At 41.1% G+C, this 57,671-nt stretch carries 48 protein-coding genes and 2 pseudogenes (1 of these 50 running past the window's edge); 14 read left to right on the forward strand and 36 right to left on the reverse strand.

The genetic code is table 11. The features are described 5' to 3' along the window. Window positions 1–287 precede the first annotated feature (287 nt). Window positions 288–995, forward strand: a complete 708-nt coding sequence (locus Q0791_RS05740) for an SDR family NAD(P)-dependent oxidoreductase (RefSeq protein WP_299003692.1) — start codon at window positions 288–290, stop codon at window positions 993–995. A gap of 308 nt (window positions 996–1,303) precedes the next feature. Here the strand turns inward: Q0791_RS05740 and Q0791_RS05745 are convergent. The 20 genes and pseudogenes from Q0791_RS05745 to lrp form a co-directional block, all read right to left on the reverse strand. Continuing rightward, window positions 1,304–1,591: pseudogene (locus tag Q0791_RS05745) on the reverse strand (SDR family oxidoreductase); the annotation flags it as partial. Window positions 1,592–1,852: 261 nt separating this feature from the next. After that, window positions 1,853–2,308: an SDR family NAD(P)-dependent oxidoreductase gene (locus Q0791_RS05750; protein WP_299003693.1), complete on the reverse strand. Its 456-nt coding sequence runs from the start codon at window positions 2,306–2,308 to the stop codon at window positions 1,853–1,855. Window positions 2,309–2,408: 100 nt separating this feature from the next. Continuing rightward, complete coding sequence (locus tag Q0791_RS05755) at window positions 2,409–3,257, reverse strand: DUF3626 domain-containing protein (RefSeq protein WP_299003694.1); 849 nt, start codon at window positions 3,255–3,257, stop codon at window positions 2,409–2,411. A gap of 315 nt (window positions 3,258–3,572) precedes the next feature. Next, window positions 3,573–4,913 (reverse strand): cytochrome c, encoded by a 1,341-nt coding sequence (locus tag Q0791_RS05760; protein ID WP_299003695.1) that lies wholly within the window; start codon window positions 4,911–4,913, stop codon window positions 3,573–3,575. Window position 4,914: 1 nt separating this feature from the next. Beyond that, a complete protein-coding gene (locus Q0791_RS05765; RefSeq protein ID WP_299003696.1) occupies window positions 4,915–6,495 on the reverse strand; it encodes a GMC family oxidoreductase in 1,581 nt (526 codons plus the stop codon). After that, entirely contained in the window at window positions 6,495–7,025 is a 531-nt protein-coding gene (locus Q0791_RS05770; protein WP_299003698.1) for a sugar dehydrogenase complex small subunit, read from the reverse strand. Before Q0791_RS05770 ends, Q0791_RS05765 begins: the two co-directional genes overlap by 1 nt. A gap of 198 nt (window positions 7,026–7,223) precedes the next feature. After that, window positions 7,224–8,027 carry a sulfite exporter TauE/SafE family protein gene (locus Q0791_RS05775; RefSeq protein ID WP_299003700.1) on the reverse strand — a complete coding sequence of 268 codons (804 nt, stop codon included), beginning with the start codon at window positions 8,025–8,027 and terminating at the stop codon, window positions 7,224–7,226. A 439-nt stretch (window positions 8,028–8,466) separates the two neighbouring features. Beyond that, on the reverse strand, window positions 8,467–9,927 hold the full coding sequence (locus tag Q0791_RS05780; protein ID WP_299003702.1) for an aryl-sulfate sulfotransferase: 1,461 nt from the start codon (window positions 9,925–9,927) through the stop codon (window positions 8,467–8,469). 635 nt (window positions 9,928–10,562) lie between these two features. Further along, window positions 10,563–13,070: a family 20 glycosylhydrolase gene (locus Q0791_RS05785; protein ID WP_299003704.1), complete on the reverse strand. Its 2,508-nt coding sequence runs from the start codon at window positions 13,068–13,070 to the stop codon at window positions 10,563–10,565. A 483-nt stretch (window positions 13,071–13,553) separates the two neighbouring features. After that, entirely contained in the window at window positions 13,554–14,192 is a 639-nt protein-coding gene (locus tag Q0791_RS05790) for a DJ-1/PfpI family protein (protein ID WP_299003706.1), read from the reverse strand. A 582-nt stretch (window positions 14,193–14,774) separates the two neighbouring features. Continuing rightward, window positions 14,775–15,296, reverse strand: coding sequence for a hypothetical protein (locus Q0791_RS05795; RefSeq protein ID WP_299003708.1), 522 nt, complete (start codon window positions 15,294–15,296; stop codon window positions 14,775–14,777). Window positions 15,297–15,384: 88 nt separating this feature from the next. After that, window positions 15,385–16,083 (reverse strand): YkgJ family cysteine cluster protein, encoded by a 699-nt coding sequence (locus Q0791_RS05800; RefSeq protein WP_299003710.1) that lies wholly within the window; start codon window positions 16,081–16,083, stop codon window positions 15,385–15,387. Window positions 16,084–16,501: 418 nt separating this feature from the next. Beyond that, window positions 16,502–17,305, reverse strand: a complete 804-nt coding sequence (locus Q0791_RS05805) for a hypothetical protein (protein ID WP_299003712.1) — start codon at window positions 17,303–17,305, stop codon at window positions 16,502–16,504. A gap of 129 nt (window positions 17,306–17,434) precedes the next feature. Next, window positions 17,435–17,965, reverse strand: coding sequence for an AAA family ATPase (locus tag Q0791_RS05810; RefSeq protein ID WP_299003714.1), 531 nt, complete (start codon window positions 17,963–17,965; stop codon window positions 17,435–17,437). Between the two features lie 747 nt (window positions 17,966–18,712). Continuing rightward, window positions 18,713–19,999, reverse strand: coding sequence for a serine--tRNA ligase (serS, locus tag Q0791_RS05815; RefSeq protein ID WP_299003716.1), 1,287 nt, complete (start codon window positions 19,997–19,999; stop codon window positions 18,713–18,715). Window positions 20,000–20,020: 21 nt separating this feature from the next. Then, on the reverse strand, window positions 20,021–20,395 hold the full coding sequence (crcB, locus tag Q0791_RS05820; protein ID WP_299003718.1) for a fluoride efflux transporter CrcB: 375 nt from the start codon (window positions 20,393–20,395) through the stop codon (window positions 20,021–20,023). Continuing rightward, window positions 20,388–21,719, reverse strand: coding sequence for a replication-associated recombination protein A (locus Q0791_RS05825; protein ID WP_299003720.1), 1,332 nt, complete (start codon window positions 21,717–21,719; stop codon window positions 20,388–20,390). Before Q0791_RS05825 ends, crcB begins: the two co-directional genes overlap by 8 nt. Before the next feature lie 9 nt (window positions 21,720–21,728). Continuing rightward, window positions 21,729–22,355, reverse strand: coding sequence for an outer membrane lipoprotein chaperone LolA (gene lolA / locus Q0791_RS05830; protein ID WP_299003806.1), 627 nt, complete (start codon window positions 22,353–22,355; stop codon window positions 21,729–21,731). Window positions 22,356–22,497: 142 nt separating this feature from the next. After that, window positions 22,498–25,068 (reverse strand): DNA translocase FtsK 4TM domain-containing protein, encoded by a 2,571-nt coding sequence (locus Q0791_RS25275; RefSeq protein WP_366942483.1) that lies wholly within the window; start codon window positions 25,066–25,068, stop codon window positions 22,498–22,500. 207 nt (window positions 25,069–25,275) lie between these two features. After that, a complete protein-coding gene (gene lrp / locus Q0791_RS05845; RefSeq protein WP_299003721.1) occupies window positions 25,276–25,779 on the reverse strand; it encodes a leucine-responsive transcriptional regulator Lrp in 504 nt (167 codons plus the stop codon). A gap of 180 nt (window positions 25,780–25,959) precedes the next feature. On the opposite strand from lrp, the gene ald reads away from it, so the two are divergent. Further along, a complete protein-coding gene (ald, locus tag Q0791_RS05850) occupies window positions 25,960–27,075 on the forward strand; it encodes an alanine dehydrogenase (protein WP_299003810.1) in 1,116 nt (371 codons plus the stop codon). A gap of 189 nt (window positions 27,076–27,264) precedes the next feature. Then, window positions 27,265–28,218, forward strand: coding sequence for a thioredoxin-disulfide reductase (gene trxB, locus Q0791_RS05855; RefSeq protein WP_299003740.1), 954 nt, complete (start codon window positions 27,265–27,267; stop codon window positions 28,216–28,218). A 76-nt stretch (window positions 28,219–28,294) separates the two neighbouring features. On the opposite strand, the gene Q0791_RS05860 is transcribed toward trxB, so the two are convergent. Genes Q0791_RS05860 through Q0791_RS05870 form a run of 3 tightly spaced genes read right to left on the reverse strand, consistent with a single transcriptional unit; the run spans window position 28,295 to window position 30,243 of the window. Beyond that, a complete protein-coding gene (locus Q0791_RS05860; protein WP_299003742.1) occupies window positions 28,295–28,975 on the reverse strand; it encodes an iron-containing redox enzyme family protein in 681 nt (226 codons plus the stop codon). A gap of 31 nt (window positions 28,976–29,006) precedes the next feature. Further along, a complete protein-coding gene (locus Q0791_RS05865) occupies window positions 29,007–29,495 on the reverse strand; it encodes an ester cyclase (protein WP_299003744.1) in 489 nt (162 codons plus the stop codon). Window positions 29,496–29,505: 10 nt separating this feature from the next. After that, the gene (locus Q0791_RS05870) at window positions 29,506–30,243 is read right to left on the reverse strand and encodes a hypothetical protein (protein ID WP_299003746.1); all 738 of its coding nucleotides are present in this window, start codon (window positions 30,241–30,243) and stop codon (window positions 29,506–29,508) included. A gap of 304 nt (window positions 30,244–30,547) precedes the next feature. Here Q0791_RS05870 and Q0791_RS05875 point away from each other — a divergent pair, with 304 nt between their 5' ends. Together Q0791_RS05875 and Q0791_RS05880 are read left to right on the forward strand one after the other, a co-directional pair. Continuing rightward, window positions 30,548–31,012, forward strand: coding sequence for an HIT family protein (locus tag Q0791_RS05875; protein ID WP_299003749.1), 465 nt, complete (start codon window positions 30,548–30,550; stop codon window positions 31,010–31,012). Window positions 31,013–31,097: 85 nt separating this feature from the next. Then, window positions 31,098–32,927, forward strand: a complete 1,830-nt coding sequence (locus Q0791_RS05880) for a long-chain-acyl-CoA synthetase (protein ID WP_299003751.1) — start codon at window positions 31,098–31,100, stop codon at window positions 32,925–32,927. Window positions 32,928–32,970: 43 nt separating this feature from the next. Here Q0791_RS05880 and Q0791_RS05885 read toward each other — a convergent pair whose 3' ends face one another. Beyond that, the gene (locus Q0791_RS05885; protein ID WP_299003753.1) at window positions 32,971–34,056 is read right to left on the reverse strand and encodes an AraC family transcriptional regulator; all 1,086 of its coding nucleotides are present in this window, start codon (window positions 34,054–34,056) and stop codon (window positions 32,971–32,973) included. Window positions 34,057–34,332: 276 nt separating this feature from the next. Between Q0791_RS05885 and Q0791_RS05890 the strand changes: the two genes are divergently transcribed. After that, window positions 34,333–35,649: an aminotransferase class III-fold pyridoxal phosphate-dependent enzyme gene (locus tag Q0791_RS05890; protein WP_299003755.1), complete on the forward strand. Its 1,317-nt coding sequence runs from the start codon at window positions 34,333–34,335 to the stop codon at window positions 35,647–35,649. A 56-nt stretch (window positions 35,650–35,705) separates the two neighbouring features. Here the strand turns inward: Q0791_RS05890 and Q0791_RS05895 are convergent, their stop codons facing one another. The 3 genes from Q0791_RS05895 to Q0791_RS05905 all read right to left on the reverse strand — a co-directional run bounded on the left by Q0791_RS05895 (window position 35,706) and on the right by Q0791_RS05905 (window position 38,600). Continuing rightward, the gene (locus Q0791_RS05895) at window positions 35,706–36,026 is read right to left on the reverse strand and encodes a hypothetical protein (protein WP_299003756.1); all 321 of its coding nucleotides are present in this window, start codon (window positions 36,024–36,026) and stop codon (window positions 35,706–35,708) included. Window positions 36,027–36,163: 137 nt separating this feature from the next. Beyond that, window positions 36,164–36,736: an isochorismatase family cysteine hydrolase gene (locus Q0791_RS05900; protein WP_299003757.1), complete on the reverse strand. Its 573-nt coding sequence runs from the start codon at window positions 36,734–36,736 to the stop codon at window positions 36,164–36,166. A gap of 313 nt (window positions 36,737–37,049) precedes the next feature. Beyond that, on the reverse strand, window positions 37,050–38,600 hold the full coding sequence (locus tag Q0791_RS05905) for a fumarate hydratase (protein WP_299003811.1): 1,551 nt from the start codon (window positions 38,598–38,600) through the stop codon (window positions 37,050–37,052). Window positions 38,601–38,707: 107 nt separating this feature from the next. Between Q0791_RS05905 and pabB the strand changes: the two genes are divergently transcribed. The 3 genes from pabB to asnS all read left to right on the forward strand — a co-directional run bounded on the left by pabB (window position 38,708) and on the right by asnS (window position 42,781). After that, on the forward strand, window positions 38,708–40,150 hold the full coding sequence (gene pabB / locus Q0791_RS05910; protein ID WP_299003758.1) for an aminodeoxychorismate synthase component I: 1,443 nt from the start codon (window positions 38,708–38,710) through the stop codon (window positions 40,148–40,150). 412 nt (window positions 40,151–40,562) lie between these two features. After that, window positions 40,563–41,135: a CoA pyrophosphatase gene (locus tag Q0791_RS05915; protein WP_299003760.1), complete on the forward strand. Its 573-nt coding sequence runs from the start codon at window positions 40,563–40,565 to the stop codon at window positions 41,133–41,135. A 245-nt stretch (window positions 41,136–41,380) separates the two neighbouring features. Next, window positions 41,381–42,781, forward strand: a complete 1,401-nt coding sequence (gene asnS / locus Q0791_RS05920; protein WP_299003762.1) for an asparagine--tRNA ligase — start codon at window positions 41,381–41,383, stop codon at window positions 42,779–42,781. Between the two features lie 110 nt (window positions 42,782–42,891). Here the strand turns inward: asnS and Q0791_RS05925 are convergent, their stop codons facing one another. Next, window positions 42,892–43,428, reverse strand: coding sequence for a lipocalin family protein (locus Q0791_RS05925; protein ID WP_299003765.1), 537 nt, complete (start codon window positions 43,426–43,428; stop codon window positions 42,892–42,894). A 115-nt stretch (window positions 43,429–43,543) separates the two neighbouring features. Between Q0791_RS05925 and Q0791_RS05930 the strand changes: the two genes are divergently transcribed. Then, window positions 43,544–44,971 (forward strand): S53 family peptidase, encoded by a 1,428-nt coding sequence (locus Q0791_RS05930; protein WP_299003767.1) that lies wholly within the window; start codon window positions 43,544–43,546, stop codon window positions 44,969–44,971. 70 nt (window positions 44,972–45,041) lie between these two features. On the opposite strand, the gene Q0791_RS05935 is transcribed toward Q0791_RS05930, so the two are convergent. The 3 genes from Q0791_RS05935 to Q0791_RS05945 form a co-directional block, all read right to left on the reverse strand. Beyond that, window positions 45,042–45,932, reverse strand: a complete 891-nt coding sequence (locus Q0791_RS05935; protein ID WP_299003769.1) for a hypothetical protein — start codon at window positions 45,930–45,932, stop codon at window positions 45,042–45,044. Between the two features lie 74 nt (window positions 45,933–46,006). Next, the gene (locus Q0791_RS05940) at window positions 46,007–46,786 is read right to left on the reverse strand and encodes a bifunctional 2-polyprenyl-6-hydroxyphenol methylase/3-demethylubiquinol 3-O-methyltransferase UbiG (protein ID WP_299003812.1); all 780 of its coding nucleotides are present in this window, start codon (window positions 46,784–46,786) and stop codon (window positions 46,007–46,009) included. A gap of 109 nt (window positions 46,787–46,895) precedes the next feature. Beyond that, window positions 46,896–47,909, reverse strand: coding sequence for a questin oxidase family protein (locus tag Q0791_RS05945; RefSeq protein WP_299003770.1), 1,014 nt, complete (start codon window positions 47,907–47,909; stop codon window positions 46,896–46,898). A 549-nt stretch (window positions 47,910–48,458) separates the two neighbouring features. Between Q0791_RS05945 and Q0791_RS05950 the strand changes: the two genes are divergently transcribed. Continuing rightward, window positions 48,459–48,992 carry a cytochrome b/b6 domain-containing protein gene (locus tag Q0791_RS05950; protein WP_299003771.1) on the forward strand — a complete coding sequence of 178 codons (534 nt, stop codon included), beginning with the start codon at window positions 48,459–48,461 and terminating at the stop codon, window positions 48,990–48,992. 207 nt (window positions 48,993–49,199) lie between these two features. Further along, on the forward strand, window positions 49,200–49,532 hold the full coding sequence (locus tag Q0791_RS05955; protein WP_299003772.1) for an antibiotic biosynthesis monooxygenase: 333 nt from the start codon (window positions 49,200–49,202) through the stop codon (window positions 49,530–49,532). Between the two features lie 72 nt (window positions 49,533–49,604). Here Q0791_RS05955 and Q0791_RS05960 read toward each other — a convergent pair. The 5 genes and pseudogenes from Q0791_RS05960 to Q0791_RS05980 all read right to left on the reverse strand — a co-directional run. Further along, window positions 49,605–49,865 (reverse strand): annotated as a pseudogene (locus Q0791_RS05960) (PhzF family phenazine biosynthesis protein); the annotation flags it as partial. Window positions 49,866–49,899: 34 nt separating this feature from the next. Beyond that, on the reverse strand, window positions 49,900–50,433 hold the full coding sequence (locus tag Q0791_RS05965; RefSeq protein ID WP_299003773.1) for a GNAT family N-acetyltransferase: 534 nt from the start codon (window positions 50,431–50,433) through the stop codon (window positions 49,900–49,902). Then, window positions 50,430–51,176, reverse strand: coding sequence for a DUF4386 family protein (locus Q0791_RS05970; protein WP_299003774.1), 747 nt, complete (start codon window positions 51,174–51,176; stop codon window positions 50,430–50,432). Before Q0791_RS05970 ends, Q0791_RS05965 begins: the two co-directional genes overlap by 4 nt. Before the next feature lie 83 nt (window positions 51,177–51,259). Continuing rightward, entirely contained in the window at window positions 51,260–51,799 is a 540-nt protein-coding gene (locus Q0791_RS05975) for a GNAT family N-acetyltransferase (RefSeq protein WP_299003775.1), read from the reverse strand. 224 nt (window positions 51,800–52,023) lie between these two features. Further along, the gene (locus tag Q0791_RS05980) at window positions 52,024–52,440 is read right to left on the reverse strand and encodes a CBS domain-containing protein (RefSeq protein ID WP_299003776.1); all 417 of its coding nucleotides are present in this window, start codon (window positions 52,438–52,440) and stop codon (window positions 52,024–52,026) included. A 416-nt stretch (window positions 52,441–52,856) separates the two neighbouring features. On the opposite strand from Q0791_RS05980, the gene Q0791_RS05985 reads away from it, so the two are divergent. Together Q0791_RS05985 and Q0791_RS05990 are read left to right on the forward strand one after the other, a co-directional pair. Further along, the gene (locus tag Q0791_RS05985) at window positions 52,857–54,704 is read left to right on the forward strand and encodes an autotransporter assembly complex family protein (RefSeq protein ID WP_366942484.1); all 1,848 of its coding nucleotides are present in this window, start codon (window positions 52,857–52,859) and stop codon (window positions 54,702–54,704) included. After that, window positions 54,701–57,671: the 5' portion of a translocation/assembly module TamB domain-containing protein gene (locus Q0791_RS05990; RefSeq protein ID WP_299003779.1), read on the forward strand. 995 nt of this gene lie beyond the right edge of the window; only the first 2,971 of its 3,966 coding nucleotides appear in the window; the start codon lies at window positions 54,701–54,703; the stop codon falls past the right edge of the window. The genes Q0791_RS05985 and Q0791_RS05990 overlap by 4 nt, the downstream gene beginning before the upstream one ends.

Here is a 57,671-nt window from a genome sequence, read left to right on the forward strand (position 1 = left end):
TCCGGTATTACAACTCAGTTAGGCCTCATCAATATAATGGAGGTTTAACACCTAACAGATCCGAACAATTATTTAAGCGCGAACATAAATCCGTGGCCAGAATTAGTTGACCACTTCAGTTGACTTTAAATGAAGTATTGAGATTATCTGACACTCATCATCCCGAGTTCAGGTTAAATACTGTTCAACAAGCAGAAAACCCAGTCAATATAACAAATGCTGAGCCACAAGAAGAAAGACATTCTTCTATACTCAAACAACGAACATGACCATCAAACAGAAATAATATGAATATGTTAATCTTAGGCGGTACAGGGGGCATAGGCTCAGCTTTAATCAAACATGTCCTTAAACAGCCAAATGTCACAAAAGTGTACGCCACTTTTCATACTCAGCCCCCTTCCTTGACCGATCCACGCTTACAATGGTTTAAAGTCGATATTACTCAAGAAGCAGCCATAGCACACTTAGCGGAACATATTCCATCATTAACCTTTCTTATCAATACTATTGGTATACTGCATACAAAAGAGGCACAGCCAGAAAAATCCTTAAAAAGCTTTGAGAGTGAATTTTTTAAACACAACATCAATACTAATGCACTACCCAGCATATTATTAGCCAAATACTTCTCCTGTCACCTTCGTCAGGATCAGCAAACTTACTTTATTAGTTTTTCAGCAAAAATAGGCAGTATCACAGATAACCATTTAGGTGGCTGGATCAGCTATCGAGCGTCAAAAGCCGCCCTTAATATGGCACTGAAAACCATTAGTATTGAATGGCGACATCAATTACCTCAATGCACTGTTATTGCTTTTCACCCCGGTACAACCGAGACAAGTTTATCTCAACCATTTCAAAAGAATGTTCCTCGCCAAAAACTCTTCACGCCAGACTATGTCGCTCAATGTTTAACGGACTTAATTCAGCGTCTCAAGCCACAAGATACGGGGACTTTTTTCAGTTACACTGGACGACCTATTCCTTGGTAATACACCTATGATCACCATACGCCAATCAATAACTTTCATTACACTGCTTTTATTCGTTTTTGAACTTAAACACACTATCGGTAAGCCATGAAGACGCCCCTTTTGCTTCCAAGTCATCTATTATCAATAACAATAACCTTGCGCTGACAATTGACTACTTTTTAATGTAAAACCTATTCCAAATAGCCATTAAGCAGACCTTTACTTTTATTGCCAACCATGAAGATTTGTCAATAGTGGTGTTAGCCAGAGCTATGCCAAAAGAGTATATCGGCTCAAAGCGATAACCAATCCTAAAAACGAGCGGGCTATTTGCCCCCCGCCAAATCAATAAAAGATCCCGTGACATAACTGGCCTCATCACTCAACAGCCAAGCAATGGCATGAGCCACTTCATTTGGCGTGCCGCCACGCTTGAGAGGAATGTGAGGCGCTAACCTTTCGACTCGATTAGGCTCACCACCATTTGCATGCATTTGTGTATGAATAAAACCCGGTCTAACACTATTCACTCGAATACCAAGTTCTGCCACTTCTAATGATAACCCTTTCGTTAGTGTATCCATGGCGCCTTTAGACGCTGCATAATCGATATACCTGTGATGCTGCAAGATACCTGTTTTCAGAGTGCGTAAAAGTGCGTAATTCAAGGCGTATGATTGCAGAAATGCTTATTGCCTTTTAAGATCATACAACGTAGAAGTATGTGCTTTTACCCACTCCCAAAGGGCTGGTTTAAAAGTCTTTTATGTTGCGTTACTGAACATTGGCTTAGAACAACTAGGCTCACTGTTCAAAGCCTTACCTAAAAGACTTTTTATTCCAGCTGAACCCTGTATCTTGCAGCATCACAGGTATCACTCAAAAGGCGCGCCACTTCTTGCCGCCGCTGATGACACGTTCACTATTGCCCCCTTTGAATCAATGCGCTGAATGAATTCCTTAGCGCACAAAAAACAGCTGGTGACATTCGTTTGCATCATTTGGTTAAATCGCGCAACATCAAGATCCACCAGCCGCTTTTGTGGCAATAACATACCGGCATTGTTCACTAAATGGGTCACTTTGCCTAGCTGATGTTCAACTTGATCAAATAATTGAATCACATCGCTTTCTTGAGACACATCCCCTTGTACAGCAATTGCCACTCCACCCGCTTGACGTATTTGACTCACTAACGTATCGGCACAAGATTGCTGCACTCGGTAATTAACACAAACCCTATAACCTTGAGAGGCCAATAACTGTGCCGTTGCCGCACCAATGCCTCGTCCAGCGCCTGTGACTATGACCACTTTCTTTATTTGTTCCATTATTGATCCCTAACGCCTCGTTATAATAGATTCATTCCCCATGAATTTAATCAACAAAACAAAGTGAATCAATATTATTCTGTAACTTATTAAAAATTAATCATAAAGAGTAACCAAAGGTCACTAAATAATGCCACACTTTCTTTAAATCCTGAGGATCATCTAATCCTAAGTTGCAGCGCTCTCCAATTAAATCAGGGGTAATAACCCCTTTATGGGCCAACATTTTGGCTAGCTCAACAATTTTCTTACCGCGATATGACTCATGTTGTTCAACAACTTGAACAGACACGCTAAAGCCTTTATGCCATGTCAATTCACAGGGCAATTGACGTGCTTGCCGCTCTATCTCAGTACCCGAATAGATAGGATCTAACACTAATGACGCCACATCATATTCAATATTAATGTCCCCATGAATATGAGCTTCAATATAATTATCTAATGCTTCCCAGTGCTCAGGTAATGGCTGTTCCGCTAACTGAATAAGGCTCGCGGCCTGATGATATGTCGCAAAGTGCTGTGGCTTAAAATAACTATCAGGATAGCAAAAAGTGGTACGCGCTAACGTTTTTGGGGTTAACCGAAAATGCGCCGATCCGAATCGAGGTGATGCACCTATAACCTGTTTTCGGTAATTCAACGCCCCATATTTAGGGCGTTCAATAGGCAAACAAGTATCATACACGCCATCAAACGCCCTTGATTCCCACTGCCATCGTTTGCCACCATGATATGCCGTTAAACTGCCATTACTGGTATGCGTTTCAAATTGAGAGCTGAGTTTACCACTTTGTGCCATGGCGATCAGAACAGGCTGCCCGTTTGCCGTTAAGCGATCAGGATGGAAATTAATGGTCACTTCACAGTCAAGTTTAGGCCTTTCTCCCTTAGCGCGACGCTCGATAATCTCAATGACCTGATTTTGCGCCTGAGTTAACCCTTTCATGATACAACTCACTCTTTAAACCTGTTATTGCTCATTTATATACCCGTGACTGATGAATCCCCAGTTTTTTAGTCACGGGTATATCTTCTCAGTCAAAAGGACGCAGAGCTTTCACTTCTTCTGATGTGATCTTTCCATCTCCTTGGCCGTAAGTGCGAGTAAGAAAATTAACTAAAATGGCCACTTGCTCGTCAGACTAATCAGAAAGATGTGCCGAAAATGCGGGCATTAAAATATCACCCTGATTATTATTACGATGGACACCATTCAGATACAACTCATTCTTTAAACCTGTTATTGCTCATTTATATCTTCTCAGTCAAAAGGACGCAGAACTTTCACTTCTTTTGATGTGATCTTCCCATCTCCTTGGCCGTAAGTGCGAGTAAGAAAATTAACTAAAATGGACACTTGCTCATCAGATAGGTGTGTCGAAAATGCGGGCATTAAAATTTCACCCTGATTATTATTACGATGAACACCCTTTAAAATGACCTGAATTAAATTACTTGGGTTATCACTTCCCACCACGCTATTATGATAAAGTGACGGATAATAACCATCAGGCGATCCACTGCCATCAACGTCATGGCAAGCACTGCAGTTTTCCATATAGAGGAATTTTCCCGGCATTGTTTGCTTCGCTTCTGCTATCGGTACACCACGTAATTCAATATCCTGTGGTATCGCATTGCCTTGTTCAAACCGCGACTTCCCCGTGCCAGATACGGCTGGAACATCCCGTAAATACACAGCAATAGCATTTAGATCCGCAGCGGTTAAATAACGTAAACTATACTCGATCACTTTTCCCATTGGCCCTGCGGCTTGAGCTTTACCCGCCACTGAGCCAGTTTTAAGATATTCTACTATCTGTTCATGGCGCCAATTACCCAGTCCATAGTTCAAATCATTGGTAATGTTGAACCCATGCCAGCCCGCAAAATTCGCCCCAGCAAGAAACCCTTTTTCACGCTCGTTGTTGGCAATGGTTTGTAATGCCCATCCCCTTGGCGTATGGCAGCTGCCGCAGTGGGCTGGCCCTTGTACTAAATAGGCCCCTCGATTCCATTCTTGCGTTTGACTAGAGTCTATCTGATAAGCACCTTGGGTATGAAACAACCCATTCCAAACCGCGAGTGTCCATCGCATCATAGTGATAGGCAGATCATTTTCATGGTTGATTTGATGAATCGGTGGCACAGAAGTCATAAAATAGTGATACAAGGCTTCAATGTCTGCATCAGATAATTTGGTGTACTCAGTGTAAGGCATTGCAGGATATAAATAGCGCCCATCTCGACGGATCCCAGCACGTAACACCCGTTTAAAATCTGCCAACGAATAGTGACCAATGCCCGTTTCTTTATCTGGAGTAATATTCGTCGAATAAGTCATTCCATTTGGCAATGAGATAGGCAGCCCACCCGCATAAGGTAGATTGGGGGAGCCAGTGTGACAGGCAAGACAGTCAGACATCTTAGCAACATACTCTCCTCGACTCATACCCTCTGGAGTGAGCCTTGTCTCTACCTGCATCTTTGACTGACTCTCGACACTGAAAGGTGTCGATATATTGAGAAAAGTGAGACTCAACACCACCAGCCCTCCACAGATGAGCATAGTGCTGAACAACACAAAAAGATAACGTGGCATATTACATTTCCCGTTTCAGTGTATCAGCAATACGTAACGAAAGCGCTGCTATGGTCAATGTGCAGTTAACGCTGCCCGAGGTTGGCATAGTGCCAGAACTGGCAATAAACAAATTTGGATGATCATGTGTACGACAATCACCATCGACAACACTGTCCTTAGCGCTGCTGCCCATTAGAGTGGTGCCACAGATATGATGATTATTAAACAATCTGTCACTATGGTGTATGTTCGTGCCCTCCATGACTTTGGCTATCTTGTTGTATACTTCACGAGTATGGACAATACTACGTTTAACATAGTCATCAATTTCATAATAAAACGTAGGTCTCGCTATCCCCAATCCATCACGGTAAGCACGACTCGGAATGATTCGATTTTCTGGGTGAGGTAACTGCTCATGAAAACTGGAAAACTCCACGTAACGCGCGGCTTTATCTCGAATCTCACTATCAAGTTGCGCACCAATAATCAAGCGATCTTGGGCAAGGATCTCTTGTGTCATCTGTTCGGTACGGTTCAAATTGGACAGTTGCAGTTTTTTACCTGCATAATGTGAACGAAACCGACCATCACGCCAGCCAACAATTGACGTCATCTCCTGTGGCCCTCGGCCCGGCCACAACCTCTCTTTAACAAAAAAACGCACACCCACACCGAGATGATCCATCAAGTTCCTTCCAACCATGTCTGAACTATTGCCAATTTCAGAGTTCAACATTAGCTTAGGTGTTTCAATGCCGTTCGCAGCGAGAACGAAATACTGACCTTCAACTTTGACGGACTCACCTTCAGGCGTTTTGTAATGCACCGCCACAATACGCTTTTCCGGCCCTTTTTCAATGTGATACACAACAGCCTTAGAGATGAGCTTGGCCCCTGCCGCCTCCGCTTTTTCAACATGAGTAATGCCACAATACATGGCACCAATGGGGCAAATAGGGATACAGTTATTACTGCCACAACAAGTGGGGCGCTTATCATAAGGACGACTATTACGGGCGACAGGCTCAGTGACCATATTAAAGCCATTAGCATTCAACCGTGCCTTAATCACTTGCTCATTATATGAAATCGGTAATGCCGCCATGGGATAAGGTTGAGAACGGGGTGAACCAAGCTCTTCATCATTAGGACCCGATACCCCTAAAGCTTCTTCTGCACTTTGATACCAAGGTTCTAGATCTGTGTAGGTAATAGGCCAGTCGCGACCAACACCATAGTTAGATTTTAGCCGAAAGTCGACGGGCAAAAAACGCCAAGTCGACCCCGCCCAATGCCAAGTCGTTCCTCCCACGGCTCTAACATACTGAACTTGGTAAGCTTGCTCCCCTTGTTGAATAAAGTAAGCATTATTTGGTTCATATTCTGGATGAGGTGCATAGTGCGTGCTAGGGTAAGGTGCCATAGAATTCGTTTTATTTGGGTGATTACGAAACCGTTCAACCAATTCACCTCTGGTATAACGAGGGCCCGCTTCAAGTAACAAGACTGAGTTCCCCTTTAACGCTAATTGATGTGCAATTAATCCCCCCGCGACACCGGAACCCACAATAACCACATCCGCTTTTTTCACTGTCATTATGGCGTCCTTTCTCTTGGCTCAATCGCCCAAAACCCAGGTTTGTTAGGACAATAACTACGCACCCCTAACACGTCATCAACGGCATTAAAGCCCAAACCATGACGATATGTGATCACTTGTGCATGCGTCCCTTTTCCCACCATGCCTGTATACCATGCACAAAGGATCTGTTTAGCGGTAACGGCTGAACTCGAGCTTAGCTGAGAAGCTAAAGCCCCTTCATTGGCAGTTTCACATTCAGTTGCCAATGCCCTTAACGTAATATCAAAGAAGGGATATTCCGCCTTTAACGCATGATAAAAACGCGTACTCAACACAGGCATCAAACCCTTTGTCTCAGTTAATCGCTCTGACACAGTAAGAAAGAGATAATTGGGTGACAGTGAGCCTAGTAACGAGCTCGTCACTGCTTCTAAAGGAGATGGCGATGCCAATGTCAATGCACCAATGGACGCGACACTCTTTAAGAGTTGTCGACGTGTCATAGGGTGAGATAAAAATCTAATGTTAAACGATGCTTGATCCATAATAATTTCACAATACCAAACGGAGTCCATCCTAGATCACAAGACATCTCATATAAAAAATCCTGCAAAAATTATGTAAATACACTGTAAGGGTCTAGGACATATTAACTTCCCCTGCCTATCAAGCCCTGCCTATCAAGCCCTGCCTACCAAGCCCTATCTACCAAGCCCTCCCCCATCAAGCTTAGTCAAAACACATTAAAAAAACATCAGCACGCCCACAACGAATACCAATATCGCATATACTTTTTGCAAGTAGACTTTTGGAAGCTTTGCGCCTATTTTTACTCCTACAGCAGCCATTACCGCACTGGGGATCAACGAAAAAGCCACAATATATATATTCACAAAGCCCAATTGACCATGAATATACACATGACGAAGCTGAAATATGCCCGTGGTGATAAGCAATACCACCCCCATTGATGATAGCAATAGCCCTAAAAAAGTACTGCAACCGATAGCAAGACGTAAACGAATGCCACATTTACATAAATACGGTACAGTAAAGACAGGAACACCCAGTAAAAACCACCAAAGACCTTGTAAAAAAGTTAAAAAATGATGATAGCTCGACGTCAAAGACCATTTTGTTTTATCACTCTGTTGGTCATAACTCCAAAACCAAAAAGCAACCGCTATGATCAGAACAGAAAACAGATGTTTCACACCGCCACTGGAAATAATATTGAGTAGACCAATGGCCACCAAACTCCCTACAACGAGTCCCGGCAACATTATTTTTACTATCACAGCCTTAACATAGCCACTTCGCCATTGCATGTAGGCCGCAGATAAACCAAGCAGCATAGCCCCCATAGCAGCGGTGCCTATTGCCGCCTGCATCTGATAAGCCTCAACCTCAGGAAATTGACGTAAAATATAATAAAAACCCGGCACCAAAATTAACCCAGCGCCACTGCCAAACACGCCGTATACAAAACCCGCCAGTCCACCGATTAACACACACTCAACAGCAAATATGGGCCACTCTATCAGCATGATATTCCTTTATTCTTATTCGACGCTAAACTAACTATAGCTGTAAAAGGATCACAACTTCAAAAACTCATCATTGCAGGACTCAAATCCACCTAAAGAAGTGTTAAAATTGATAGGAAAAATAGTGATGGGTGCGCTAAATGCGAGAAATATCATCCAATTGGCTACGTTGACATTGACTCTATCACTCAATCAAATCATAGAATAACGGCCATAGCCTTTTACGTAGGTGCAGCCCGCGCTATTATCAGCTCCACAGCAACTCCCTGTGCTGTAACATAAAAAATTTCAATTCATTGGTTTAAGTTAACCTGTTAGTGTCTATCAAAACATATTAATAACGCTATAAAAGGACATAATTTATCAGTCACGGAAGTAAACTCGCCATCTGATACCAATCTAAGTAAACAGATGGCGACAAAAATTTAACTGCTCAGGATTATTTTTCAATACCCGTAATTTCACTGTCACTCGCATCAAACTGATAAAGCCTGAACACAGCCCCACTGGTGCCTGTGGTATTGGTCGAAGGATCCATTTCATCTGTCACACTGCCATCACTGTCTAACCATACGGCAACCCCCGTTCCACCACAATCACAAGAAAGATAGTCACCGGAAGACAGTTTTTGTGCTGAACCCACACTATTTTCTTGGTAACCAATATCAGCCGCTAAATCGGTTTCAAAAGGACCGTAAAGATCATCAATACCTTCACTGTCATCGCCTAGAGTATAATAACCATCAGAGTCAATAGGTGGCGTCATTTCAATCACCTGACTGCTGGTTTCACCTTTATTGTTGTTATACATCAAAAAGGTGCCAAATCCATTACTGGCATCTGAATCCAGTACCAGATTGACATCATGCACACCACTTAAAAAAGTATAAGTGTCATTTTCGTAACCATAGGCTTGAGGATTTCCCCATCGATACAGTAAATCTCCACCTTTATCATAGGTTCCACCAGATGATGTGGCAGCTTCTGCTGTGGTTGTTGAATGATCAATAACCCAAAGCTCACTGTATGTATTTGATGAAACTATGATTTGATCAAAATCTTCAATATAATGAATATTATTTAAATGAATAATATCATCAGTACTACTGCTAATATAATTGATATCAATTTTTTCAGGATGATCGATAATGTCTTCATCAGTATAATTATCTTCCTCATCCGCGTATTGGTTTTGGATCAAATGATCCCAAGCATTCCACTGCCACACGACTTCCCAGCTATTAGTGCCATCATCATTTTCAGTACGTTCAACTTCAATAATCCGCTCTGACAAAATACCATTAGTTTCATCGATAAGATCCGGATCTCTGCCAGCTGCAACAGCTTCATCATAAGACTTTCTCACCCAAACCAGCATCAAAATATTACCACTGGGCAAAATTGCGATATCATGATGGGGCATAGTGTCGTCATAATCCTCCCCCAAATCATCCTGATAATTTAATGTCCAATCAATAACAGTATCACCGCTGTCTGCATCAATATAACTGCGCTCAACCACGCCACCAAAATTAAAGCTAGGCTGGTTTTGGTAAAATAAATTATCATCTGTTGCAATATTGTCTTCATCATAACCTGTGCGAACCAGGTAACCTTCACTGTCTAAATAGGTCACAAGACCCGGTTTATAATCACTGCTCCACTCATAGGTTTGATTATTATCTTCATCCACTAAATAAGTCGATGTTGATGACATAGGCGCATAAAGCACGTATGCCGTGTCATCTGAACTATCAGTATCATCACTGCTGGTATCGGTAGTTTCTGTGGTACTCCACACTGTATCGAGATCGCTGAATTTACAGCCGAAAAGCAAAAAAGGGAATAATAAGGCTAAACAAGGCGCTGAAGGTGCTATTTTTTTTAATGAGAATGACATTATACTGACTCATTTCAATCTAGATAGAAGACAAGCAGTATGACGGATCCTATCAACGCTGTTCAATTGACCAAAGATTAAAAATAAATAAAGACATGTATATAAAGTTAAAAATAACGAGTCAGCATCAGGATTAAATAAAGTCAACACGCATAAGAAACTATCTTCTATCACCCAAGCCTGTAATGATTTAAGCGAGGTTCTTTCGCGTCTTCAAAGTCAAGGATAATCTCTAAAATGAACATCTCTATCAATATAAGGGTCCAAGGCAAATAAACCATCAGGTTAGATGATTTATACCAATTCCATTATATAAGTGATCTTTCAGCGGGAATTCAACATGCTGTAGGCAAGGCAGATGGTTGAAGCTAATAGTCATTCTATATCGAAAGCAGCTAACGTAGCATAAAGTATGTTGAAACCCGCACAAAGTGAGCTGCTCAGACATTCCACTTCTGCGTTACATTCATTTGAAAGGGAATCACCATTACAGCATAAATGCGCCTTGAATTGAAAAGCCTGAGAAGCTCTGAATTGATCATCTATATAATGGAATTGGTATTATTTGCCTATAGTGTCATTCCCCAATATTCTCGCTACGCGGATGACATGGCCCATCAAAGCTAAAAGCCATTTTATTCCGTAGTAGAACATGAGTCAGGATTATAGTCATAAATATGACTGGTAATTGTTTGACCATTTAATGTAAAAACGCCCTGAGTTTGTATCTTTTTTGTCATCACTTCAGGTGGCTTTTGGGGGTCATAGTTTTGCCATTGTGATGAGGGACCTGAACGATACTGCACAAAGAAGTGATTGTTATTAATAGGGTAGAATTTCATTACCCATTGGTTTTGGTCATTAATACAGGGAATAGCGGGTGTCACACGAAAATCAGTGATGCCGTAGTCTTCAAATAATAGCGGCAGTGTACTTTGCCCAATACGCTTAATAAACTGCGGAAAGTTTCTGGCCTTTGGATTGCTCCAAGCCGTTTCGGCTAGGCCTAACACTTTAGGAAACAACATATATTCTAAGTGATCAACCGATGTAATATTTTCCCCCCATAACGCGCCTGATACACCCAAGACATTATTCGTCTCAGTCACATCTTCTTCAGGATCGTAAGTGTACGCCGTATATTCATCAGTATAGCCAGCCCAATTGTATCCTTTCTCCCATGGTAAATCACCATAGGCTAAATCAAAGTAAACAGCGGATGCCAACACCATCACGGTGTTATAACCCGCATCAGCCCAAGTCACGCCTGCATCTTGGCTGGTCCAAGTATAAATCCTGATGTCTTTATCAAGTACCTGATTATTAAGTGGGTTAGTTTCAGGCACATCATCCCACACTGCCAACTCGAATCCTTCTTTTTCTGCAAGCTGTTTAACTTTATCGATAAAATAGAAATGCAGATAATTCTTCTTGTCATCATCACTTAAATTAGCAGCAGGTGTTAAAAGTTGACTACAAGCGGGTGAATCGAGCCAAGCGCCCGATGAGACCTCATCGGAACCAATATGTAAAATAGGCGTGGTTTGAAAGTCTTGGCGAACGAGTGCTAACGCATCACCAATTTTTTTATAAGCAGAATCTAAACAAGGATTAATGGTATTATCATGATACCATTGAGGCGTCGTGTAGTAAGAAGCATCTTTAGGATCAATCAGATCGTCAGGATAGGATTTAATAAAAGCCCTAGCATGACCGGGTAAATCAATTTCTGGAATAATGGTAATGAATCTCTCTTTAGCATAGCTAACCATTTCAGCTATTTGCTCTTTAGTATAATAACCGGGTTGTGTCGATGGGTAAGGTGTACCACCAGAACCTTGAGTGGGAATATTAAGATTGGTGCTATATGGCCCTTCCTTGTATTCGTTAGGTAACACATGGCTATTGAATCCTCTCGCTAGACCCGTATGAGTCTTGCCTTGATAGTTTGACTCAACCGGATCAGACAAATTGCTTAAATCTGAAGATCCAGAGGCATCAATACGCCAGCCTTCGTCATCGGTGAGGTGAAGTTGCAAATTATTCAGCTTCAATAACGACATAGAGTCTATGACTTTTTTCACGGTTTCAACAGTTTGAAAATGGCGCGTCACATCTAACATTAACCCTCTATAATCATATTCAGGATAATCGGTGATCCTGAGTATGGGTAACTTAAATTGACCTGTCATTAATGCTCGCTGTTTTGCCGCATAGAGTATTTGTTTCAACGTTTGCTCGCCATAGAATAAGCCCTGATCAGTTGTTGCAGTCACCTTAATGCCTTCTTCTGAGCTAATGGTTAATGTATAACCTTGCTGCTTTTGAAAATCGTCCAGATCCGCATGAGTCGAAAGATCGGAACCTATGGTGAGCTTAATGGGTAAAGTGACGGGATCTTGTGATGGTGTCATATCCAATGCTGTAATAAAGTCAGAAAGCTGAGTCGCCCCTTGCAAATTAAAACTTGTGACGCTAATGCTATTCGCCTTATCAATATCAATTTCTTGCGGCAAGGGGGAAACACTCAAGGATGTAACGAATTTTGATGCAGCCAGCTTTTCTTGGCCTGACTCATCTTGACCTAACTTTTCTTGACCGACATAGGGGTAATAATTGTTGTAGTCATAATCGCCAGTTGTTTCCAGTAAGGCAATATTGTTAAATACTGAGTCATCTGGAATATCAACGACATTGGTGACTGTTTTATCCTCGTCGACTTGGATTATAAAATAACCAGATGGTGGCCCGGAAATATTGCTGGGAGCACCAGAAACACCAGTAATTTTAAAACTCAGCGTATCTTTTGTGCTGTTATTGGGTTCAATAACATAGAAATCACCAAGATTGCTTTCATCTTGACATTCAGTAACATAAGTTGGACATCCACCTTGTAAATTGATGAGCGCTCCATCTCCAGTCACTTCTGAAATAGGTAAATAACTATTAAATCCTAACAGCCATTTTTGATCCGGCCGACTATCGACACCACTGACGGTTATCGTGGCCTCGTAATCCGTTGATTCATCATTGGTAAGAGTATAATCAATACGAGGTGAAGCAAAAGCCGTTAAGGGGAGAAATATTGTAACGATAAGATATGATGTAACATTCCTCAATAATGAGGTTAATTTGGACGACATAACCATTTTAACACCTACTATGAGAGTAATTAAACAGCTTCATTACAATACGTTGTATATTTTACAAACGATATATAATGATAAGACAAATAAAATGAAATCCTTTTGAATGATAGTTGAGTAAATGGATAACGTCATTACTATGTGACGCCATAACGAAGGTCATAGTTCATGACATTGACTCGCACTTAAAGATTAGTACAAAGATCTAGCTTTAGCCTTAGTGATAGAGTGTATTAATGATGGCATGTTGTGGAAAGCACCAAAAGCTTAACATTAACTATTGACGCCATAGCCTCTCTGGCACGTAAAACTCAACCAAACTTTGTTCGCCGTGTATTAGCCGAACGCTCACATTATTTTCCGAGTCTACATAAGGAATATATAATATGTAGCCGCGTTAAGGTATCAGTAACGTTACACAAAGCCTCGGCATTACAACTTAAACACTAAACTCAATTTAGAGTAAAAAATGCGATGGCATTACGAATCACTCTTAAACGCTTTGTTATGCGAACTTTCCCACTCTGCTGATTGAATAGTTGTGGCAATAAGCTCTTCAAAAAGTGCTAACTGCCCAGCTGGAATTAATTGATTTTGTATAATTTTTCGTTTATTTGAGTCAAAAAGCCGCTCTGCAAGCCAACCAATGAGATACATCACTGACAGACAACCTCCAGCAGTGGCTATGTTGCCTTCTACCACAAGAGGTCGATTCTGAACATCTCCTCCCATACTTTGCAGCACGCCCTTAGCATCTGGGTTCGTCGTTAACCGCTTACCTTTTAGTAGACCTAACTCATGCAGAATAAATGACCCCGCACAAATAGAACCAATTAGCTGCTTATTTGGGTCAAGATTCAGCGCTGACATAAATCCAGTATCTTTCAAGGCTGCAGGGATACCACGTTTACCGCTAGTGATAAGCACTGCATCTTGATCCGTTACCTCTGAAACATGTCCGTCAGTGCTAACTTTCATACCAAGGTGGGAATAATGTTCAGGTTTAGTTCCCAGTATACTAACCGTCCAACTATCACTTGTTCGCCCAAGCAAATCATACATAAGAAAAAAATCTACATCAGTAAAACCATCAAACAAAACAACGCCGACTTTGTACATAAAATTTTATCTCTTTCGTTGATCTCATAAACAAATAACAAATGAAGACATATATGGACACTCCTGATTTATCTAGACGCACTGTGTGTCTTGATTGTGTTCACTTAGTTGTGCTCTGCTATGTCTTTTGCTGACACTAATCCTAATGCGACGATAATATTGAATATAAAGTCTATTTAATAACCTTCGCTTATCTTAACCTGCTAACCTTTGCATAGCACACATGAGCGTTTTTCTTACCTTAATCATCATTATGATTAACACTATAAAAAACAGTTAATCAATAATTTTATTATCTATTACAATCACTTTTATCACTAGAAACCACAAACATCAGCTTATTAAGCCCGCCTCTTTGTTATAGAGCGATGTCAGTGTATACCTTGAGCGTGCATAAATAGCCAGCATCGAGACTAATGACCACATTGAGTAAGTAGCGAGTAAGTCAGAAGGAGTTAATTTTAATAACCAAGGCCTATTAGACCTTGGCTAGATGTCTTTAGCTTTCAAAAGTCAAAACAAACTTGACTCAACGTGAAGCGTCCATATATGTCTTGGTTGTGCTTGCTTGTGTCTTTATTGTTAGCCATTTTTCTCCGACTTAATTTGAAATTCAACAGAGGGACCTAGCTGAAGTAGATTTGATATTGAAATTACTTCAGCGGTCATATCAATTGGTTTTTGATACTTTGGGTGCCCGTCTACCCAAGCAACCATAAACGCACCTACACGGCCTTTTACTTCTACAGGCATCAATGGTACTTGGTGACCTACCAATGGATTTTCTCCATTGCGTATATTTTTAGATTTTAGATAGACACCAAACTCCTCAAATTTGTACGGGGAACCTTCTGGTATTTTGACTTTAACAATTACGCTACCAGCATCGATACAACTTACACCGTCAGAATCTCCCCCTCGATTTACCTCGACCGAAACAACCTCTAATTTCGGCAAGCCAATAACAAAGCCTGTCTTCTTATTTGTGTGCCACTTATGGGCATCCTCATTCGGTTGAAAGACTCTACTTTGCAATGGCGAACATGAATAGGTAGCAAAGCTGGAAAGCATTAATGAAATAAAGATTAAATATCGTAGTCTCATAGTTTGACCTGATGGCTAACGCCGCGCTCTGCGGCAAATTTGGAGCGCCAGCGAGTAAATTTTCCGTAGCAGCACCTTGTTAGGCGATTTACGCCAATTTAATTTCACAACCCTTGAACACATCTTGTCCTGAAATCCACAAAGTGGCCGCATCCTCAGTCTCCAAGGCAACCAAAATAGCCTTAGTTAGCTCGTAGTTGCCATGAAAACTCGTTGGTAGAGATTTCTGTAATCCACTTCGATATCCAGATAGTACGGCCGTGTACGTTACATGCTGCGCTTTTTCTTCAGTAATACTACCTGGAGGAAAGCCTTTTGGTTTTGCAGCAATACATTCCTTCAGGTTAAGTGATGTATGCTTCTGACATAACAAAGGACGCACTTTATATATTTGGCACTTACCTTTCTCTAAGAATGCACATGGCAGATTAAGAGTTCCCCTCTGTTCAGGCGTCTTTTCTTCAATCTTGCTGTTTAAAGTATTCAGTTTATAGATGAACCGTTGAACGAGCTTCGATTTCCGCTGTGTTAAGTAATCAGCAATCCTCAAAGCTTCTGGAGCCGTTATAGAAACCGACTGGTAGCAACAATGATCGCATTTGGTTCTACACGCAATGCTAGGGGTTCTCGGGTCTACGACTTTATCTCGCATATTTTTTGCAAAGTCGCCTGCATTTTCTACGACGCCACATAAGGTCGACGCATCTGCTGATTCTGCAATTCTTACCTGGACTTCTGATTCTTCTGCATCAGCTATACCTGACAGAAATTCTTGTTCATTATTCAAGCGACCTCCATGCTCTCATTTCGCCTAACGCCTTTAGCAGCGGCGAGCGTAGCGAGTCCAGCCCACGGGTGTTTTTCCCTGGGCTGGACTCGCTAAACTTGTTATGTGATTGTATTGCACTTTGCTTACTAACCCTTTTTATTAGTGAATGCGGAATAAGCAAGGTAACAGATTAAAAATAAACATATTAATGCACAAACATTTCTAGCTCTGTTAGGAGGTACGAGGCCTCGCCATCGCTTGGCACAAACCAGTGTATAAATGGCACTGGACCAACCAAACCTTGATACATCCAAACTCGCCACCACAAGAGAGTAGCGCCATATGAGATTATGATTGCGAGCAGCGTTAAAACAGCCTTCTTGAAGTTAACTTTCATCGTGCCTTCTTACACATAACACCTCAAACACCGGCACAGCTATGCTGCGTCCGCGTGCTTTGACTTGTTAGTAGCTTTCTCTAAAAACTCTCCCGAAAAGTCTAAGATCGCTCTTATCTTAGATACATCTTTCTCAAGTTGTTTAAACCAACTCTCATAGAGGTCTCCACACTCAGAGAACATATTTCTTAGTTCACTATCCTCAGCATCCATAATAGCTTCATAGTTTGGGCTATCTGTTTCATAGCTGTGCATATTTGCAAAGAAAGCTGTTACTTTAGCACTTCTAAAAACCTGAGATGATCTGCTATTGAGTTTATTTGATAAGGTGGCTAGCTCATTTGAGATGAGCATGAGGTTTTCTTGAGAAGCTTTGCTTATTTTCGCAACAGCATTAGTGAAATGACTTGGATCATCATCATGAATCTCTAACATCTCGGCGTTTTCAACAATAGAGTCATCTATCTCTCTTTTCAAACTCAATAGCTCGCTGTAAACCGATATTCTCCTTTCAAAGAGATCTTGATACTTTTCCTTAGAGATGGATGCGTATGCCTCGTACTTTAGAAATTCCGTTTTAAATTGGCTTTGAACTTCATCCATTTTGCTAGCATGTTCAAGTCTCACTAACTCTAAGTCCTTGGCGTGATTATCTTTAAGTGCCTGCAGCTCCACATTGCTCCTAGCCTTAAACGCCTCAAGTTCCATTTTGTGCTTTGCCAAGTCGCCGTTAATTATTCTTTTGGTGTTCACATTCCCTAAAAAAGCAGCCAAAGCGATCAGGACAGCAGATACTCCCCCAAATGGTAGTAATATCTGATTTATAAACTCTGACAATTCCAATTTAATTTTCCTTCGGTAAGTTATCTAAGACTACTAACGCCCCATTCAGGGGCTGATAATAGTTTGCTAAAATGTGAAGCGAAGCGGAACCGAGCAAGCTGTTAGCAGTCCCGTTACTGTAATGGCTTGTTATGTGATGATTTTACTCTCAATTTTTTTAGCTGATGCCTCAATGGACATTGCTGTATTATCTATCTGAAATGTTTCCACATTTGGTATATTGACAGAGAAATTAAACCTTTCTAAATAATCATCCAGATATTCTTTTGATTGGATTTTATTGGTATTGTGGCGGCCAGTATTAGTAACTCTTTTTACATGCTCATCGTAGTCACATGTTAGTCGTATAAAGTTTGCATTAATACCAGATTCACGCAAAAACTCTAATAGTCCTTCAATAAAGTAATCGCTGAAAGGATGAACATAGCAAAAGGTAAAAACAACGCCTTTAGCATTGTTTTCAAGGAGTTTTTGAAAGGCGTCCAGACAAATTTTACGTTGATAAACCTCAAAACCATCGTTACCAAAACCAATAACTGCACATGCAACATCAAAAGCCAAATGTTGTGGAAATACATGCCAACCATTTCTTTTGGCAAGTTCACGTCCAACACTCTCTTTTCCAATCCCTGAGGGTCCATATATCATTGCAAATTTCAAATGAATTCTTCCTGAGTCGCATAACAGCTTATTCAACAGCAGCAGGATAATTTTTCACACTGATTACTCTTTTATTAAAACAAATCGTTAAGCTAGAGTACACTGATAACCAATTGTTAATCAATATGAATATTATTCAACCTACGCTATAAGTTGAAACAGCCAACAAAATACTCTTAAATGATACTTATGTAAACATAATGCTTACCACTAAGCTAAACCAATACAAAACCATCGAGATAGCTCACACTTTTCCCATAAAGCTAATTCGCAGACGTCCCCCTTTCCTTTTCCAATCAGTGTAAGTGAATTCGAGGGCTTCGATTTCAAGGATGAAATCGCAGAGCGCCCATGGATGGGTCTACAGCATCCCGAGAGTTACTTGCACATAAGCCTGCGGCAAGCAATTGATATATTGGAAGAGCCTAAAGTACAAACACACTTAATTAATAACCAATAACACTTCCTTATTAAATTTGTGATGTCCACATTAGTGGGGATCCACGACCTTAGCCTCACCGCAGGTGATAAAGAATAATCATACACACTTCCATTAAGCAAAGCTTAATATTCATAAGCCAACTGTCGATTAATAAGAAGGACTCAAACCTCACCAGCCATGGAATGATTAATTCAAAGGCAATAATACTGGCCAAATTAACATCAGGGCTAAAACAGCCATAAAAAAACCGTGCTGCTTTGCACGGTTTTATATGTGTGAAACCTTACTGTAAATCGGTTAACCGATTAACCGATTTTCTCCAATCCACCCATATAAGGACGCAGGGCTTCTGGCACAGCAATGCTGCCATCGGCATTTTGATAATTCTCTAAAATGGCCACTAAGGTTCTGCCTACTGCCAATGCCGAGCCATTGAGTGTATGCAATAATGACGGTTTTTTCGCGCCTTTGGCTTTAAAACGCGCTTGCATGCGTCTGGCTTGGAAATCTTGCGTATTACTGCAAGATGAAATTTCACGGTAGGTATTTTGCGCTGGCAGCCAAACTTCAATATCATAGGTTTTACTGGCGGTAAAGCCCATGTCACCGGTACACAAGATCACCGTTCGGTACGGCAGACCTAACTTTTCTAGCACCACTTCTGCATCCCGTGTTAACCCTTCAAGAGCTTGCATCGACTCTTCTGGTTTGACAAGCTGCACTAATTCGACTTTATCAAATTGATGCTGACGAATAAGCCCACGAGTATCACGGCCATAAGAGCCTGCTTCACTTCTAAAACACGGAGTATGCGCCGTTAATTTAACCGGTAGATCCGCTTCATCGATAATGGTATCGCGAGCTAAATTCGTTAAAGGCACTTCCGCCGTTGGAATAAGGCTTAAACCTTGGCCTTCTTCGGTTGCAGGTTGAGTATGGAATAAGTCTTCACCAAACTTAGGTAACTGACCTGTACCATGTAAGCTATCACTGTTGACCAATAACGGAACATAAGTTTCGGTATAACCGTGCTCTGTTGTGTGCAGATCTAACATAAATTGCGTTAACGCACGGTGCATGCGAGCAATTTGCCCTTGCATGATAATAAAGCGCGATCCACTGATCTTCACGGCACTTTTAAAATCAAGGCCGCCAATGGCTTCGCCTAAGTCCACATGATCTTTGACATCAAAATCAAACTCACGTGGCGTGCCCCAACGGCGCACTTCCACATTGTCATTTTCATCCGCCCCCACAGGCGCCGACTCATCGGGTAAATTCGGCACACTCATGGCAATAGAATGAAGTTCTTCAAGTAATGCGGCTAATTCATGCTTTTTTGCATCAAGCTCATCGCCCAAAAGACCGACTTTGGCCATAATAGGCGCAACGTCTTCACCTTTCGCTTTCGCTTGGCCAATGGATTTTGACATGGCATTACGGGATGCTTGTAGCTCTTCTGTGGCCACTTGTAAGACTTTACGCTTCTCTTCTAACTTGCTTAAGCGATCAACCTCTAAAATAAACCCGCGAGTGGCTAAGCGCTCAGCGGTCACTTCTAATTCATTTCGTAAAAATTTTGGATCTAACATATCTTATTATCTTATTAATAGTTAAAAGCGAGAAAAAACAAATTGTTGCCCTAAATATACAACAAATAAACACAGACCGATATTCAAAATAACATTTAAAATAGCTTTGACTATTAGACCTTCTTGCAACAACAACAAGGTTTCATTAGAAAAAGTAGAAAAGGTCGTTAACGCACCAAGTAACCCAACCCCAACCAATGCCTTCATTTCAGGGCTAACATGGGCCACTTGCCCTAAGGCATACACTACGCCCATGGCAAAGGAGCCGACAAGATTAACCAATAGTGTACCAAAAGGAAAAGCGCTACCAAATAGCTGAAGCATAAATAATGATAAACTGTACCTTAATACCGCCCCCACTGAGCCGCCTAAGGCCACCAGCAATAAATTATTCATAGCGTTTTACCTGACTGTGTTTATCCAATTCAGCCAAAGACGCTAGTTTATCTTGAATGCGCTTTTCAAATCCCCGTGCGGTGGGAAAATAAAATTGACTCTGGGCTAAAGCCTCGGGAAAATAACATTCGCCGCTAGCGTAAGCATTAGGCTCATTATGGGCATAGCGATACTCTTCACCAAAACCTTGTTCTTGCATCAGTTTTGTTGGCGCGTTACGTAAATGATTGGGTACAGGTTCATGACCAGAGGTTTTTGCTAAGGCTCTTGCTGCGCTAAATGCCGTATACACAGCGTTGCTTTTTGGTGCACAGGCTAAATAAATCACCGCCTGAGCAATGGCGCGCTCTCCTTCTGCTGGGCCAACGCGATGAAAACACTCCCACGCATTGACCGCAACGGACATGGCCATAGGATCGGCATTACCTACATCCTCTGAGGCAATGGCCAATAACCGCCGCGCCACATACAAAGGATCGCAGCCCCCTTCTAGCATGCGACAATACCAATAAAGGGCCGCATCGGGGGATGAGCCACGAATGGATTTATGCACAGCAGAAATCAAATCGTAAAATTTATCACCATTTTTATCAAATCCCGCCAGCTGCTGACCCGCCACTTGCACTAAGGTTTCGGCTGTAAAGGAGGCGCCATCATCGAGCATATCACTCATCAACTCAATAAGATTCAATGCTTTTCGCGCATCACCATCACTGACATTGGCCAGTTTTTCCATCACATCCGTTGACATAGTCAACTGACGTTTGCCTAAGCCTTTATCCGTGTCATGAAGGGCTTGAGTAATGATGCTAATAATTTCTGCCTGTGTCAGTGGTTTAATCACATAAACACGGGCGCGAGAAAGTAGAGCATTATTGATTTCAAAAGACGGATTTTCTGTGGTTGCGCCCACAAAAATCACAGTGCCATCTTCAATGAAAGGCAAAAATGCATCTTGCTGGCTTTTATTAAAACGATGCACTTCATCAACAAAAAGTAAGGTGCGTTGACCTCGTGACTGAGCCACACTCTTTGCCTGTTCAATGGCGTTTCGAATATCTTTCACACCGGATGTCACGGCAGAGATCCGCTCCACATGGGCATTGGTATACTGGGCCACCAGCTCCGCTAATGTCGTTTTACCTGTCCCCGGTGGCCCCCAAAATAGCATGGAATGGGCACGACCGGCCTCCAAAGCGAGACGCAATGGCTTCCCCTCACCCAATAAATGTGCCTGCCCCACATATTCAGCTAAAGTTTGAGGCCGCATTCTTGCCGCCAATGGCCTAAAATCAGGTGAAAAATCCAGATCTAAATTTGACACGATAACGACTTACTCCGCAGCATGCAGACGTTGGTCGTCCACATCCACCCCTTCTGGCAAAATAAAAGTAAACAAACTTGACTCTGATTTGCTTAATGGCTGTTGATTTGAGAGACGAAATTGACTCACATTGCCCTGTTTATCGTCCAATACCATTTCTGTTAACACCTCGCCTTTAAAACAGACTTCAACCGCACTCATGGCCGAATCAATATTGAGTGGCTTAATATGAAAACAATCCCCCTTCTGCTTCACTTGATATTGGGCCCAAGTCTTAGCATCACGGTGCACTAATAATGCTATGGGCGATGCTTTAATGGCTTGATCCACATCCATCACTGTCACTTCTTCAGCAAAAGGATTATACACCCACACATCACTGCCATCCGCCACAATCAATGATTCATCAGGCTCAGTTAAATGCCAATAGAAGCGATTGGGAAACGCTAAGGCCAGAACACCTTTGCCCTTTTGGATCACTTTTTTATTCAAGTCAGTGACGGTCTGACTAAAATCGGCTTTCACATTATTAATTGCCGCTAATTTATTTTTTAGCGCTGCCGCATCATCAGCATTGGCTGCCATACTTGAAAACAACAGCACACTCACCAGCGAACCACAAAGTGTTTTTCTCATAACCATCTCTAAAACAATCCCTAAAACAATGCCTAAAAGAATGCGTTTATCGTTAACGCCATCAATAGAATTAAAAAACTCAATCAAAAATATGGGCAACCGTGAGAAAACACATCACAGTTGCGGTGAAACGTTAGCGTCTTTAAAAGTCACTGGGTGGCGGTGGTGCGAGGACTTCACGGTTACCATTATGCCCCTGTGCACTCACCACACCTTGTGCTTCCATTTGTTCAATAATGCGAGCGGCACGATTATAGCCTATTTTGAACTTACGCTGGACACTGGATATGGATCCCCGTCTCGATTGCGTCACAAAGGCCACGGCTTCATCATAAAGCGCATCGGTATCATCATTATTATCAGCCACCTCTCCAGGCAATAACACCCCTTCCCCTTCGCCACCTTGAATGATGGCATCAATATACTGAGGCTTACCTCTAGCATGCCAATCTGCCACCACTTTATGCACTTCATGATCATCAATAAAAGCACCGTGAACTCGAATAGGCACACTCGTGCCTGGTGGAAGATAAAGCATATCCCCCATACCCAATAAGGTTTCCGCCCCTTGCTGATCGAGAATGGTTCTCGAATCAATTCTCGATGACACTTGAAACGCCATTCGAGTGGGAATATTCGCTTTAATCAATCCGGTGATCACATCCACTGACGGACGCTGGGTCGCTAAAATTAAATGTATCCCCGCAGCGCGCGCTTTTTGGGCAATACGAGCAATCAACTCCTCGACTTTTTTACCTACTATCATCATCATGTCGGCAAATTCATCCACCACAACAACAATGGAAGGCAGTTTGTCTAATACTGGCGCTTCTGGCTCCATGCTATCAGAAGACTTCCATAGGGGATCGGTAATCACTTCCCCTTTCTCTTTTGCCTGTTTAAGCTTAGCGTTATAACCTTTTAAGTTTCTCACGCCTAATGCTGACATGAGTTTATAACGGCGCTCCATTTCCCCAACACACCAACGCAAAGCGTTAGCCGCTTCTTTCATATCGGTAACCACCTCACATAATAAATGAGGAATACCTTCGTAAACCGACAGTTCCAGCATTTTAGGATCGATCATGATAAAGCGAACATCATCGGGGCCAGATTTATACAGTAAACTGGTGATCATCACATTGACCCCAACAGATTTACCTGAGCCTGTCGTTCCCGCCACTAACAAATGCGGCATCTTTCCTAAGTCAACCACCACAGGTTCGCCCGAAATATCTTGACCTAACACCATACTTAAATGAGAGTCATTATCCCTAAAGGCATGACAGTCTAGAACATCACGCATAAAGACCGTTTCTCGATATTTGTTCGGCAGCTCCAATCCTACATAGGCTTTTCCGGGGATCACTTCCACGACCCGCACACTTTCCGCTAACAGGGAGCGTGCTAAGTCCGTTGATAAATTCGAAATTTTTGACGCTTTGACCCCAGGCGCCAGATCCAGTTCAAATCGAGTGATCACAGGTCCTGGATACACACCCACAACCTTAGCCGCAATATTAAAGTCGGCCAGTTTTTGTTCAACTAACTTGCCAATTTGATCGAGTTCTTCCTGACTAATAGAGTTAGCTTTACGATTGGGAATGTCCAACAAACTAATACAAGGTAAAGGCGCCATATCGACAACCTCTGCGGTTTCACTCTGCCCAGGTAAAATCACCACGCCGTCAACAATTTTAGCTTTATTCGTGGTGTTTTTCTTAACCGGCTTGTCGTTAGCGGCGACTTTCTGCTTCACGCGCCTCGCATTGGCTCTGACCGCACCTTCTGACACTTGGCTATCAAAATCAATCACATCGCCTGCAAAATCTTCAGTGTCTTTGGTGTCTTTGGTGTCTTTGGTGTCAACAGATTGAAAGTCACTCACATTGGTGTAATCTGAGATCTGAGGCTCGATGCGCCTTTCAACTGTATTATCAAGATGAGAGGACAACACATCTTCAGCGTCAATAGGGCTTTCTTTTGACTTAGCATCACGTTCAAGACGACGTTTTTCTTTGAATTTTTTAACCAAAGACATGAAATCTTGAGTATCTGCAGTATCTTTACTGGCGACGCTCGCGTTTTCCTGTGAACGTTTTTCTTTTAATTTAGCAGGCAAACGAATGAGGTAAATACAAAAACTTATGGTCAATGATCCTAAAATATCAATTAAATTTAACCAGCTAATCCCTGTTAACAAAGTTAAGCCAGCACAAACAAAACACAGTAAGAGTAATGTCGTACCCAATGGGTTAAAATACGGCAGCATAGCAGCTGCTATCACATCCCCTATGACACCGCCGGCAGAATAATCATAAATATCTGCGGCATTCATACTCTCAAGCGCTCCAAAGCTTAATAGAACCAGTAAAAAGCCGACTAACCTTAAGCCCACTGAAAAATAATCCACTTCCAATAACTTATGGGTTCTCTTGAAAAGTATCCAACCAGTAGCTGCAATAATAATGGGGATCACATAGGCGGTGTAACCAAAAAAATACAAGAGCACATCGGCAACCCAAGCCCCAACAGCTCCCGTTACATTTTCTATCTCACCACTAAAATTAGACTGACTCCAACCGGGATCAGATGAATGAAAACTGCTCAGCGCCAATAAGACAAAAGTGGCCACCATGCAACAAAGGATCAAACTTCCTTCAAGAAGTCGTTGTACTCCTGAGAGTGTTTTAACGCTTTTTTCCTTAAACAAACTAAAACCTTTGTTAAAAAATCAAACCATAATAACCCTAACAATACCAGAAATAAGCTGAATGTGCAGTGTCAGACTTTGCATTTTAATCATTCTGATTTTTTGACTAATCAGTCATTTTTAACAAAAATAAAGTAACACTTTGTATCATTTTAATTTCTGCACAAAAAAAGAGCCTTTCGGCTCTTTTTACAGCATATTTTAGTGTTAATTTCCATTCACTGTATTAATAGCCACACGATTGGTTTGCTTCACTTCTTCCATGACAACATAGGTTCGAGTATCCGAAACCGAGGGAAGGTGTAGCAATGTCTCACCAAGTAACCGTCTATAGGCAGACATATCTGATACACGGGTTTTTAATAAGTAATCAAAATCTCCTGAAACCAGATGACATTCTTGAATATCATCAAGGAGTTGCACCGCACGATTAAACTTATCAAACACCTCAGAAGTGTCTCTATTTAGTGTAATTTCAACAAAAACCAATAAGGATGCACCAATATAATGCGGATTGATTAGCGCTGTATAACCGTTAATATAGCCTTGTTTTTCTAGCCTTTTTACCCTTTCAAGACAAGGAGTTGGACTTAATCCTACCCGTTTTGAAAGCTCCACATTAGAAATACGCCCATCAATTTGTAACTCATTAAGTATATTTCTATCGATTCTATCTAAGTCTTTTATCTGACTTTTTTTATTATTTACCATATTATTAACCTTAAATTAGCAGTAAAACGATACAACACACTGCAAATGGCCCATCTTTAGCAGCATAAACTTCCGAAGGAGTAATATACTTACTTTACTGAAAATATAACAATTCAGACTTTCCTTCAATCACTATCACGCCCGATGTAAATGGGTGTTTATGCAATTTGAGGCTTAATGATGATAATTGGTGTTCCTAAAGAAATCAAAAACCATGAATACCGTGTTGGTATGGTTCCATCAAGTGTTCATGAACTAAAACTAAAAGGACATGATGTATTTATCGAAACGAATGCGGGTATCGGAGTCGGTTTTTCTGATCAAGATTATCTGGATGTGGGTGCAAGCATCTTAAACACGGCAAAAGAGATTTTCGACACCGCAGAAATGATTGTAAAAGTAAAAGAGCCTCAAGCCGTTGAGCGCGCAATGCTAAAACCCGATCAATTGCTGTTTACTTATCTTCACCTTGCGCCTGATCTTCCGCAGACTCAAGATTTAATTGACAGTCAAGCTGTCTGTATTGCCTATGAAACGGTCACAGACGATAGAGGCACTTTGCCTTTACTTGCTCCTATGTCTGAAGTCGCCGGACGTATGTCTATTCAAGCGGGAGCAATGGCACTGGAAAAGTCACGGAGTGGACGTGGCATGTTATTAGGCGGCGTACCAGGCGTTGAACCTGCTAAAGTGGTCATCATTGGCGGTGGAATGGTGGGCACAAACGCAGCACAAATGGCTGTTGGATTGGGCGCAGATGTCGTGGTACTGGATCGTAACATAGATACTTTGCGTCGCTTAAATGTGCAGTTTGATAATAAAATTAAAGCGATTTACTCTACTGCCAGCGCCATTGAAAAATATGTATTGGAAGCCGATCTCGTGATTGGTGGCGTTTTGGTGCCTGGGGCTGCGGCCCCCAAACTGGTCACCAAAGATCACATCAAACGCATGAAAAAAGGTGCTGCCATTGTTGATGTTGCCATCGACCAAGGGGGCTGTATTGAAACCTCACATGCCACCACACATGAAGAGCCCACTTATATTGTGGATGATGTTGTGCATTATTGTGTCGCCAATATGCCTGGTGCCGTCGCAAGAACCTCCACCTTCGCCCTCAACAATGCCACCTTACCTTACATCATCAAACTGGCTGATCTCGGCTATGAAAAAGCCTTACAACAAGATCCACATTTACGTAATGGATTAAATGTCATGCACGGTAAAATCACTTGTGCTGAAGTCGCTGAAGCATTGGATTTGCCTTATGTGGATCCTATGCTGCTACTCGCTTAACCTCACCTTATATAGACGAGTCCATTCATTTCACGAATAAAAAGGAAGCCTCTCGCTTCCTTTTTTCTCATTCAGTCAACTCAACTAGGTTTCTCGATTAGTGCAATCGAGAATAATCTGCTTTGATGGCTTTACCCAAGCAACCAAATTCCCTACAATCCCCCCACGCGTTAAGGAATGGAGAGAGCAATGACCCAAGCTAGACACTGTAATTTACTCATATTGGGTTCAGGCCCCGCAGGCTACACAGCTGCTGTATACGCTGCACGTGCAAACCTAAAGCCTGTTATGATCACTGGAATGCAACAAGGTGGCCAACTCACGACAACCACAGAAGTTGAAAATTGGCCTGGTGACGCAAATGATTTAACGGGTCCAGCGCTGATGGAACGCATGCAAGCCCATGCAGAAAAATTTGATACTGAAATTATTTTCGATCACATTAATGAAGTTGATTTGAATGTGCGTCCCTTCAAATTAAAAGGCGATAATGGTGAATTCACCTGTGATGCACTGATTATTACCACAGGCGCATCTGCCAAATATTTAGGCCTGCCTTCAGAAGAAGCCTTTAAAGGTCGTGGTGTTTCAGCCTGCGCGACATGCGATGGTTTCTTTTATCGTAATCAAAAAGTCGCCGTCATTGGTGGAGGTAATACCGCCGTTGAAGAAGCGCTCTATTTAAGCAATATTGCTTCAGAAGTGCACTTGATCCATCGTCGTGACACCTTCCGTTCAGAGAAGATCCTGATTGACCGTCTAATGGATAAAGTTGCCAATGGCAACATTATTCTTCACTTAGATCAGACATTAGAGGAAGTCGTGGGTGATGATATGGGCGTCACTGGTCTTAAAATGAAAAGTACCAAAGATGACAAGATCACCGATTTAGCGGTTGCAGGCGTCTTTGTCGCTATCGGCCACAGCCCAAATACTCAAATGTTTGAAGGGCAATTAGACATGAACCACGGTTATTTGAAAGTGCAAAGTGGATTGCAAGGCAATGCAACGCAAACCAGTATTGAAGGTGTCTTTGCTGCCGGAGATGTCATGGATCAACATTATCGTCAAGCCATTACCTCAGCAGGGACTGGCTGCATGGCCGCTTTAGATGCTGAACGTTATTTGGATGCAAAAGGCTAAATCAAGCACGAATATTGATTTCCTAGATAGATCCAAAAATAGCAGGCACTTGTCCTGCTATTTTTATATCCTATACTTACGCGGTTAACGCCATTTTCTCTTGTTTTTGTAAATAAGCTTGCGCCACAGACTCCAAAATTTGCCCTGTTAAAAACAGCGTCGTTTTAGCAACTTGGATCACATCCTGCTTCTCTGCATCCGTCACGACCCACTCTTCAATAGCATCATTCACATCTTGAGCATGTTTCACGTCTATCACAGCATGAGCAATAAAAAAGCTTAATTGCTTATCCGTTAATTTCAATACATGACGGCACGCATCCAGTAATCCCCCTAAATGTTGATAGCTATCTTCAGCCCAAAAGCTGTAACCCAACCTTGGGATCACCCCACCTCGAATGGCCACACTGTGCAAATAGCCATTTAATGCTTCAGTTGCAGGTAAAGGGGGGGCGTCAAACACACTTAAATCCACTCCCATTGACTCCAAATCTCGCACCACCATATTTTCATGCCCCAATTCCTCTAGTGCATGACGCATGGCAAAACGCAGCAACCCCATTTTTTTATGATCTTCAGGAAAGGTTGCAGCCGCCTGATTAATGGCATTATTTTTTGTATAATGAAAAACTTGTACCATGGCATCAATATACAATTCTTTTGTGATTGCTTCTGTTGCTAAACGAAAAAATGTCCCTGCTTTAATTTTTGCCCATTCTGTATCACAAATCTCAGCCAACTCATCAATAAATGACATATTCTTTATTCCTTTTGATATCAGTAAACCATTACAGCCTTAAAAAAGATTTTAAAAAGAAAACCAAACGAGAGAAAACAGTCAAGCCCTCAACGGCGTCCCAATGCTCAGCCAGCTGTCCCTCTTCTAATCGATAAATATCGATACATTTCAATTTAACCGTAAAAAGTCGGTTAGACGCCCAATGCGTTGCATGAAGACAGACCTTATCTTTGTCTGCAAAGACCAATTCAACATGAGTACCTGAACGCTTAAATTGTTGATAAAAAGTATTAAAGTAAGCTTTAAAGTTTTCCCTGCCATTTTCAACAAATTGACTGTGATTAATATAATCGGCTTTCATGAGTTTATTACAGCACTCTACGCTTCTTTGACTAAAAACCTCATCATAAAAAGCCAATACAACAGCGATATTACTTTCTGAAAGGGAGTGGTTTTTCTCATCAGAGACACCTTCATTCCGCTCCTTGATATGCTGTTCATTATTCACATGCGTGGGTTCTTGTACGACTTTTAGCATATTATTGATCCTATTTTCCATTCATCATGACATGATTGATACTGTCAAAAAGCGATAGTCCCGGTTGTTTGTCGATCCCTAATAACCGAGACATACCAATAAGCGTATCGGATTGATAAAGCTCATATTCTTCATTATTCCTATCGGGTATAGTGAAAGTGATCACTTCCTTCTCAAAATTAGCGGCTTTTCTTTTTAACTTAGGTTTTGAATAAGTAATATAATGACTTTTTTTGATACTCATAGTGACGAGAATACCTGCAACCACATTTAATATATGTGCCACTCCCTTACCTAACCCATAATCCTTATTAACAGCCAAACGAGAAAATTCTATATATTTATCTTTGTAATCATGGGCCAAAAAATGACTTAATGCTTCATCACTAATATACTGGCACACTTCAAATGGATAAGTCGCAATACGTTGAGTGCCCACAATTTCACCTTGAAAGTAGCAAGCAAATAAATAAGAAGAATAATCTTTATCATCAATAAAATAATCATTAGTATAAAACTGACTAAAATAACTGGCATGTTGCTTGTAAATAGCCTTTCTCGCTTCAGACAATAAATACAACTCATCACTATCAATCACTTGACGAATTATCAAATCATTTCGGCCCATAATGTGCTCGATAAAACGATCGGTATATTGATATAAGGTCTTCAGTTTAGGGTTGATTAAGCTTAAATTAAATTTATCATTAACTCTCTCATTACTCACATTTTTAACTGCTACACTCATGTTCATTTCCCTGATTGATTACATAGCAATACCGCAGAAAAGTTAACTAAGTCTTTGACAGAATACAATTGCATTTTGTCTTATATATATGGATATTTGTCGCAATCAAGCTAGCGTGTTTTCTACATTAGAAACTAAGCCATTCGAATTATATTGGTTATTTTAAAGCAAAAGAGTCATTAAACATTTCAAAATATATTGTCAATAAACTTAGATTTTAATAATAACAAACATAAATTTGTATATTGTGTTATAACGTGAGCAAGGTAAATTAATAAAACGAAATATAGACGGGTAATAGTTTATGACATGTCTCTTTTGTAAAATAAATAAGGGTACTTTTCCTTGCATCAGTATTTATGAAAATAATCATTGCCATGTCATAGTCGATAAATTCAAACTGAATAAGGGACACCTATTAGTGATTAGTAAACACCACCAACAATCAATCACACAGTTAAGCCAAAAAGAGCGCTCACAGCTCATTAATACTGCGTCAAAAGTCATCATAGCCATGAAAGAGGTGAGTCAAGAAATTAAAGATGTTCACTTATTAATTAATGATGGTCCAGGGGCTTATCAACATATCCCTCATGTTCACTTACATTTAATTCCAAGATATCAATTTGATTTACCCATATTAATAACTAACATTTTTACTCGATACATGAATCCATTTAACTACAAAACCAATAAAAAAATACAATGTTGGGCTCATCAATTATCGCACCATATAAAAGTTAACTCTAATGATGAGACAAATTGCTAATAACTTGATTCAAATTGTTGTTTTTTTATATCGACTTCTTAAATAAGATTCAAATAATATAATCATTACCGCTAGAGTTGATAGAATGAAACATAATGAAATCATCACAGCAAAAAAAATAGCCCTTAAACTACCTGAAATACTCTTAAAGTTACCGCGTATTATTAAAGGCCTACGCATTGCCGATGCAAGAAATAAAACTAAACCTGTCGGCTTGGGGCTTTGTGTCGAAAAAGCGGCAAAGAAAAACCCTCTAGGCTTAGCGATTCGATATCAAAAACGCGACATTACTTACCAAGTGTTCAATGAATGGAGTAATAAAATTGCGCGAACCTTACTCCATTACGGCCTTAAAAAAGGAGATTGTGTCGCCATAATGATTGAAAACAGACCTGAACTGCTAGCGGTTGTCACAGCGTGCGCTAAAATAGGGGTCATTAGTGCCATGATAAATACCAGTCAACAAGGGAAAGTACTCACTCATAGCCTTAATATCGTTAACCCTAAACTCATTGTCCTCGGTGAGGAGTGTTACGATACTTATGAAGCAATACGTGATCATATCTCCATCCCCAGTACTCATCACTTTTATTTAGCCGATACAGATACACTCTCAAAAATGGGTCATGCTCCAGCCCATTGGCAAAATTTAGCCCTCATAATAAGCGCCCAGTCGGGAGAAATACTCCATCAAGTCAAACATATTTATAGTGACGACCCCTGTTTTTATGTTTACACTTCAGGTACCACAGGTTTACCTAAAGCCGTTATTTTTAATCACGGCCGCTTCATGAAAGCCTATGGCAGTTTTGGGCACGCAACAGTGAACTTACAAGCCAAAGATGCCATGTATGTTCCCCTGCCTTTCTATCACTCTACCGCAATGGCCATTTGTTGGGGCTCCATTTTAGCCGGAAATGCAACCCTCATTATGGCTAGAAAATTTAGCGTCACTCGATTTTGGCAAGACGTCCGTTATTATAATGCGACGGCCTTTGGCTACATTGGAGAATTATGTCGTTATTTGATAGAACAAGCGCCCAATAAACTCGATAGTGAGCATTCAATCAAAATCATATTAGGCAATGGGCTTCGCCCGTCAATATGGCGAGAATTCAAACACAGATTTAATATCGAACGCATTTATGAATTTTATGCCTCTAGCGAAGGGAACATTGGCTTTAGTAATGCACTAAACTTTGATCATACTGTCGGGTTTTCTCCTTATAAATACGCACTCATAGAATATGACAAAGAAAATGAGCGCCCCATTAAAAATAACCAAGGATTTTTTAAGAAAGTCGCCAAAGGAGAAAGTGGATTGTTACTGGGAGAGATCAGCCCCAAATCCCCTTTTCATGGCTACACTGACAGTAAAAAAACGCAACACAGTGTATTGAGGAATGTCTTTAAAATGGGAGATGCTTGGTTTAATACTGGTGATTTAATGCGTGATATTGGCTTTAAACATGCACAATTTGTCGATCGTATTGGCGATACATTTAGATGGAAAGGTGAGAATGTCTCCACAACGGAAGTCGAAATGCTCATTGATGAAATAGACAACATTAGCCAATCTGTTGTTTATGGCGTTAGCATTCCCAATACCAATGGTAAAGCGGGAATGGCGCAAATTAAATTAACTTGTGACATCGCCGATTTTAATTTTTCAGCCTTTTATCAAAAATTAAAACAAACTCTCCCCCATTATGCCATTCCCATTTTTATTTGCTTAAGCAAAGGAATGGAGATGACTGGCACCTTTAAATACAAAAAAAGTAAGCTAAAAGAATTAGGTTTTAATATCGAACATTCTGATGATCCTATTTTCGTCTTACTGCCCAATACTGACACTTACCAGCCCTTAAATGCGGCATTACAAGATGGCATTATCGAAGGACAGTACCGATATTGAGCCATTCATAAGGCTTGGCGTAAACAAGATCATAAGAACCTGTCTACGCTTTGCTGCATTCAGCTTGGTCAAATTGAAATGCCGCTGTCAATATTTCAGAAGACTTCGAAGCCAATAGTGCCGTGCGATAGGTTTTAGGTGTCGTATTAAACCAGAATTTAAAAGCACGATAAAAAGAGCTGGTATCTTTAAATCCAAGCATCCCGCCTATGGTTTCTACATTATGGCTTTTATCTAATAAATACCCAATCACTTTCTCCTTTCTCACCTCGTTGAGTATGGCCTTAAAACTCATGCCTTCTTTGGTTAATTTTCGATGCAGTGTTTGTCGACTCATATTCAACTTATGGGCAACAAAATCAGATGAGCAGCTTTGAGAATGCAAGTCTTGTCGAATAATCAACGCCACTTTTTCCTTCAAAGAAACATCAATATACAAGACTTTCATTTTCTGCTCGATGCGTTTTACAAGCATATCTTTAATATAAGCATTGGCCGTTTTAATTTTTAAATTGATCACACTGTTTGGAATATCTAAAAACGTCTCTTGTTGATTAAAGCACACCTTATCACCAAAAATAGCAATATAATCGGTTAAATAAGGCACATTTTCATGCTTGAAACTGGCTTTTAATAAACGTAACTTATTTTGTGTTAGGTATTTTGCCCACGTTACCATGGCACTCAAACTGCGCTCAGTGGATATTTGGGTAAACTCATAATCATAATCAGTAAGGTAGAGGATCCGCATTCCCCACTCATACTCAATCACATCAATTTTTTCGCATTGATTCATTAAAACAATATACTTTTTATACAAATAAACGGCTTCTCTTAAATCCTCCGCCACCGTTAATAAGTGAGACAATACCCCTTGTGCATTGGGGTTAATTTGGGTACCCACAACAAAACCGATATTATTGAGGCGCGGTATTTTTTTGCCCATGGCCCACAATTGTCGTTCAAAAGCTAACGGCACACGCTTTTCAACCCCCAACAAATCTTGACGTTTAAAATTGAGCTGACTGACGTTCTGTGGTGTGATGACCCCATGACAAGACAATACATCATACAAATCCAATACTGCGGCAGCAGATACTGTTGGGTAAGCAGTGAGGCCAAACTCCATATGTCGTTCTCCCAAAAATAATAAACCCCTCTAAAACCAGAATAAACAGCATTTTGTTTTCAAGCAAGTCAAAATATTGACAAAGTTAACGTCAATATTTTGATGAGTAAACACCACTCAGTAAATCGTTAAACACTATGCAGAGTCTGTATAAAAAATGGCGTTTTACGCCTAAAAGTTATTTGAAAAAACGCATTATGATAGTCAATCACATACAAGCCCTGTATTATGCGCCCATTAATAAATCACGAAGACAAAGATGTTATGACGCAGTCAATGAAACCATTAGGTCACGCTTTATTAGCGCAAGCTCAAAACCACATGCCATTAGGCGTAGCTGATAGTTACCGCTATTGGGGAGAAAACAATACTGTTTTTGTCAAACATACCCAAGGTTGCACCATTACCGATGAAGATGGACAAGAATTTATTGATTTTCGCTTAGCTTACGGCCCTATTATTTTAGGTTATCGCGACAAGCGAGTCGATCAAGCCGTCATTGATACCATTACTGAGTGCGGCACTATCTCAGGCTTCTCAACAAAACTCGACTCAGAAGTGATAGCCTTAATCAAACAAATGTGCCCAAATATCGAGAAAATGCGCTTTGCTAATTCAGGCACAGAAGCTGTGATCGGCGCCGTTCGTACAGCACGAGGCTTCACCAATCGAAATAAGATCGTTGTCGTTGAAGGCGGATTCCATGGCCTTTACGATGAAATGATGTGGAAATCCGATGTGGATAATTGGAATGTTGACAGCCAAGCCGCACCTGAAATCGCTTCATTTGGCGCTGGGATCCCCGAAGCCAGCCGTGAACACCTAGAAACGGTTCCTTTAAACGATTTTTCCGCCATTGATGCCGTGTTTGAGCGAGTCGGTAATGATATTGCCGCCATTGTTATTGAGCCTATTTTAGGCAACTGTGGCAGCATTGCCTCATCACAAGCTTATATGCAAAAACTGCGTGATATGTGTGACGCTCATGGCAGCTTATTAATTATGGATGAGGTAAAAACAGGGTTTCGCGTAGCAAAAGGTGGCGCACAAGCCCTTTATGGCATTCATGCCGATTTAACCACCTATGCTAAAGCCATGGGAAATGGTTATCCTGTTGCGGCATTTGGTGGCAGAGCGGATGTCATGGATGTGATAAGCTTCAGTAAAAAAGGCGTGACCCATGGCGGAACCTACACGGCTAATATGATAGCGTTAAGCGCCGCTAAGGCCACGTTAACGCTACTCAATGAAACTGATGCCTATGCTAGCATCAATCAAGCAGGCACAAATATTCAAGCACTATTGTCTCGCGTATTTAATAAACACGGTATTGCACATAAATTTGCTGGCCCCGATGCCATGTTTGGTGTGCATTTCGGCGAGCAAGTCCCGCAAAATTATCGCGACTGGAAAAAAACCAACAGTGATTTGTATACCCAATTTGCCCATAACTTGATTAAATACGGCGTCATGCTAGAGCCTGACTCACGTGAGCCTTGGTTTATCTGCGAAGCTCATAAAGATATCGATCTTGCTTGGCTTGAAAGCACAGCCGATCGCGCCATGGCAGAGGCCATTGCTGCACAAGGCTAATCGCTCATTTTGATTCAATATGCAATACGGCTCACAAAAGCCGTATTGCATATTCATCACCACACAAAGAGGATAAACATCAATAAAATCATTGATAAAGAAATCAAACCAAACCAACCAAAAGCTTGGGTGATCTTTTCTGGAAGCTTTTGATTAAATTGTGGAAACAAAATAGCGGCAAATGAAGCTGTTGGAAGCATTACAAATAAAGGCATTAATCTTTGAGTCGCCCTATCCTCAGGAGAAAAATACCCATAAGACACACAATAAAGTAACATCAATGCTATCGCTATCAATACTCGCTTTTCAATCCATTGGGTAAAATGGAAATAAAATCCAATTAAAACCAATACCACCGCAATAACAACCGCTATCATTGATACATCCTTGTTCAAAATAAAAATCAGCGTAACATTATAAATCAAAAAACAAAGTAATATAATAATATTATTGAAATTAATAGCATTTATATCAATTAAATAAAGCGCATCCCAAAAAAGCGTATTCAATCATCTCAACTGGCGGTGACCTCATTCACTGTACTTAACTGAGCGATCCGTGATAAAAAGCGCAAACTGGCTGCTTGCTCTTCATCCGTATTGGTTTCGCATGCATCGGTCACAAGGATCACCTGATAATCTCTATCGTGCGCTTCTCTAGCCGTCAGCTCAACGGCATTATTGGTCGACACGCCACATAAAATAAGCCGTTCAATGCGATTCGCCCGTAACATCAAGTCCAACTCAGTACCATAAAAAGCACTCACTCTGTGTTTAATGATACTCACATCCGTCACCTCTCTATTGAGTGACTCACAAAATGCCCCTCCCCAACTATCTAATACCAATGCATTATTGGCCTTAGCACCACTGAATAACGGCGATACCGATGCTATTTCTTTATGATCGGCTCGAAACCCCACACGCACATGGCCAATTAAGTGCCCTCGTTTTCGTCCCCACTCGATTAATTGATTGGCATTGGAAATAACATTATTGGCCTCGATACGATCGACATATTGAGCCAACTTACCTTTTTCATGGCAAATTTCATTAATAAAATCCAATGTGATGATGGCTGTGTTCATTAGTCGATTTCCTTATGAGTTAACCTGATGTTATCTTCAGTATAACTAAAAGGTGCATTTCCAAAAAAATAGCTTGTTGAAATTGCTTTATGCCAGCCTATTAAACGCCAGTGATAAATAGATCATGCCTATCCATAATTGGAGCTTATGTTTATCACAACTGACCATTTATTTTGAAGAACGTTAGATAATGTGCTGGATATTTAGACTCTATTTTTGACACAGAATAATCGATAAAAAAGCCAATATAAAATATTAAAAAAGCCAATATACAAAACCTGTATATTGGCTTTTTTATGAACTTAAAATTAAGTCATGACTGCTCGTTTAATTTCACTTTCCAAATGGCAGGGCCAGTTTCATGGGCATTGACACCTTGTGAATCCACTGCCACAGTCACTGGCATATCTTTCACGTCAAACTCATAAATGGCTTCCATACCTAAATCTTCAAACGCTACCACACGAGATTTTTTAATGGCCTTAGACACTAAATACGCTGCGCCGCCCACTGCCATCAAATAAACCGATTTATGTTGCTTTATCGACTCAACCGTCGCTGGGCCGCGCTCCGCTTTACCTATCATGCCCATCAAACCTGTTTTATCCAGCATCAAGTCAGTAAATTTATCCATACGCGTCGCCGTCGTGGGGCCTGCAGGGCCAACAACTTCATCGCCAACGGGATCCACAGGGCCCACGTAATAAATAAATTTACCCGTAAAATCGACACCTTCTGGTAAACCTTCGCCACTTTCAATTAAGCTTTGAATACGTTTATGAGCCGCATCACGGCCCGTTAGCATTTTACCACTGAGTAACAGAGTATCGCCGCTCTTCCACTCTTCCATTTCAGCTTGAGTAATGGTATTTAAATCCACACGGCGAACGCTTTCGCCCACTTCCCAGGTGATTTCAGGCCAATCACTTAATGAAGGTGGCTCAAGATCCGCAGGCCCTGTGCCATCAAGATGAAAATGCACGTGACGAGTGGCCGCGCAATTGGGGATCATCACCACAGGTTTTGACGCAGCATGGGTCGCTGTCGATTTTATTTTCACATCCAATACAGTGGTCACACCGCCTAAGCCCTGCGCGCCAATGCCTAATTTGTTGGCTCTATCAAAAATTTCTAATCTGAGTTTTTCATCGGTTGTTTCGGCGCCGCGCGCTTGCAGCTCATGAATATCAATAGACTCCATTAACGACTCTTTCGCCATCACAGCGGCTTTTTCTGCTGTGCCGCCAATACCAATGCCAAGCATGCCTGGTGGGCACCAGCCCGCTCCCATGGTCGGCAGTACTTTTTCTACCCACGCGGCAATATCATCAGATGGGTTTAGCATGGCCATTTTAGCCTTATTCTCCGAGCCGCCCCCTTTTGCCGCAATCATCACTTCAACCTGATCCCCAGGTACCATTTCAACATGCACCACAGACGGCGTATTATCCCGAGTGTTTTTACGACTGCCAGCAGGATCGGCCACAATCGATGCACGAAGCGGATTGTCAGGATTGGTATAGGCACGGCGCACACCTTCATCAACCATTTCTTGCACGGTTAAATTTGATTTATCCCATTGCACGCCCATGCCAATTTTAACAAAGGTCGTCACAATACCCGTATCTTGACATAAAGGACGCTTACCTTCAGCTGACATACGTGAGTTAATCAAAATTTGAGCAATTGCATCTTTTGCAGCCGTGCTTTGTTCACGCTCATAAGCCTCAGCCATCGCATCCACAAAATCTTTAGGGTGATAATACGAAATATATTGCAAAGCGTCGGCAACGCTTTCAATTAAGTCACTTTGTTTAATGACAGGTGTTTCTTTACTCACAGACACTTCCTCATTCACTTTCATAGGGGCGCGTTCTCGTATCCAGCTAGGCATACGTATTTTATTTATAGACATTATGATACTCTTTCGCGACTTTGAGTTAAACAGCACTTTTTGAATAGGACTAATCGATGAGTGAAACGGCAAATAATGCCTTATTCTTTCAACGTATTGATTGTAATTTAAGCACAGCAGCCCTTTTTGAATATTTTTCAGACTCCCCTTGGGCAATCTTGCTCGATTCGGCGAACGCTAATCATTGTGATGCACATGTCGATATTATCTGTGCGGCACCGATCGCCACCTTAACGACTCAAGATCAGATCAGTACATTAGCACATTTTAAAACACCTGCTTTCAATTCGCTGCAAAATGTTCACCGAAAGCCCGACAGTGTGCAACGTTTTAATGACGATCCTTTTTCATTGTTAGAAAAAACCTTAACCCAGTTGTTTCCTGTTAAGAAAACCGCTCCTTTTCCCTTTTGCGGCGGCGCCATGGGCAGCTTTAGCTATGATTTAGGCCGCCACATAGAACACATACCCCAAACGGCAGCCAAAGACATAAAGTTACCAGAAATGAATGTCGGCTTTTATGCTTGGGCACTGATTTTTAATTACCAAGAACAAGCTTGGTATTTACTCCATTATGAAGGTGAAGCGGCAGCAAAAGCTCTATACGATGAATTACAAACTCTATTGGCTTTTGCACCGAAAAAACCAACAGATTTTTCCCTCACATCGGACTGGCAAAACCAAATCACCGAAAAAGAATACCAGCAAAAATTTGCTCAAGTACAATCCTATCTACACAGTGGTGATTGCTATCAAATTAATTTAACTCAACGCTTTCATGCCACTTATCAAGGTGACGAGTACTTAGCCTACCAAAAGCTGCGTGCCAGTAATGCCGCCCCTTTTTCGGCATTTATGCGATTACCAGAACAAGCCCTATTATCCATTTCACCAGAGCGCTTTATCCAACTTAGAGATGAGTATATTCAAACTAAGCCTATCAAAGGCACTATGCCGCGTTTTAGTGATCCCATCAAAGATGCTCAATCTGCACACACTTTACGCCACTCAATCAAAGACAGAGCCGAAAATGTCATGATTGTGGACTTATTACGTAATGATTTAGGCAAAGTGGCACAAGCCGGTAGTGTGCAAGTCCCTCATTTATTCGATATTGAAAGCTTTCCAGCCGTGCATCATTTAGTCAGCACAGTGACCGCTAAGCTCAGTGATGATGCCAGTTCAGCTCAATTACTGCGCGCCGCCTTTCCAGGAGGCTCCATCACAGGCGCACCTAAAATTCGCGCAATGGAAATCATTGAAGAGTTAGAGCCATCAAGACGAAGCCTATATTGCGGCTCAATGGGTTACCTCAGTCAAGATGGGCAAATGGACACCAGCATCACCATTCGTACTTTAGTGGCTGAAAATAACCAATTATATTGCTGGGCCGGCGGAGGCATAGTTGCCGACTCTGTGGCGGCAGCGGAATACCAAGAAAGTTATGACAAAGTCAGCCAAATTTTGCCGATATTATTAGGGTCTGTTGATCTTTGCTGATTATTTCTGCTGCAGTTTGTCGATTCTTTATACAAGGCAGAGCTTATGCAGTGTAGTCATTCTCCATAAATAAGCGATAACGCCGTAAAAAGGAGCGACAAGCGCAGTCCGTAGGATTCACTAAACGTGTTTTACTCTTTGTTGAGAGACATTCGCTTAGAATGACTAGGCGTCATCCCTCTCCCCGCGATTAAAACACGTTTATCTCGAACATAATTTAATCATGAAAGGTCAACAGACCCTAAAGGAATAAATGCATTTTCAGCCACCACAGTCAATGATATTGCGGTGGCTTGAATATTGAATTTAGGCGATAATAGTGCTGAGTGAAGTAATGAGGACACAAAATGAATAGCATTTTAGTTAATTTAAACCTTAACAGCACGCTCATCGCCGCAATAAGCATGTGCAAATGACATTAAATGAATTTACATTGCGCTATCATGTGCATAGACTTCCCTCCCCTCATCCTTTAGTTGTTAATACTCCCTTAACACCTGCAGCAGTGCTACTGGCCTTGCAGCTCATAAACAAGGAACTCCACCTGATCTTCACCCGCAGACCCACTCATTTACGCGCCCATCCAGGGCAAGTCAGCTTTCCCGGTGGCAAAGTGGAGCAAAGTGACAGCAACCTAATCGATACGGCCTTAAGAGAAGCCAAAGAAGAAATTGGTCTACCTGCGGAAAATATTGACATCATAGGACAGTTTCCTGCGCAACATACCCTCACAGGCTTTGAGATCACTCCCGTACTTGGCATCATTAAGGCGCCTTTCACACCTCAAATCGATGCAGCGGAAGTTGCTGAATATTTTACCGTTCCATTATCGTATTTACTGAATAAAACTCACAGAAAAATGCAGCCTTTTTCTCGAAAGGGGCAGACTTATCCCGTCTATTTTATTCCTTATCGACATCATCTCATCTGGGGGGCAACGGCAGCCATTATTGAGCTACTCTGCCAACATTTAAACTCGCATTAACGAAATTATTGCTCATTTTGCTCATCTTCTCATTTCACTTTCAGTATCACCAAAGCACCAATAAAGGATAAGCAATGAGGAAAGGATAATATATCCACTGTTTTATTGCAGTTTTTTGTATAATAAACCTAATATCTGTCCTCTTATTGCAACTTACCTCAGTTTACACTTGAGAAATGCCCTCAGCAGAGTAAGATGGGCAATCCTATTTTGATTAACACTTTTCGTTGGAGAACTGAGCAACAATGAGCATTACATCTGTCGCTTCTGTATTTAAGGGTGACTTTGCGATTGGATCGCAAATCACGGTACGCGGATGGGTAAGAACCCGTCGTGATTCTAAAGCTGGAATTTCATTTTTATCTGTCTATGATGGTTCTTGCTTTGACCCTATTCAGGGTGTAGTGCCTAATAATTTAGTCAATTACAATGACGAAGTCTTAAAATTAACCGCAGGTTGCTCTGTGATCATGACAGGTGAAGTGGTGGATTCACCCGGCAAAGGCCAGTCTTTTGAATTACAAGTCACAAAAGTCGAAGTCACAGGTTGGGTAGACGATCCAGACACTTATCCAATGGCCGCCAAACGTCACTCCATTGAACATTTACGTGAATTGGCACATCTGCGCCCAAGAACCAATATTATTGGCGCTGTAGCACGCGTGCGTAACTGTTTATCCCAAGCTATCCATCGTTTTTACAACGAACAAGGTTTTATTTGGGTATCGACGCCACTTATTACCGCATCTGATTGTGAAGGTGCCGGAGAAATGTTTAAAGTCTCCACCTTAGACTTTGAAAATTTACCTCGTGATGAACATGGCAAAGTGGATTACAGCGAAGACTTTTTCGGTAAAGAATCTTTCTTAACCGTATCGGGTCAGCTAAACGGCGAAACCTATGCCAGCGCCTTATCTAAAATTTACACTTTTGGCCCCACTTTCCGCGCTGAAAATTCTAATACTAGCCGCCACTTGGCTGAGTTTTGGATGGTTGAACCTGAAGTGGCTTTTGCCGATCTGGAAGATGCCGCCGCCCTTGCTGAAGCCATGTTAAAGTATTGCTTTAAAGCCGTACTCGCAGAGCGCCGCGACGATCTTGAATTCTTTACGCAACGTGTCGATAAAACTGTCATTGAACGCCTTGAATCTTTTGTCAATAGTGACTTTGCTCAAGTGGATTATACCGATGCCGTTGAGATCTTGAAAAACTGCGGTAAAAAGTTTGAGTTTGATGTTGAGTGGGGGATCGATCTGCAATCTGAGCATGAGCGCTACTTAGCTGAAGAGCACTTTCAGGCACCAGTTGTGGTTAAAAACTATCCTAAAGACATCAAAGCCTTTTATATGCGTTTAAATGACGATGGCAAAACCGTTGCCGCTATGGATGTACTCGCCCCGGGTATTGGTGAAATCATTGGCGGCGCGCAACGTGAAGAGCGTTTAGACGTACTGGATGCTCGCCTTGCTGAAATGGAGCTAGATCAAGAAGACTACTGGTGGTACCGAGATCTTCGCCGCTATGGCACAGTGCCTCACGCAGGCTTTGGTTTAGGATTTGAACGTCTTGTTTCATATGTCACAGGTGTGGCCAATATTCGCGACGTGATCCCTTTCCCTCGCGCGGCCAAATCGGCTAATTTCTAAGTAACATTTTCTTAATAGAAATCTTTCTTAATAGAGATAAGCTAAGCCGATGACCAATAAATAAAAACAGCCGTGATTCACAGCGATTCACAGCTGTTTTTATTCACATTTTATTGCTTGTCTTGATCAACCAAAATCAACTCACGGGTATCAAAACCTAAGGCCTTTGATTGAGCAATAAAATCTGTTAACACCTTTGAAGGCACTGTTGGCGCGCGAGAAAGTAACCACAAGTAAGAAAGATCCGGCCCTGATACAAAAGCATACTGATAATCTTGCTGAGTCTGTGTTTGAGGCAATAAATCAAAAATCACGTAAGAGCCATAAAAAGGACCAAAGAAAGAGACTTTCAAATAGCCTTCATCCCTTGCTTGTACAAAATAAGCTTTCCCCTGCGCTTCTTTCCATTCATCATTTTTAGGTGAAAAACCACGATTTATCACATTTACACCACCATCATCCCGCAGGGTATATTGCGCTGTGACTTGGGTTAAGCCGCGTTCAAATGAATGATCTAATCGTGCAATTTCATACCAAGTGCCCAAATATCGATTGACATCAAAATCTTTCACGGGTGTCATATTTTTTGGCATGCCTAAACACCCAGAAAGTAACCACACTAATATCACTAAATAACTATTTTTCATTCCTTTCACCTAGCCCATATTCCCAAAATCATTGTACTAAAAAGCCTTAAACCGAATTCATGAAAATTTCAAGTCTATAATCAAACATCAATAATATGACCGTGAGGAAACGAGAGTGCCAATAAAACATTATCCCTTATTCACTTTTCATTATCACTGTCAATATCTGGTCCTCATTCTGTGCCTGTTACTTTTAGGCTGTAACGAGGAGAACTCATCGGCTTGCCTTGCCCCCGATTATAACCGTGATGGCAGCTTAACGATTGAATCTCATATTCAATGCTACACGCCTCAAAATATTCATGACGCTTATCGACTTAATCCTATCTATCAGTTAGGGATCACAGGTCAAAAACAACACATCATCCTCATTGATGCCTACGCTAGCCCATCGGTGAAAGAGGATCTTATCGTCTTTCATCATGCTTATTTTCCTGAAAGAGCATTACCCGAGATTAATGTTAAGTTCCCCTTTGGTACACCCGATTATGATGATGAGGATGCCCCTTCATGGGCCATACAATCCAGTGTCGATAGCCAATGGTCCCATGCCATTGCCCCCGATGCCAATATCACTATGATAGTCGCATTAAGTGATGACTCATCAGATTTACTCGATGCTATTCATTATGCGATAGATCATGCCAGTAGTGGCAGCGTAGTTTCACTCACTTTTAGTAATGCGGAAACACATTATTCCGATGATGATATCGATGCTTTTGAAGCCGCATTTAAACAAGGAACCGATAAAGGTCTTAACTTTTTTGCCCCTGCCGGCACGTGGGGAAGCGATAATCGCACCGATGCAATCACCGCAGTCTATCCTGCTTCAAGCCCTTATGTTATCTCAGTTGGCGGCACTTTTTTACAATACGCTTGGTCTTGGGATCCCTTAAGTAACATCCCTTATTTGGACTCTGGTGATAAGAATCCGGATTATTTCCATATTAACTCAAACCCAATGCAGCGCCTAGAAAGCGTATGGAATGCCGCCTGGCTTACGGCGGCGACCGGAGGCGGGATCAGCCAAATTTTTGATGTGCCAGATTGGCAACAAAACGTCAGTCATATCATAGATAGCAATGCACTCAATAATGCACAAATCTCTGGACGAGGTTATCCAGATCTCGCTTGGCATGCAGGGTTTAACGGTGGTCTGTTTACTTATTATGATGGCAACTGGTTCGTCAATGCCGGTACCAGCATGGGATCGCCACAAGTCACCGCTTTTTTTGCGCTTTGTCATCAATATCTATCACAGCAAGGGTTCGATAACATCGGCCTATACACCCCTTGGCTATACCAGATAGAAGATAGTCATGCCTATAATGATATCATTCCCATCAATCAAGGTTCAGTACTTGCTGGTATGCTGATCAACAACCAAAGATTTACCCTTTTAGACAGCGGTGAAGTGGCATTTGGAGACATTGAAGGTTATCCCACCTCAGTCGGTTGGGATTTAACCACAGGTTTTGGTTCTCCCAACGGGATTGACTTTTTGATGGCATTGGAGAAAATTATCGCAAGCAATCAAGAATAAAAACCAGTTCAATAAACGATAAAAGAAGGCAAGAGTCAGCAAACTGTCTCCTCAATAACATTGAACCACCTCATTGATAGGTATTCATCAAAAACAATAATTTTAATGATGTTTCTACACTATCGATGACTCTTGCATGATAAAAAGCATCATATTGTTCCTTTGTCATTTGGCAATAGGGTAATAAAGCGGCTTCGCTCTCTAAACCAAACCCGGCTTCACCACACACGCCATAGCGCGTAAAACCCGGTTGACCTGGCGCCACTTGATTTGGATAAATCAACCAGTAATCATGCCAAGTTCTGCCCTTTTCATTCTTTTCTGATATTGCCTGACGTGTGCGGCTGGCTAGTTGTCTGAGCAGTGAAACGGCTAACTTATCAATATCCATATTCTTACTCTGCATCTCTAGCCATTGTTCACACTTTATTCTACTGATATTGATGACTGTCGGCGTTAAAGGCTGATAACCATCAAAGGGATCGCTATTCCAAGCAACATGATATATGGGCGCAACATGAGCAGGGACGGCCATATCTTGTATTAAGTGCATCACTTGACCCAATGCAATATTGCGAGATTTTTTTACACTTGCCATGTCTGCTAACTTTTTTGACTGAGCAATAAAATAAGGATGTAAAGCACGTTTCATTCCCCAATCATTATTTTGAATATGACCCGCTTTGCCTTCATTGTCATTAAACCCGTCATCATAAAAGTGCCAATTCCATGCTCGCGAGAAAGAAAGATCATCAAGTCCAATATTCGCTTGCAGCATTTGTTTACTATCTTGGCCATCTAATAGTATGGGTAATCTTTCAGGAAAGTATTGTTGACAAGTGAGATACATGCTTAATGCCGCTTGAGTATGCTGCCCATGTTTATCGGGATCAAATCCTAAAACTCGGACAGATAATGAGAGACAAGACATTAATACAGTCAACTGAACAATAAACTTCATTTTGATATCCTTATCGATTCCTAGCGAATAAAATCTATCCTGTTAATATTCACAGTAATATTGCACTATACTGGCTAAAAAATGAGTGTATGGCTTGGAATATTGGTGATTTTTTCAATGAGTGCGTTGAGCTTTTCATGTGAAATAACTTGATGCATGATCAATTTATCCCGTGACTCCTCCAATACCGCAAGGATCATCTGTGTATTATTCGCCCCATTTAAAACAGGTTGAGCACAATTCACCTTAATGTTCTTAAATCCAGCACTGTGCAGTAAAGAATATAAATTCAGACCAATATTAAAATCGACACCCAATTTGTCTCCAAGAGCCAATAGAGTCTGCCGAAAAGTCTGTAAACAGTCCCTGTGATGGGAGCTGTTCCAACTTTGATGCATGGCTTCATCGATAATCAAGTACCTTTTTTGCTTATCATTAGCCCCTTTACTGGCTTTAATCTGCTGTAAAAACGCCATTGGCTCAGTTAAATGTTCCATCATAAAACGGGTATAGGTGAAATCATAATCAGCACTGGTTTGTGCAGCACTCATAGCATCTTGCTGTAAGTAATGAATATTATTCAAACCACGTAGACGGCTCCCCTCTATCAATATTTCTACTTGCTCTTGGCTAATATCAATACCCGTTACCGTGCCAACTCCCGCTATTTGACCTGCCAGCCAGAACGACATATAACCTGCACCGCATCCAATATCTAAGATACGCTTTGTTTTATTCAATGGAATAAAGGTTTTAATAAAGTCATAACTATAAGGCGCATAAAGACGGTGTAAAAGCTCAAGTCGACTTTGCCCTTGCTGGCCCACCTGGTACATATAGCTGTCAGATCCCATCAATACTTATTTCCGTTGCTGTTATTGCTTAACGTCACTTAATTATGGCGGGAAATTCAAACAAAAGTAGCAAAAGCAAACAATAATGATCTCATATAGGCCTGAAAAGCTAATCATACCCTCCCAAAATGGCCCTTTTAGCCAGCTGAAAGTAAAGCGGATCCTGATCTTGTTGGTATTCACAAAAGCAGGTATAAACCAATTTAATCACATGAGGCTCACAGGATAATATTGCCTGAGCGATAATGGGGGAAAAGTCTATCGTTGTGGGCTCTTTCGTCTCTTTAGAAGGATAGGTCCTCGTGTCAGAATAATACAGTCCGGAACTTAAATAAGCCACTAATATGGCTCGCCACAATATTTTGACACTCGCTTCATTGTCAGTAAGATAAGGCATGACTAATGAGAAAGCATGACATCCTGTTACCGTGTGCAATAACGTAAAATCATTCTCGGCATAAAATGCACGCAGACAAAATTGCCTGACATCTGAAAATTGCAGTTTTTCTGGCATGCACACTGCTTTTCTTTGCCGCAATAAGCTGGCTACTTCATCCATTCTATCGACAATAATACCCGGTTTAAAGCTATGCTCAGCGCCTATTGGGGCCAACCTTGCCATAATAGCGCTGAGTGTTTCAGAAGTCGTGCTTTCATTGATTTCCACGGCTTGAAACTCAGCGCACCAATAAGCCAGCGCGATGGCGATTTCATTGTCATTGCTTGCCTCAATCCCGTAGGCTAAACGAATTAATGCATGAAAGGCAGAAGCTGCAAGCCCTGGCATTAATAAAGGTAAAAAATGCGCTAATACCGCTTGCCTGCCATCTTTAATCAGTTGATGTTTAAAATACTGCAAATACGCTGTAAATTGCGCCCTTTGGCCTAAATGCGCCATGACATTGTCAATAACCTTGGTCTCTTCCAAATTTTCGATAAGTGTCAGCTTATCAGTACTCATTTGAAAAACTTGCTCTAATTTTTCATTTGCTGCCCCTAACCTATGCAATGCAATTAAGACCATGGGCAAATGGGTCGCTAACCCCCCTCGGTAAACAGGATAATAATTGCCTGCTTGCTTTAGTAATGCATCCAATGTTTTCGATGTGTTTACTGCTTTCATAACTTTCCTTTGTTATTGACTTAACCTGAACTCGGGATAATGAGTGTCAAAAATGTTAGGTCACCCATTTAATATCAAAAAATTGAATGAAATTGGGTCATTCTTTATTTTCGAACTTGGCTTAATACTTCAATTTTTATCGATATCAAGGCGTGATTTCGTATCTAATAGCAGGCTATTAGTAGAAAGCACAACACAGATAGCGGCAGAAATAGTGCTATTAAGCGGCGCTGCTTATCCCGAATTCAGGTTGACTGATTCTACCGCCTTTCACTTAGCCACTCTGGCACGCTATATTTGCTACCCTATGACAATGAACCACACACGGTGTGATTAAATGGATAAGCCTTAGTGCGTTAAAATCGATTAGAGAAAGCTTAACCTTCCCTAAACAAGCACAGGTTAAATCACATTTTTGGCTCTTTCGCTTATCATTTCTATGACAAGAAAGCTCCCATTCAAACTCTCTATGCTACATATTCCACTACAAATAAAACAAGATAAAACTTAAACATTTAAGTTTATTTTCAAAAAATTAGTGGGAATTCCATGTTAGAGCATAAAAATAAAGCCTTTAAGTACGATTTTTGGACAAAACTTTTTCATTGGCTAATGGCCGGTATTATCATTTACACTATGCTAGCGGGTTTTAGTTTACATATTATCGAAGAAAACACTCCATTGTGGCACTTCATTTCCCGTTTAAATATCTCATTAGCTTTTCTATCTTCACTGATTTTTATACCCAGATGGATTTGGCGTTTTTTTAGAGCAGAACCCCAACAAGTGAGCTTGCCAGCAATACAAAACAGTGTCGCCCATATGGTTCACTCATTGATGTACTTTCTAATGTTTTTCGTGTATGTCACAGGTTTTTTTATGCTCACAAAACCTGTAACCTTACTCGGAAAAATTGAATACATTAACCCCTTAATAGCCCATGACAACATTTGTGAATTGTTTTTCTTCTTACATCGCTACTCCTGTTATCTCCTCTTTTCTCTCATTCTCCTTCATGTAGGTGCGGTGATTAAACATCAATTCATCAACAAAAACCAAATATTAAGCAAGATGCTGTTTTGAGTTATTGTTATACGCTTATTGAAGAAGGCTTGAGATTAAAATACTAAACATTCAATATTCTTGTTATCTTAATCAAGGTTATATTGATTTAGCTATAAAGATGGCGCTTTGTGGAAAGCGCCAAAAGCTTAAAATTAACGATTAACGCCATAGTCTCTTGTTATACTCATATATACCTGTGATGCTTCCGTTTACTGAGGAAAAACCATGTTTGCCGTTATCTATCGTTTTAGTTTACCCCCTGAACAAGAGAGTATTTACCAAACATATTGGACTCAAGTTGCTCACTATTTTGTGGATCAGCGCGGCGCCATTGGATCTTGCCTACATAAAGGAGAAGATAATTTATGGGTTGCCTATTCACGTTGGCCCGACAAAGCGACGCGTGATAAAGCTTGGCCGGGTAAGGAAGCCCCCAGCGACACCCTACCTTTAAACATTCGCGAAGCAATTGAAAAAATGCAGCAAATCAAAAAAAGTAATCAAGACTTACCGCAATTTGATGAAATTTGCCTCGATGTCGTTGAAGATCTGTTATAAAGAAGCCCATGGAAGCGCAAACTTTAAAGAGCGACCTTATTACCCATTAAAACAACCCATGCCGGATCAGCATTATACCTGTTCATTCGGCACATCAAGCACGCCTTCTAGATACTGCAGCGCCCGACCTGAAACAAGCACTCTATCACCCATAACATGGCAAGTAAGCTTCCCGCCTCTTTTTGACGCTTGATAAGCATCAAAGATCGACTGACTCACTCCTATTTGACTCAATTTCTGTGCCCATAGAGGTGCTAACCCAACGTGAATAGAGCCTGTTACCGAATACTCATCTCCCCCATTCGCAGGCCAAAAATAACGTGAGATAAAATTAATTTCATTTTCTCACTCAATATGACAGTCCCCCCTAAGCAATTAAACGCTCATAAGATGACTTAGCGATATGCATTAAGATAAAATTATCAATAGGTGCATTTTCTGCAATACGCACATGACGTTCTTTCTCAGCAAGAGACGGTATTGATGATGACACTAATGATGAAAAACCTAATGCTTGGTAACATCGCTGGCCGCGAATATTCTCAGGATAAACACAAAGCCACACATAAGGTGACATACTCAAAAAGGTATGTTGCAAAAATAAGGCTATTGCCTTTCGGCCTATTCCTTGCCCTTTGTTGTTTAACGCTATACGTTTAATATAGGTTCCACAATTTTGCTGCGTTAAATCAAAACTGATCAAATAACCTAGCTTCTCACCTGTCACTGACGATGCTATCAACCAATGTTCACGATCATTTCGCTCAATTGTATTAATGTGCTCACCACGAGTCCATTGACTAATATACGCTTTATTATCAAAAAGCTGTTCTGTTTCAATCACAAAATCTAAGTCACTGATTTGCGTTAATGACAAAGTCATCTCAGCTGAACTTATCATGCCTGACTCCCTATAACACTTGAACTTGAACCTCTCTCCATCAACATTCCACAACCCAAAGCAATGAACCAAACAATTTGCCCTAAACCGAAAATTGCAGTCATCATTTCAAATAAAAACAAGGTCGATAAAAATGATAACCCCGAAAAAAGGGTCAGTACGCCAGATATACCCACCACTATGCCCCAGAAATGTACCCAAGCATAAAATATTCGGTATTTTAATCCCACATAACTCACAAGTAACACCCACAAAGCGCCCACCAGCTCAATGCCGCCACCCAGTGCATCAATCACTATAGATACACTTTGATAAATCGTCATAGCTTGCTCAGCGTTCACACTATAATCCTGAACTATTGCTTCTAAACTGGTTAAAAAAATCAAGCTACTGGCAAGCACAATCGCCGCCCAAAGATAACCCACTGTTGTTGCAAAACTCATCAATTCAGGCGCCACGTGTTTAAAACGCCGATAAAGCGCTTGAACAAGAATAATTAAAACGAAACTGAAGAGGATCCCGCACACTAAGTAACCTAGAAAATAACTATCTTGATGATTGATCATAAACGCAATATTGCTTTGAGATAGAGAAGTCGTTACATCATCAATACATGGCGCAACCGAGCAGGTCGTCTCCTCACCACCACTGGGATCCAACACGGCAAAAAACCAAATAAAGCCAAAGAGATAAATAACCGCTTCAGTCAATGCTGCTAAGGCGCCCCATCTTTGTATCGACATGATTAATACTCCTTATTAATCTTTCAAATATGGTGATGAATAACATCCCTAGATCCTCGAACTTGGCAGTACAGAAAGATAAATTAGACCAATTTGACCATTTTGAAATTCGTCAATGTTTCACCTCGAATAAGCACCTCTTGTTGCTTATCCACTTGAAAACCAAAATGGTGAAAAAACATTTTTGCAGTAAGACTCACATCAGAATAAAAGCGCATTATCCCCGCTAACTGACCCTGCATAAAAATATGCTGCATGAGTGCTTTTCCCACTCCCATGCCTTGATATTCATGATGACAAAAAAAATGATCGATATAACCATCTTCTTGAAGATCGGCATACCCAACAATGACGCCTTGAATTTCAGCGATAAAAGGCGCAATCCTATCCATTTTTTGCTGCCAAACACTTAAATCGAACTCATCGGGAGCCCAAGCCGTCACTTGCTTCAGGGAATAATCCATACTATTCACATGATGAATAGTATGGTAGAACAATTTCCAAGTCGACATCGCATCAGCAGTGCAATATTGCCTAATAGTGATCGTCGGCTTGGCGGCGCCATACTCCACTCTCATGACTTGCTCACTTTGGCTCTCCTTAATGCCACCCTTTACTGTCATTTTGTCCACTTAAATATCGTTGAGTTGAATAAAGTTAATTGCAATCCTATAATAAAAGTATACAAAATAAATTTATAAGTCAATGTATTAGTTGAATATTAGCACAATAATATTGCTCAAATTAGCTATCATAAAATAAACAATACGACATTGATGAATAACATTCATAACAACTTATTTATTGTCTTCATTTAAAAACCAAATTCACACATTCCCCTGCGACGTTAAACAGGAGTGAGATAGCTTTGTTGCATATAAAGGTTAATGGCTTTTAATACATGAGTTCGATTAATGGTCCCTAATACACGATCATTTTCCACAACGGGATACACTTTAGGCTTTATGCCTGTCATTTGACCCGCCACCTCCAGAATACTGGTTTCAGGAGTCATAATAACCACATCGGTGAGCATGCAATCTTCCACAGTCGCAGTAAGATCGCAGTGATAGCTGCTTTTTAACATGACATCTAAACAATCTTGCTGAGTTAAAAAACCTATGATGCGCTCCTCTTCATCCACAACCGCTGCGCCCAACTTATGGTTATCAAGCAACCAATCGACAGCGGTGGCCAATGACATTGCAGGCTTTAATAACACTGGCCGCCTGTCCATATAATCTTTCACTTTGATAGAATCCATAGCATTTCCCCTAAAATCAAGACTCTCTTTAAGTCTAGTTAAGATTTTGACTTAAGTTTATGCAATTACCTTTATGGCTTAACAGCCTAAATAAAGCCATTTCAGCAAAGCTGACAATATTCAATCAAAAAGGAGAAAATAAAACCTGAATCGACACTGACCAACAGAATGAAAAGGACTTTATTTTAGCTATCTTATTCGCTTTTTATGCCCGATAAGTTTATATTATTATTAATTAAACTCTATAGCTATTCAGACCGAAGGTGAAAAATTGATATGATGCTCAAACCGCGATAAAATCACCCAATGAATTAGCGTTTGAAACGCGATAACCATTAAGAGGTTAATCAAAAAACCAATATGACGCAGTCAATACTTAATCCTCATTGACTCTTAAAGTGATAAAAGGATCTTTTTTGTTCAGACTTTTTCAAAGCGGCATATCAGCTCTTCTACTCTTGCTATTGAGCATGTGTATTCCTATGACAGCTCAAGCCAATGATTGGCTTAAACTCAAGATCACTGGTGTCAATAAGGCATTAAAAAAGAATATTGAAGCCCACCTAGGCACACTCCCCACATCCAGTGTTCAGCGTCGAGCTTATCTTTTTAATGCAAAGGACAATATTAATGCCGCCTTACAATCCATGGGTTATTACCATAGCATCATTAAACAAACAACCACTCAAGATGAAAAGTCAGCTTGGGTATTGAATATTGATGTGACCTTAGGCGAACCCACCCGCCTGCAATGGATAGATATTCGTATTGAAGGTGAATTATTAGACGATCCTATTTTTAACCAATGGCTTAATCAGTTAAAAATACGACCAGGTGACATACTCAATCAAGGCACATATGAACAAATGAAGTCTCAGTTAGTCTCAATGGCACTGGCTCGAGGCTACTTTGACGGACAATATACTCAATCTCAAATTATTGTTAATCGAGATTTAAATCTTGCGAAAATTAATCTTTACTATCAATCAGGTGACCGATATCGTTTAGGTGATGTCACTTTTGAGGGGTCGACACTTGAACCTGTATTATTAAACCGACTGATCCCATTCAAAACAGGCGCACCTTATAGCAGTAGCGCTTTGAATCAACTCAATCAAAAATTACTCGATACAAGCTATTTCTCCAATATTCAAGTGTTACCTTTGATGAGTCAAGCTAGTAATAATGTCATTCCCATTAATGTGAGTCTTTCACCTCGACCGGATCACTCCATTAAATTAGGTCTTGGCGCCGATATTGGTAACACTACAGATAATAGCATCGACCCCAGAGTCAGTGTCACTTGGCAAACACCACAAATTAATCGCTATGGGCATTCACAAACCACCACGGCTGAATGGTCTTTAAATCGGCCTAAGCTCCTCACAAGCTATAGTATTCCATTGACTGATCCACTGGATGATTTATTGAAAATTCAATTTGGTATTATTCGAGACTATTATGGACTCACACAAGAATACAGTACCAGCAGTCAAAAATATTACAATACGGGCCAACTTGACTCGACCCAATATCTCATTGGCGTCGCACGTCAACATAGATTGAAAGATAAATGGGTTTTCTCTTATTCTCTCGAAGCATTAAAAGAGAAATACACTCAATCCGATGTCAATTACGATCCTCTATTTATCTTATTCGGCAGTAGCCTATCAAAAACAGTTCGAGGGGATAGCAGCTTAGATCCTAAATCAGGCACGATGCAATCTTATTCTATCGCCTATGGCGATCCCGACTTGGGCTCAAGCATTGAACTGCTTAAAATGGAAGCCAAATTTAAATGGATTGACACCTTTTTTACCAAGCACCGTTTTGTATCTAGGTTAGATTTAGGGATCAATATCACCGACGACAGTAACTTAGCTAAAATTTCTCCTTCGTTACGCTATTTTGCCGGAGGCGATCAAAGCATTCGAGGCTACAGTTACAACGAACTGGGCCCTTATATTGATTATACGGACTCAGACGGCAATCAAATAAGAGAAGTTGTCGGAGGACGTTACTTGATTGTCGGTAGTATAGAATATCAATACTATTTTACCCCCAGCTGGCGAGGAGCCCTCTTTGTTGATGCGGGTAATGCTTATGACACAGGTCAGTTTAACCCCCTAGTCTCCGTCGGCCCAGGCATTGCTTGGATCTCACCTATCGGACCGATCCGACTGGATTTAGGCATAGGCTTACAAAAAAACGATACCTTAGAACGCCCCTGGCGGATCCACATTATGATGGGGTCGGAACTATGAAAAATTCCCCTTCCTCAAAAACAGAGGCCTCTCCTGCTAACAATAGAACTCAATCACCTTCTATGTTAATCAAGTTGACCCGCTTTTGCTGGCGCGCTTTCAAATTCATCTCTCGCAGTATCATTTATGTTCCTCTGTTTATATTGATCTGTTTTGCAGCATTGGTTGGCACTCAACCCGGCACTCAATTGGCTCTTAATATTGCCAATAGCTTAATTCCTAACCTCAACCTCGTTTACGCTAAAGGGACACTCAATAAAGGGTTAAGCTTATCTTCAGCCCATTGGTCAATGCCTGGGATCAAAGTGGAGGTCATGGATCTTGATGTGATTTGGCAACCTCTATGCCTATTGCAAAGTCAGCTGTGCGTTAAGCAGCTTACGACCCATAAAATCAAGGTGGATATCGATACAGATGCGCTGCCAAGCGCCAGCGAAACGGTCAAAAACACAGAGCAAACGACAGACGATGAAAGTCCCATTATTTTGCCATTAGCCATTCAATTAACACAATCTGATCTTCGCAACATACATGTCAGAGTCAACGACATGACCTTTGATGTTCAACAGCTCAACACTCAAGCACAATGGACAAGCACAGGCATTCGAGTTAATGATATGAGTGCGGTGGATTGGAAAGTCAATATTCCTTTAGGGAACGCATCGGCCGATACCAAAATCCAATCAGCCTCTTCAAAAGCAGTTGGCGCCTCAAGTCAGACTCAAGCTCAAACAGCACAAGCCCAAACAACACAAACAAAGTCAATAAACACAACAGCCAATGATTGGGCCATGGCCAAACTTCCCCAAGTTTTTATGCCCATCCCCGTTTTTGTTGACAAACTTAGCCTAAACAAAGGCAACTTGATATTAGGTCAACGTCAAGATTATTTTAACAAAGCCACATTAACAGGAAGCTACCAAAGTTACCTTATTCATGTCGACCGTTTTTTTGCCGCCCATACTGATGGCGAAATCAATCTAAAAGGGGATATGCAACTCAGAGAAAACTATCCTATCAATATTGAAGCCAATGGCAAAATAACCCAACTCAAAGAAGTCCCAAAACTGAACAATCAATCCTTTGATTTAAGCGTCGCCAATGATTTTAGTCACCTAGAAGTCAATTTAACCGCAAATGGCCAAACCAATTTAACCCTTAAAGGACAGATCAATTTAACGGTGCCAACTTTAGATTATCAAGTTGACCTTAATGCACTGAGTATTATTTGGCCATTGGATACCGCACTTTATCAAGGACATAATCTTCATTTTACCAGTCAAGGATCCTTAAGCAAACAAACAGCAAGCTTAACAGGCAATATCATCACCCCTTTTCAACCTGAAGCGGCCATTAAAACGAATATCACTCATGCCAATCACACACTTAACATTGATGAATTTAACGCCAAAAGTCCAATGGGTGACGTCACATTAACGGGTTCTTTATCTTATAACCAGGCCTTAGCATGGCAGGCAAATGTCTCAACCAACAAACTTGACATCAGTCAAATAGAATTAACGCCTTTAAATATTACCTTGAATTATCCCATTCCTATGAGCCAAATAACGGGAGAGTTTTCAACGAAAGGCAAGATTAATCTCAGCGATGAAACATGGCAAGTCGCAATGGAAAAAGCCAACCTAGAAGGTACTATCGATAGCTACCCTTTATCTCTCACTGGAAATATATTCGTTAACAATGATTTTCAGCTCAGTGCAAATACGCTCAATGTTACCGCATTTAAAAGCCAGTTAACCCTCAACGGTGATGTCACCAATAACTGGTCTCTCAACGGTCAATTATCCATACCAGAGCTACAGCTTTGGGATCCTAATGCCGCAGGGGCAATCCATGCCAATATCAATATCACAGGAGAGACAAACCAGCCTCAAGCCAATGCGGTAGTCAATGCCGAAAACATCAGTTACCTAAATAGCACATTAAATAAAGCCAATCTATCTGGAACCATGGATTTATTTGATAATAATGCCTTTAACTTCAAGCTATCAGGCGACAATATCACCCTTAATACTCTCACGCTAACATCGGCTAATATGCGCATTGAAGGTGACTCTCAAGGTCAAAAAACCCAAATAACCACCTTGGGCGATCTCGCACTCAACAGCCAAATCACAAGTGATGTAAATTTGAAGACGCAAGCGTTCAATGCAAAGATTGAGCAACTATCAATCGACTCAAAACTTGGCAAGTCGCAATTAAATAAACCTATGACCATCAGTTGGGATCAAGCACAACAGCAAGGAAAAATCAGCCCTTTTTGTTTAAAAGATGCACAAGGAACACTTTGTTCAACCCTGGATTCAACCTTTGGCACCAAGGGACAATTTACTCTGCATTATCAAGGAAATTTAGGCGCCTTGATGACGCCTTTATTACCCAATCAAGTGGCATGGAATGGCCTTGCTGAAATGACAAGCACATTCAAATGGGCTAAAGACACAAAACCCACAGGCGAGTTGGCATTAAGTCTATCTTCAGGCACTCTAACGCTCCCTCAAATAAATAACACTCAACACACCCCTGTGGTCATGGAATATGGAGCAATAAACCTTAACGCCCTTTTGGATTCCAAGCAAATACTGACCACACTTATCTTGAAGTCGAATAACATCGCCAGTATCAATAGTCGACTCAGCATTAATATTGACCCTGATGATAGACAATTAAAAGGCTATGTGAAACTAAATCAAGTGAAGCTTAGTGCCCTAGCGGATTTTCTTCCACAATTAGATACGCTGAGTGGCGATCTCTCCAGTGATTTCAAGATTGCCGGCACGCTGAGCTCCCCTATATTATCAGGTCATGTGACCTTGAAAGAAGCCAGTATATTGACCGCCGCCAACCCAACATTAATTGACAATTTAAATCTAAAAGTCACCTTAGCAGGACAAAAAGCAAACATAAATGGTCAATGGAAAATGGGAGACGGCACCGCTCATTCAA

It is taken from the genome of uncultured Shewanella sp., assembly GCF_947495455.1.
GTDB lineage: Bacteria > Pseudomonadota > Gammaproteobacteria > Enterobacterales > Shewanellaceae > Shewanella.

Coding starts and splice junctions, on each gene's coding strand:
- Q0791_RS05760 (WP_299003695.1), bottom strand. CDS start 4,913: ATGCCACGTTATCTTTTTGTGTTGTTCAGCACTATGCTCATCTGTGGA.
- crcB (WP_299003718.1), bottom strand. CDS start 20,395: ATGAATAATTTATTGCTGGTGGCCTTAGGCGGCTCAGTGGGGGCGGTA.
- Q0791_RS05885 (WP_299003753.1), bottom strand. CDS start 34,056: ATGGAGTTTGGCCTCACTGCTTACCCAACAGTATCTGCTGCCGCAGTA.
- Q0791_RS05860 (WP_299003742.1), bottom strand. CDS start 28,975: ATGTCATTTATTGATGAGTTGGCTGAGATTTGTGATACAGAATGGGCA.
- Q0791_RS05970 (WP_299003774.1), bottom strand. CDS start 51,176: ATGTCGATACAAAGATGGGGCGCCTTAGCAGCATTGACTGAAGCGGTT.
- Q0791_RS05740 (WP_299003692.1), top strand. CDS start 288: ATGAATATGTTAATCTTAGGCGGTACAGGGGGCATAGGCTCAGCTTTA.
- Q0791_RS05890 (WP_299003755.1), top strand. CDS start 34,333: ATGAAACCATTAGGTCACGCTTTATTAGCGCAAGCTCAAAACCACATG.
- serS (WP_299003716.1), bottom strand. CDS start 19,999: ATGTTAGATCCAAAATTTTTACGAAATGAATTAGAAGTGACCGCTGAG.
- Q0791_RS05925 (WP_299003765.1), bottom strand. CDS start 43,428: ATGAAAAATAGTTATTTAGTGATATTAGTGTGGTTACTTTCTGGGTGT.
- Q0791_RS05790 (WP_299003706.1), bottom strand. CDS start 14,192: ATGTACAAAGTCGGCGTTGTTTTGTTTGATGGTTTTACTGATGTAGAT.
- Q0791_RS05955 (WP_299003772.1), top strand. CDS start 49,200: ATGTTTGCCGTTATCTATCGTTTTAGTTTACCCCCTGAACAAGAGAGT.
- Q0791_RS05780 (WP_299003702.1), bottom strand. CDS start 9,927: ATGTCATTCTCATTAAAAAAAATAGCACCTTCAGCGCCTTGTTTAGCC.
- Q0791_RS05755 (WP_299003694.1), bottom strand. CDS start 3,257: ATGAAAGGGTTAACTCAGGCGCAAAATCAGGTCATTGAGATTATCGAG.
- Q0791_RS05980 (WP_299003776.1), bottom strand. CDS start 52,440: ATGGATTCTATCAAAGTGAAAGATTATATGGACAGGCGGCCAGTGTTA.
- ald (WP_299003810.1), top strand. CDS start 25,960: ATGATAATTGGTGTTCCTAAAGAAATCAAAAACCATGAATACCGTGTT.
- Q0791_RS05915 (WP_299003760.1), top strand. CDS start 40,563: ATGACATTAAATGAATTTACATTGCGCTATCATGTGCATAGACTTCCC.
- Q0791_RS05975 (WP_299003775.1), bottom strand. CDS start 51,799: ATGACAGTAAAGGGTGGCATTAAGGAGAGCCAAAGTGAGCAAGTCATG.
- Q0791_RS05880 (WP_299003751.1), top strand. CDS start 31,098: ATGAAACATAATGAAATCATCACAGCAAAAAAAATAGCCCTTAAACTA.
- lrp (WP_299003721.1), bottom strand. CDS start 25,779: ATGGTAAATAATAAAAAAAGTCAGATAAAAGACTTAGATAGAATCGAT.
- pabB (WP_299003758.1), top strand. CDS start 38,708: ATGAGTGAAACGGCAAATAATGCCTTATTCTTTCAACGTATTGATTGT.
- Q0791_RS05935 (WP_299003769.1), bottom strand. CDS start 45,932: ATGAAGTTTATTGTTCAGTTGACTGTATTAATGTCTTGTCTCTCATTA.
- Q0791_RS05940 (WP_299003812.1), bottom strand. CDS start 46,786: ATGGGATCTGACAGCTATATGTACCAGGTGGGCCAGCAAGGGCAAAGT.
- Q0791_RS05895 (WP_299003756.1), bottom strand. CDS start 36,026: ATGATAGCGGTTGTTATTGCGGTGGTATTGGTTTTAATTGGATTTTAT.
- Q0791_RS05905 (WP_299003811.1), bottom strand. CDS start 38,600: ATGAAAGTGAATGAGGAAGTGTCTGTGAGTAAAGAAACACCTGTCATT.
- Q0791_RS05870 (WP_299003746.1), bottom strand. CDS start 30,243: ATGAGTGTAGCAGTTAAAAATGTGAGTAATGAGAGAGTTAATGATAAA.
- Q0791_RS05775 (WP_299003700.1), bottom strand. CDS start 8,027: ATGCTGATAGAGTGGCCCATATTTGCTGTTGAGTGTGTGTTAATCGGT.
- asnS (WP_299003762.1), top strand. CDS start 41,381: ATGAGCATTACATCTGTCGCTTCTGTATTTAAGGGTGACTTTGCGATT.
- Q0791_RS05950 (WP_299003771.1), top strand. CDS start 48,459: ATGTTAGAGCATAAAAATAAAGCCTTTAAGTACGATTTTTGGACAAAA.
- Q0791_RS05770 (WP_299003698.1), bottom strand. CDS start 7,025: ATGGATCAAGCATCGTTTAACATTAGATTTTTATCTCACCCTATGACA.
- Q0791_RS05900 (WP_299003757.1), bottom strand. CDS start 36,736: ATGAACACAGCCATCATCACATTGGATTTTATTAATGAAATTTGCCAT.
- Q0791_RS05795 (WP_299003708.1), bottom strand. CDS start 15,296: ATGAGACTACGATATTTAATCTTTATTTCATTAATGCTTTCCAGCTTT.
- Q0791_RS05945 (WP_299003770.1), bottom strand. CDS start 47,909: ATGAAAGCAGTAAACACATCGAAAACATTGGATGCATTACTAAAGCAA.
- trxB (WP_299003740.1), top strand. CDS start 27,265: ATGACCCAAGCTAGACACTGTAATTTACTCATATTGGGTTCAGGCCCC.
- Q0791_RS05865 (WP_299003744.1), bottom strand. CDS start 29,495: ATGCTAAAAGTCGTACAAGAACCCACGCATGTGAATAATGAACAGCAT.
- Q0791_RS05965 (WP_299003773.1), bottom strand. CDS start 50,433: ATGATAAGTTCAGCTGAGATGACTTTGTCATTAACGCAAATCAGTGAC.
- Q0791_RS05875 (WP_299003749.1), top strand. CDS start 30,548: ATGACATGTCTCTTTTGTAAAATAAATAAGGGTACTTTTCCTTGCATC.
- Q0791_RS05765 (WP_299003696.1), bottom strand. CDS start 6,495: ATGACAGTGAAAAAAGCGGATGTGGTTATTGTGGGTTCCGGTGTCGCG.
- Q0791_RS05750 (WP_299003693.1), bottom strand. CDS start 2,308: ATGGAACAAATAAAGAAAGTGGTCATAGTCACAGGCGCTGGACGAGGC.
- lolA (WP_299003806.1), bottom strand. CDS start 22,355: ATGAGAAAAACACTTTGTGGTTCGCTGGTGAGTGTGCTGTTGTTTTCA.
- Q0791_RS05785 (WP_299003704.1), bottom strand. CDS start 13,070: ATGTCGTCCAAATTAACCTCATTATTGAGGAATGTTACATCATATCTT.